This is a genomic window from Levyella massiliensis (assembly GCF_000308275.2).
In the GTDB taxonomy this organism is placed as follows: Bacteria; Bacillota; Clostridia; order Tissierellales; family Peptoniphilaceae; genus Murdochiella; species Murdochiella massiliensis_A.
Genome location: NZ_HG529491.1, coordinates 350317 through 407987, shown reverse-complemented (window position 1 = coordinate 407987; position 57671 = coordinate 350317). Strand labels below are relative to the sequence as shown.

At 50.8% G+C, this 57671-nt stretch carries 45 protein-coding genes and 1 tRNA gene (2 of these 46 only partly in view); 22 read left to right on the top strand and 24 right to left on the bottom strand.

The window, feature by feature from the left end; translation table 11 throughout:
* Positions 1 to 675, top strand: the 3' portion of a protein-coding gene (locus BN98_RS06780; RefSeq protein WP_019190711.1) for a putative ABC transporter permease. It extends 96 nt beyond the left edge of the window; the window shows 675 of its 771 coding nt (coding positions 97-771); the start codon falls outside the window, past its left edge; its stop codon occupies positions 673 to 675.
* A gap of 2 nt (positions 676 to 677) precedes the next feature.
* A complete protein-coding gene (glmL, locus tag BN98_RS06775; protein ID WP_019190710.1) occupies positions 678 to 2090 on the top strand; it encodes a methylaspartate mutase accessory protein GlmL in 1413 nt (470 codons plus the stop codon).
* A gap of 117 nt (positions 2091 to 2207) precedes the next feature.
* On the opposite strand, the gene BN98_RS06770 is transcribed toward glmL, so the two are convergent.
* Positions 2208 to 5231 carry an ATP-binding protein gene (locus BN98_RS06770; protein ID WP_207636732.1) on the bottom strand — a complete coding sequence of 1008 codons (3024 nt, stop codon included), beginning with the start codon at positions 5229 to 5231 and terminating at the stop codon, positions 2208 to 2210.
* A gap of 377 nt (positions 5232 to 5608) precedes the next feature.
* On the opposite strand from BN98_RS06770, the gene hutH reads away from it, so the two are divergent.
* Positions 5609 to 7150, top strand: coding sequence for a histidine ammonia-lyase (hutH, locus tag BN98_RS06765; RefSeq protein ID WP_019190708.1), 1542 nt, complete (start codon positions 5609 to 5611; stop codon positions 7148 to 7150).
* A gap of 959 nt (positions 7151 to 8109) precedes the next feature.
* Here the strand turns inward: hutH and BN98_RS06760 are convergent.
* The 7 genes from BN98_RS06760 to BN98_RS06730 all read right to left on the bottom strand — a co-directional run bounded on the left by BN98_RS06760 (position 8110) and on the right by BN98_RS06730 (position 15614).
* Positions 8110 to 8607 carry a hypothetical protein gene (locus BN98_RS06760; protein ID WP_019190707.1) on the bottom strand — a complete coding sequence of 166 codons (498 nt, stop codon included), beginning with the start codon at positions 8605 to 8607 and terminating at the stop codon, positions 8110 to 8112.
* Between the two features lie 422 nt (positions 8608 to 9029).
* Positions 9030 to 10676: a hypothetical protein gene (locus BN98_RS06755; RefSeq protein ID WP_040942772.1), complete on the bottom strand. Its 1647-nt coding sequence runs from the start codon at positions 10674 to 10676 to the stop codon at positions 9030 to 9032.
* Complete coding sequence (locus BN98_RS06750; RefSeq protein ID WP_019190704.1) at positions 10660 to 11724, bottom strand: glycosyltransferase family 2 protein; 1065 nt, start codon at positions 11722 to 11724, stop codon at positions 10660 to 10662. The genes BN98_RS06755 and BN98_RS06750 overlap by 17 nt, the downstream gene beginning before the upstream one ends.
* A gap of 33 nt (positions 11725 to 11757) precedes the next feature.
* Positions 11758 to 12687, bottom strand: coding sequence for a PIG-L deacetylase family protein (locus BN98_RS06745; RefSeq protein ID WP_019190703.1), 930 nt, complete (start codon positions 12685 to 12687; stop codon positions 11758 to 11760).
* Complete coding sequence (locus tag BN98_RS06740; protein ID WP_019190702.1) at positions 12671 to 13852, bottom strand: carboxylate--amine ligase; 1182 nt, start codon at positions 13850 to 13852, stop codon at positions 12671 to 12673. The genes BN98_RS06745 and BN98_RS06740 overlap by 17 nt, the downstream gene beginning before the upstream one ends.
* A gap of 130 nt (positions 13853 to 13982) precedes the next feature.
* Entirely contained in the window at positions 13983 to 15392 is a 1410-nt protein-coding gene (locus tag BN98_RS06735) for a lipopolysaccharide biosynthesis protein (RefSeq protein WP_019190701.1), read from the bottom strand.
* A 148-nt stretch (positions 15393 to 15540) separates the two neighbouring features.
* Positions 15541 to 15614, bottom strand: a tRNA-Pro gene (locus BN98_RS06730).
* Positions 15615 to 15915: 301 nt separating this feature from the next.
* Between BN98_RS06730 and BN98_RS06725 the strand changes: the two genes are divergently transcribed.
* From BN98_RS06725 to BN98_RS06710, 4 genes are read left to right on the top strand one after another with little or no spacing between them, the layout of a single operon-like run.
* Positions 15916 to 16803 (top strand): PLP-dependent cysteine synthase family protein, encoded by an 888-nt coding sequence (locus BN98_RS06725; protein WP_019190700.1) that lies wholly within the window; start codon positions 15916 to 15918, stop codon positions 16801 to 16803.
* A gap of 2 nt (positions 16804 to 16805) precedes the next feature.
* Positions 16806 to 17381 (top strand): serine O-acetyltransferase EpsC, encoded by a 576-nt coding sequence (gene epsC / locus BN98_RS06720; RefSeq protein WP_019190699.1) that lies wholly within the window; start codon positions 16806 to 16808, stop codon positions 17379 to 17381.
* On the top strand, positions 17378 to 18292 hold the full coding sequence (locus BN98_RS06715; RefSeq protein WP_019190698.1) for a DUF368 domain-containing protein: 915 nt from the start codon (positions 17378 to 17380) through the stop codon (positions 18290 to 18292). Before epsC ends, BN98_RS06715 begins: the two co-directional genes overlap by 4 nt.
* On the top strand, positions 18282 to 19241 hold the full coding sequence (locus BN98_RS06710) for an NYN domain-containing protein (RefSeq protein ID WP_019190697.1): 960 nt from the start codon (positions 18282 to 18284) through the stop codon (positions 19239 to 19241). Before BN98_RS06715 ends, BN98_RS06710 begins: the two co-directional genes overlap by 11 nt.
* Positions 19242 to 19350: 109 nt before the next feature.
* Here BN98_RS06710 and BN98_RS06705 read toward each other — a convergent pair whose 3' ends face one another.
* From BN98_RS06705 to BN98_RS06695, 3 genes are read right to left on the bottom strand one after another with little or no spacing between them, the layout of a single operon-like run.
* Entirely contained in the window at positions 19351 to 20907 is a 1557-nt protein-coding gene (locus BN98_RS06705; protein WP_019190696.1) for an ATP-binding cassette domain-containing protein, read from the bottom strand.
* A gap of 25 nt (positions 20908 to 20932) precedes the next feature.
* The gene (locus BN98_RS06700; protein ID WP_019190695.1) at positions 20933 to 21439 is read right to left on the bottom strand and encodes an ImmA/IrrE family metallo-endopeptidase; all 507 of its coding nucleotides are present in this window, start codon (positions 21437 to 21439) and stop codon (positions 20933 to 20935) included.
* A complete protein-coding gene (locus BN98_RS06695; protein ID WP_019190694.1) occupies positions 21429 to 21836 on the bottom strand; it encodes a helix-turn-helix transcriptional regulator in 408 nt (135 codons plus the stop codon). The genes BN98_RS06700 and BN98_RS06695 overlap by 11 nt, the downstream gene beginning before the upstream one ends.
* A gap of 222 nt (positions 21837 to 22058) precedes the next feature.
* Here BN98_RS06695 and BN98_RS06690 point away from each other — a divergent pair, with 222 nt between their 5' ends.
* Together BN98_RS06690 and BN98_RS06685 are read left to right on the top strand one after the other, a co-directional pair.
* Complete coding sequence (locus BN98_RS06690; protein WP_019190693.1) at positions 22059 to 23378, top strand: DNA polymerase Y family protein; 1320 nt, start codon at positions 22059 to 22061, stop codon at positions 23376 to 23378.
* Between the two features lie 53 nt (positions 23379 to 23431).
* Complete coding sequence (locus BN98_RS06685; protein WP_019190692.1) at positions 23432 to 24349, top strand: 1-phosphofructokinase family hexose kinase; 918 nt, start codon at positions 23432 to 23434, stop codon at positions 24347 to 24349.
* Positions 24350 to 24352: 3 nt separating this feature from the next.
* Here the strand turns inward: BN98_RS06685 and BN98_RS06680 are convergent, their stop codons facing one another.
* The 8 genes from BN98_RS06680 to BN98_RS06645 all read right to left on the bottom strand — a co-directional run bounded on the left by BN98_RS06680 (position 24353) and on the right by BN98_RS06645 (position 31369).
* Positions 24353 to 24544, bottom strand: coding sequence for a DUF951 domain-containing protein (locus BN98_RS06680; RefSeq protein WP_019190691.1), 192 nt, complete (start codon positions 24542 to 24544; stop codon positions 24353 to 24355).
* Positions 24541 to 25416: a mechanosensitive ion channel family protein gene (locus tag BN98_RS06675; RefSeq protein WP_019190690.1), complete on the bottom strand. Its 876-nt coding sequence runs from the start codon at positions 25414 to 25416 to the stop codon at positions 24541 to 24543. Before BN98_RS06675 ends, BN98_RS06680 begins: the two co-directional genes overlap by 4 nt.
* A 12-nt stretch (positions 25417 to 25428) precedes the next feature.
* A complete protein-coding gene (locus tag BN98_RS06670; RefSeq protein WP_019190689.1) occupies positions 25429 to 26535 on the bottom strand; it encodes a hypothetical protein in 1107 nt (368 codons plus the stop codon).
* 30 nt (positions 26536 to 26565) lie between these two features.
* The gene (locus BN98_RS06665) at positions 26566 to 27951 is read right to left on the bottom strand and encodes a hemolysin family protein (RefSeq protein ID WP_019190688.1); all 1386 of its coding nucleotides are present in this window, start codon (positions 27949 to 27951) and stop codon (positions 26566 to 26568) included.
* A 69-nt stretch (positions 27952 to 28020) separates the two neighbouring features.
* Positions 28021 to 28914 carry an undecaprenyl-diphosphate phosphatase gene (locus tag BN98_RS06660; protein ID WP_019190687.1) on the bottom strand — a complete coding sequence of 298 codons (894 nt, stop codon included), beginning with the start codon at positions 28912 to 28914 and terminating at the stop codon, positions 28021 to 28023.
* Positions 28899 to 29996, bottom strand: coding sequence for a tRNA 2-thiocytidine biosynthesis TtcA family protein (locus BN98_RS06655; protein ID WP_019190686.1), 1098 nt, complete (start codon positions 29994 to 29996; stop codon positions 28899 to 28901). The genes BN98_RS06660 and BN98_RS06655 overlap by 16 nt, the downstream gene beginning before the upstream one ends.
* Before the next feature lie 18 nt (positions 29997 to 30014).
* Positions 30015 to 30491, bottom strand: a complete 477-nt coding sequence (gene rlmH, locus BN98_RS06650; protein ID WP_019190685.1) for a 23S rRNA (pseudouridine(1915)-N(3))-methyltransferase RlmH — start codon at positions 30489 to 30491, stop codon at positions 30015 to 30017.
* Positions 30488 to 31369, bottom strand: a complete 882-nt coding sequence (locus BN98_RS06645) for an MBL fold metallo-hydrolase (RefSeq protein ID WP_019190684.1) — start codon at positions 31367 to 31369, stop codon at positions 30488 to 30490. The genes rlmH and BN98_RS06645 overlap by 4 nt, the downstream gene beginning before the upstream one ends.
* Positions 31370 to 31680: 311 nt before the next feature.
* Between BN98_RS06645 and BN98_RS06640 the strand changes: the two genes are divergently transcribed.
* The 11 genes from BN98_RS06640 (at position 31681) to BN98_RS06590 (ending at position 47622) form a co-directional block, all read left to right on the top strand.
* The gene (locus tag BN98_RS06640) at positions 31681 to 34242 is read left to right on the top strand and encodes a cation-translocating P-type ATPase (protein ID WP_277352326.1); all 2562 of its coding nucleotides are present in this window, start codon (positions 31681 to 31683) and stop codon (positions 34240 to 34242) included.
* The gene (locus BN98_RS08675) at positions 34145 to 34426 is read left to right on the top strand and encodes a cation transporting ATPase C-terminal domain-containing protein (RefSeq protein ID WP_338045871.1); all 282 of its coding nucleotides are present in this window, start codon (positions 34145 to 34147) and stop codon (positions 34424 to 34426) included. The genes BN98_RS06640 and BN98_RS08675 overlap by 98 nt, the downstream gene beginning before the upstream one ends.
* A gap of 76 nt (positions 34427 to 34502) precedes the next feature.
* The gene (purE, locus tag BN98_RS06635) at positions 34503 to 35000 is read left to right on the top strand and encodes a 5-(carboxyamino)imidazole ribonucleotide mutase (RefSeq protein WP_019190682.1); all 498 of its coding nucleotides are present in this window, start codon (positions 34503 to 34505) and stop codon (positions 34998 to 35000) included.
* 99 nt (positions 35001 to 35099) lie between these two features.
* Positions 35100 to 35816, top strand: coding sequence for a phosphoribosylaminoimidazolesuccinocarboxamide synthase (gene purC / locus BN98_RS06630; protein WP_019190681.1), 717 nt, complete (start codon positions 35100 to 35102; stop codon positions 35814 to 35816).
* Between the two features lie 83 nt (positions 35817 to 35899).
* Positions 35900 to 37324, top strand: coding sequence for an amidophosphoribosyltransferase (locus BN98_RS06625; RefSeq protein WP_019190680.1), 1425 nt, complete (start codon positions 35900 to 35902; stop codon positions 37322 to 37324).
* Entirely contained in the window at positions 37324 to 38376 is a 1053-nt protein-coding gene (purM, locus tag BN98_RS06620) for a phosphoribosylformylglycinamidine cyclo-ligase (protein WP_019190679.1), read from the top strand. The genes BN98_RS06625 and purM overlap by 1 nt, the downstream gene beginning before the upstream one ends.
* The gene (gene purN / locus BN98_RS08225) at positions 38373 to 39767 is read left to right on the top strand and encodes a phosphoribosylglycinamide formyltransferase (RefSeq protein WP_019190678.1); all 1395 of its coding nucleotides are present in this window, start codon (positions 38373 to 38375) and stop codon (positions 39765 to 39767) included. Before purM ends, purN begins: the two co-directional genes overlap by 4 nt.
* Before the next feature lie 62 nt (positions 39768 to 39829).
* Positions 39830 to 41260: an adenylosuccinate lyase gene (purB, locus tag BN98_RS06605; protein WP_019190677.1), complete on the top strand. Its 1431-nt coding sequence runs from the start codon at positions 39830 to 39832 to the stop codon at positions 41258 to 41260.
* Positions 41261 to 41300: 40 nt separating this feature from the next.
* Positions 41301 to 42485 carry a phosphoribosylaminoimidazolecarboxamide formyltransferase gene (locus BN98_RS06600; protein ID WP_019190676.1) on the top strand — a complete coding sequence of 395 codons (1185 nt, stop codon included), beginning with the start codon at positions 41301 to 41303 and terminating at the stop codon, positions 42483 to 42485.
* Positions 42486 to 42560: 75 nt separating this feature from the next.
* Positions 42561 to 43850 carry a phosphoribosylamine--glycine ligase gene (gene purD / locus BN98_RS06595; protein ID WP_019190675.1) on the top strand — a complete coding sequence of 430 codons (1290 nt, stop codon included), beginning with the start codon at positions 42561 to 42563 and terminating at the stop codon, positions 43848 to 43850.
* Position 43851: 1 nt separating this feature from the next.
* Entirely contained in the window at positions 43852 to 47622 is a 3771-nt protein-coding gene (locus BN98_RS06590; protein WP_019190674.1) for a phosphoribosylformylglycinamidine synthase, read from the top strand.
* Positions 47623 to 48291: 669 nt separating this feature from the next.
* Here BN98_RS06590 and udk read toward each other — a convergent pair.
* From udk to BN98_RS06575, 3 genes are all read right to left on the bottom strand, one after another.
* Positions 48292 to 48930: a uridine kinase gene (udk, locus tag BN98_RS06585; protein WP_019190673.1), complete on the bottom strand. Its 639-nt coding sequence runs from the start codon at positions 48928 to 48930 to the stop codon at positions 48292 to 48294.
* A gap of 136 nt (positions 48931 to 49066) precedes the next feature.
* Positions 49067 to 49747 carry a B3/B4 domain-containing protein gene (locus tag BN98_RS06580; RefSeq protein WP_019190672.1) on the bottom strand — a complete coding sequence of 227 codons (681 nt, stop codon included), beginning with the start codon at positions 49745 to 49747 and terminating at the stop codon, positions 49067 to 49069.
* 115 nt (positions 49748 to 49862) lie between these two features.
* On the bottom strand, positions 49863 to 51866 hold the full coding sequence (locus tag BN98_RS06575) for a hypothetical protein (RefSeq protein ID WP_019190671.1): 2004 nt from the start codon (positions 51864 to 51866) through the stop codon (positions 49863 to 49865).
* 288 nt (positions 51867 to 52154) lie between these two features.
* Between BN98_RS06575 and BN98_RS06570 the strand changes: the two genes are divergently transcribed.
* Complete coding sequence (locus BN98_RS06570; protein ID WP_019190670.1) at positions 52155 to 53879, top strand: ABC transporter ATP-binding protein; 1725 nt, start codon at positions 52155 to 52157, stop codon at positions 53877 to 53879.
* A complete protein-coding gene (locus BN98_RS06565) occupies positions 53876 to 55735 on the top strand; it encodes an ABC transporter ATP-binding protein (protein WP_019190669.1) in 1860 nt (619 codons plus the stop codon). The genes BN98_RS06570 and BN98_RS06565 overlap by 4 nt, the downstream gene beginning before the upstream one ends.
* Before the next feature lie 475 nt (positions 55736 to 56210).
* On the opposite strand, the gene BN98_RS08670 is transcribed toward BN98_RS06565, so the two are convergent.
* Entirely contained in the window at positions 56211 to 57389 is a 1179-nt protein-coding gene (locus BN98_RS08670) for an NUDIX hydrolase N-terminal domain-containing protein (protein ID WP_019190668.1), read from the bottom strand.
* Positions 57390 to 57393: 4 nt separating this feature from the next.
* A protein-coding gene (locus BN98_RS06550) for a SigB/SigF/SigG family RNA polymerase sigma factor (RefSeq protein WP_019190667.1) crosses the window boundary here: on the bottom strand, positions 57394 to 57671 show its 3' end. 529 nt of this gene lie beyond the right edge of the window; only the last 278 of its 807 coding nucleotides appear in the window; its start codon lies beyond the right edge, outside the window; its stop codon occupies positions 57394 to 57396.

The window sequence follows — 57671 nt, the reverse complement described above, 5'->3', positions numbered from 1 at the left end:
AATGCCGGCATGCTCAGCGGTCCATGGTGCCCAATCTATGGTTTTGGCGCCTGTGCGGTCCTTTTATTTCTCTCCGATATTGCAAATACCAATAAATTGCTTCTGTTTTTTGGCTCTATGCTGATCGCTTCCATCATTGAACTGGTAACCGGGTTTGTGTTGGAGAAATTACTGCACCGGAAGTGGTGGGACTATTCCGATCGGCGCCTAAACCTCGGCGGTTATATCTGTTTGGAATATTCCTTGCTTTGGGGTATGTGTTGCTTTGTACTGTATGAAGCCATACATCCTTTGTTACGTCATTTGATCGGCTTCTTGCCGGCAAAGCTGGCATGGACCATCACGGTGGTCCTGCTTCTGTTGCTGCTCGTTGATGTCGTGAATATGGTCGCAACCCTGCTTGGCCTCAATAAAAAATGGAAGTATTCGGCAAAAATCAGCCAGGATATGCGAAAAGTTTCCGATCAAATCGGTGAGCGTGTATTCGAACACACGCGGGATCTCGAGGAAAAACGCCAGGAGCTGCACGAAAGTGAAGCGGCCAAGCGCATTGAGAAACGTCGCGAAAAACTGTTGCATCGCTGGCTGGCGTTCAGTGAGAAGCGGATGCTCAACGCTTTTCCCCACTTAATGCACGAACTCGACGAGAACGAAAAGAGAAAGAAAGGAAAATAATCATGCGTTATCTTTTAGTCGATATCGGTTCCACTTTTACCAAAGGGAGCCTCGTGGATACCAAAGAATACCGCATTTTAGCCCATGGTAAGGCCATTACGACCATTGAAACCAGCGTCATGGAAGGCATTCAGGAAATGCTTTTGGATCTGGTGCAAGATGCCAACCAGCGTGGAAACCATCTGGAATTTACCGAGGGAAAATGTTGGGATCGCGCGCTGCTGTGCTCTTCTGCAGCCGGCGGTCTGAAAATGGTGGCCGTGGGGCTGGGAAGACATTTGACAGCCGAGGCGGCAACGCGTTCGGCACTTGGTGCCGGCGCGCGAATTTTGAAAACCTATGCGCTTGATCTCACCGATGCCGACCTGGCAGAGTTGGAAGCGTTACAGCCTGATATTCTGCTGCTTTCGGGCGGCACGGACCACGGCAATCGCCGCAGTTTAGTGGAGCATGCGCGTCGATTGGCAACGCTTAACCATCGTATGCCCATTGTGATTGCCGGTAACTGTGAAGTTGCCGAAGAAGCGGCATCGCTATTGAGCGATTTTAACGTCACGATCACGGAGAATGTCATGCCGCAGGTGAACGTGTTAAATGCGGATCCGTCGCGGCGCGAAATTCGGCGCATCTTTATGGAACGCATCACGCATGCGAAGGGGCTGGATGAAGTGGGCGAAAAAATCGGGCCTGTATTAACGCCGACGCCCGACGCCGTGCTGCAAGCCGCAAAGCTGTTATCGCTGGGAACCGAAAATCGCCCGGGGATGGGCGATCTGTTACTGGTAGATATCGGCGGCGCAACGACCGACATTCACTCGGTCGGCGATGGTAAGCCCAAGCAGCCGAAGATTACCATCGATGGCAAAGAAAGTGAATTGCGCATTGAAGGGCTGCAGGAGCCGCTGGATAAACGTACCGTCGAAGGCGACTTGGGTATGCGCTATTCCGCGCGTAGCCTTTACGAAAGCGTCGGACAGGAAGCGCTGGCAGCCATTGCTCCGGCAGATTATGCGAAAGAATGTGACGCGCGCGCCAGCCACATCAGATTTATTCCGCAAACGCCGCGCGATTTTGCCGTGGATCGAGCGATGGCACGCGCTTGCGCTCAGGTAGCACTCTCTCGCCATGTCGGCACCCTGCGTCGCGACTACGAAAAGGGCCGCTACATTTACTATCTTAGCGGCAAGGATTTGACCGACTTTACCACCATCATCGGCACCGGCGGCGTTTTAGTGCACCAAGACCGTCCTGCCGACATTCTGCGCCCGGAAGAACGAGTGCTCTTCCCGCACCGTCCCCATCTCTATCTGGATCAACAGTACCTGCTTTCCGCCATGGGACTCTTAGCTACGGAAGAGCCCGATGTGGCCTTTGACCTGTTACAGAGAACGCTTGTTGACATCACGAAGGCGTAATCCTGCCTTTCCCAAATAAAAAAAGGCGGCCGGCAGGCCACCTTCTCTAATAAAACGGGGCTTTTCGCTATGCGAAAGCCCCGTTTTTTCTTCTTTCCCTACAACCATTGCTCCACTTTATTGCTTCGTTTTATGATCCATCAAATATTGCCGCTCGAAATGATCACGGTTCGGATCCAACAAAGACAGCGCTTCATGGAAATACGCCGCCGGTGCGTATTCAAACAGCCCTTCGAAATCGGTTTTTAAGCTGTCCTTCGGTACTTCATTTAAAATGCGATACGCGGCAAAGCACGCCGCCCCTTGTGCACGCGGATCGTTCATTTTCTCCGAAAACTCTTTCGCCTGTCGCAGATAGAGCGCGGCCTGCTTGTAATCCTTCTCCTTCATCGCCGTTAAGGCCATGTAGGCATCCAATACCGGTCGCTTCCAGAAGGAGTCGAACTGCCCGTAGAGATGATACGCATTTTGGAACGCCTGTTTTGCCTCCTCCAATCGCTCTAAAGCAAAGAGTGCCTTGCCCTTATTAATATAGAATACGGACATTGCCGAAAGTGCGTTCTTGTCCTGCGAAAGCTGAATGGCTTCGTCAAATTCCTGCAGTGCTTGTTCATAGTGCGCTTCCTGGAAACGAATCTCCCCGATATAATTATGTGCCGCCGCAATATTAATCGCATAGCGACGCGCCACTTCCGGGGTCACCGTAAAGGTTTGAATGGATTCGTGCAACAGCTGCTCCGCCATGGTCTGGTGGCCTGTCATGATGTTATAGAGACCCTTCAAGCGCAGCAATATACCGATCTCTTTGTGATAATTGCACTGCACTGCCAGATGCAAAGCGCCTTCGATATACGACAACATCTCTTCCGCTTGGTTCGTCTGAATGTTATAAAAGATGAACTGTTTGTAGCCTTCCAGTTCATAGTCCTTGTCGTTGAGCGTTTTCGCCTTGCCCACGGCTTCCCGCATATCCTTCAGACCTTCCGCATAAGCGCCGTCACGAATGAGATAGCGACCCTTCATGTAGTAGAACTGCATTTCCAGACGCGTCAAATCCTCATCCGAGGTTGTCTTCCGCAATGCCGTGAATTTTTCCTCCAAATTTTTGAACATTTCCTGCAATCGGTCACGGGAAATATACACTTTCTCCCCCGCATCCGCTTCCTGAATGCTCAAGATCGGGAACAGTTCGTGCGAGAAATTGAGGTAGTAATTGAGCATTTCCAGTTCAAACTGAATGCTCTTAATCGGCTCCTCCGCGCTGGTATAGTGATAGACCAGTTTCGAATAGAGATACAGCGCCGGCTTTCTCTTCAGCGACTCTTCCAAAATCTGCGCAATGCGTTTATGAATCACGCGGCACTTGGAATGCGGCTGCGTCATATAAATGTATTCTCGAAGCTTCACATGCGTAAAGCAAATGCCGATATCGCTCTCATGCGCCCGTTCTTTGAGGATGTTAATATGTTCCAAATGCTCAATCAAACCGATGATATCCGAATCACTGCGCCCCATGAGGTTCATGAGAACAGACAACGGCGCCTCATCGTAGAAAAAGCTGACCAAGTCCAGCACATCGCGTTCGGGTTTGGAGAGATAGGCAAAGCGCGCCTTCATGGCGTCCTTCATCTTTTCCGTCATCAGCGTATCCGTTTCCGAGGTCGCCAATAACTGGACGTATTCCGCCAAAAAGAAGGAATTGCCCTCCGTCTCCCGATAGATTTTCTCCATCATATCCGGCTGTATGTCCTTCTGCGTCGCCTCCTGAATGAAGGCAAAGGACTGTTCCCGATCAAATCGCTGCAAGGGAATGGCTTCCAAGAGGCCGTAACTGGTGAGAGTTGCCAAAGCATCTTCCAAGGGCTGCGACATTTCCGGACGTGCCGTCATCAAAAACATCGCGCGCTTTTCCATACGCAACAATACCGAAGTCAACAGGCGGACGGAAACCTCATCAAGCCACTGCAGATCCTCCAGCACAATCACCAAGGGATGCACCGCGGAGATTTTTCGAATCCCCTCCACAAAAATCTTAGATAGCAGATCAAAATTCAATCCCTTGTGCACTTCCGGGAAGAAAAGTTCCTTGGTTGCCGACTCCAGCGGCGGAAACAGCTGCTTCATCGTACTGTCCCAATAGGTGGGCAGGGAGATGCCCAATCGTTTTAATGTTTCACCCATACGTTCGATAAGAACAGCCATCGGGCGCAAGGCATAATCCTGTTCTGCACAGTAGCAATCCGCCTCCAGCACAACCCGATCTTCCGGCGCATCCTCGAGGACTTTACGCAACAAGGCACTCTTTCCAATCCCTGCCTCCCCTTCGATTAAGAGCGATACCGCCTTTTTCTCCGCAATGAGGCTTAAATTTTTTTGAATGAGAGCGCGTTCCTTAAAGCGACCGTAAAAGAATTCTTCATGTGTTGCTGAGCGATGATCGCTCAAGTCAATTTGATTGACGGCTTCTTCATAAATGGACTGCGTTTCCACATCCGGGCTGACGCCCAACTCGTCGCGCAGCAGTTTTTTCAAATTGTAATAGGTCTCAATGACTTTGCCCGTACGCCCGGTTTTTGCATAATAGCGCATGAGCAGGCGCACGCTGCGTTCATCATATTCGTCCATGCTGATGAGCGTGTGAATGGATTTTTCGACGTTTTCGTTCTGCCCCTCTTCAATTTCTTTCTCCAATTGCTGATACGCATGCGCAATATATTTTTCTTCGTAGAAGGAACGCATACGCGTCACCCAAAAGTCATATTGCTCGGAGTCTTTCACATAGAATCCCTGCAGGAAGGGGCCGTCGTAAACCGATAAGTGCGCTGCCGGATCTTCCGAAAACAACGTCGCATCACACGAAATTCCTAGCGCCGGATTTAATTCCAGCAATAGTTTTTTTGGCGATAAGATAAAATCTTCGCCGACGCAACGTTTTGCCTGGTAAATCGCGTTGCGCAAATTTTTCTTAGCAATGGCTTCATCTTCATCCGGCCAAAGCAATCCGGCAATCTCCGTGCGGGTAATCGTCTCGTTAACAGCCAGATAATAAATCATGGCGTTAATTTTGTTGTAGGGAAAGAAAATTCTTTCGCCATCGCGTTCCACCGCCGGCATACCAAAAAGCTTAATCTGTATTGTCACGTAGTGTCCTCCTTTCCGTAGCATCTATCTTCCCTATTATACTATACGTCAAAAGATCGTCCACGATTTGACGTGAAATTAGACCATATTCTCCTTTTTTTCCGATAAATTCGACTCTTATTTCTTCATCTTTTTTTCTTGTTTTTTATCCGCTTTGGACGGTAGCAGGATACACTCTTTGCTTAGGAAGTCTGTTCTATGTTTTTTCAGGCTTTTGTCAGTTTTTTGTCGATCTGCGTTACGCTATCTCCTTTATCCCGTCGTGGCAGAGGCCTATAGCGATAACGTTTTCGAGAGGCTCGTTTCTGAATAAAAATTTGTTAAACGAGCGTGGGGTAAACCTTATCCTAAGGGATATGAACTTTTGAGGAGGAAACATGAAAAAAGTAGTATTGAACGGTTCGGATCTGACTCTGGACCAACTGGTGGCTGTTGCCCGTGAGCATGCTACGGTTGAACTGGCACCGGAAACCGTGGATGCGGTTAAGAAATCCCGCGGCATCGTTGAGAAAATTGTTGAAGAAGAACGCGTTGTCTATGGTATTACGACTGGCTTCGGTTCGCTGCACAACGTACATATCTCGAAAGAAGACTGTGTACAGCTGCAAGAGAACCTGATTCGTACCCATGCTGTCGGCGATGGTGCACCGCTTCATGAAGATGAAGTTCGTGCCGTCATGCTGATTCGTGTCAACTCCTTGGTCAAAGGTGTTTCCGGTGTTCGTCTGGTCACTGTACAGACCTTGATTGACATGCTGAACAAGAACGTGGTTCCGCACATTCCGGAAAAAGGATCCTTGGGCGCCAGCGGCGACTTGGCTCCGCTTTCCCACATGGTTCTCCCGATGCTGGGTCTTGGCCGCGCCTTCTACAATGGCGAGCTGATGAGCGGCAAAGAAGCCATGGAAAAAGCCGGTGTTGAGACAATTCATCTGGAAGCCAAAGAAGGTTTGGCCCTGAACAACGGTACCACCGTTTTGACCGCTGTCGGTGCTCTGGCTACGTATGACGCCATCCAACTGTTGAAGCTCTCCGATATTGCCGGCGCGCTGTCTCTGGAAGCTCATCGCGGTATCATCGATGCCTTCTACGAGAAGCTGCATGCCATTCGTCCGCATGCCGGCTGCATTGCTACCGCTAAGAATATCCGCAACCTGACCGAAGGTTCGACCTATCTGACACACACTGCCGAACTGCGTACGCAGGATGCCTACACGCTGCGTTGCATCCCCCAGATCCACGGCGCAAGCAAAGACACCATCAGCTATGTTGCTTCGAAGGTGGCTATTGAATTGAACGCTGCTACCGACAACCCGATCGTTATCTCGGACAAGGAAATCATCTCCGGTGGTAACTTCCACGGTGAACCGATGGCACAGCCGTTCGACTTCTTGGGAATTGGCGCGGCTGAAATCGGTAACGTATCCGAGCGTCGTATCGAGCGCTTGGTCAACCACCAGCTCTCCGAGTTCCCCTCCTTCTTGGTCAAACATCCGGGCCTCAACTCCGGTTTCATGATCACGCAGTACAGCGCTGCATCACTGGCATCCGAGAACAAAGTTCTTGCTCATCCGGCAAGCGTTGACTCCATCCCGTCCTGCGAGAACCAGGAAGACTTCGTCTCCATGGGAACCATCGCTGCTCGCAAGGCTCGCGACATCGTCCGCAACAGCCTGCGCTGCGTTGCTACCGAAATCCTGGCAGCCGTTCAGGCTATTGACTTCCGCAAGGAAATGACGGATGGCAAACTGGGTGTTGGTACTCAGGCTGCTTACGATGCTGTTCGTGAGAAACTGAACTTCATCGCAGATGACCATGAAGTTGAAATGTACAACGAACTTGAGAAGATCACGAACCTGCTGCTCGACGGCAGCCTGCTGAAGGCTGTTGAAGAGAAGGTCAACTTGGATCTTCAGTAATCAAAAAAAGCTATATACAAGCGGAAGGCGGCCTTTGGACCGCCTTCTTTTTTTATTGACTAGGTTATGGGTGGCGGGGGCGTTGGTTGGCCGAGGTGTGTTTGTTGGCTGGGGTGTGTTTGTTGGCTCGGATGTGTTGGTTTGCGGGCGGAATTTTTCACCCTTCTAACGCCGTGCGAGGCGATTTTCTGACAGTGCAAAAGACGCTGCAGCGTGATGCACGGCGAAGCGATGATGCGGCGACTAGGTATTTTTCGTATTTTGACTTTTACCTAGCCAGAAAACACAGGCAACGGCGGCGTAGCGGCTAGGTATTTTTTGATATACGTTTTTTACCTAGCCGAAAAATGCATGCCACGGTGGCGTAGCGGCTAGGTATTTTTCGATATGCCGTTTTTACCTAGCCAATAATCGCGCACCATCGTCCCATTGCGACTAGGTATTTTTCGTATTTTCACTTTTACCTAGTCGGAAAACGCCGGCAGAGTCGGCGCAGCAGCTAGGTATTTTTCCATATGCCGTTTTTACCTAGTCGATAATCGCGCACCATCGCTCCATAGCAGCTAGGTATTTTTCGTATTTCGACTTTTACCTAGCCGTAAACCACACGCAAGGGCGGCGTAGCGGCTAGGTATTTTTCGATATGCCGTTTTTACCTAGTCGATAATCGCGCACCATCGCTCCATAGCAGCTAGGTATTTTTCGTATTTCGACTTTTACCTAGCCAGAAAACACAGGCAAGGCCGGCACGGCGGCTAGGTATTTTTCGATATATCGTTTTTACCTAGCCGAAAAGCCCTGTCTGTCACAAGCGTACGGCATTTCCTAAAGGAATTGGTCTCGCGGCGACAGCTGGTACCATGGAAACTGCGACACAACCGGGTTTATTTATAAAAAAGAAGATGGCCCGCCGGACCACCTTCTTTTTTACTCACGATTCCACATCTATTTCTGCGTTTTCACGCGCTTTTCTGACGCAAACGTCTTACCTGTTCTATTATCAGCGCGAGAAGCCACAGCGAGACAAACTCCATCGCCATCCATTCGTATATCGCCGGATATTCCACCACCGGCAAGATAAAGGCCACATAGAAAGCGGCACTTGCGCATAAGCATATGGCTCCGCCGAAGACCATCGGTTTGCTCCAAATGGTGTGCTGTTCTTGGTATTGCAAAACCGCATAGACCACCAGCGTCACCACAAAAAGGATGCCGATAACCCATTGCGCAAAGGAGATGAGCGAAAGGAAGAAATCTATCCAAGCCGGTTTCTTCGGAACGACGACTTCCGTCATTGCCATCCACTTTTCAGGGGTCATTTGGCGAAAATTGATGAATGTCTCATGTTGAAGGACAAAGACAGAAGAAAAGAAGATCAGTTGCCAAATAATGTCTAGGGGAATTGCCCATTTTAGCCAATCATGCCAATCTTTCTTGGATATAACTTCATTGCGCATAAAGAAGCCCTCCCTTAATTGAAAGGATCATGTGCGTCAAAAACATCAAAACGTACATTCGTCGGATAATTGCCTTCTGTATACTTCCAAGGATAAGTATACCAAGGTCCCAGTACAGTGCTTTTAACTTGTGTTACACGATTATAGATTGAAACAAGCTTTCTTTTCCTAGCCGGTAGTCACTCTATAAGGAACGTGCCCGCCATACGGAGCTCTTCTGCTAGGCTACTCATCGTCGTCACCTCGCATAACGATGGCATACCCTGGAAGAAATAGTTCCATGTAATCATTCATTATCTCTGTTGCATTTTGCTTTTTCAATTGATTCCATATTGATTGTTGTAGCTCAACATACTCTGCATGCATTATTTCATTTTGTGGCTGAAAAGGAGTTTATTTCTATTCACTGATTTACCCAAAAGCTATATTGCTGTACAAATTTTCTCAATTATTTTTTCTTTCTCATACAGCGCATAATGCTGCGGCGCTTCAAAGAAAAAATCCGCGCGATCAATAAGCCGATAACCGGGAAATTCCCGCTCCTCTCCTCTTGTAACGATAAAATCGACACGTCCTTCACGAATGGCATCCTTCTGCTCCTGTTCCATTTCCGCAGAAGGAAGATTCAATCGGCAAAAAGCGCGAACATTCGGTACGATCCCGGTCACCGTATAAAAGCCGCCGTCCAAAAAGCCGTAATTTAGAAGCGTCGGATGTTCTTTTTTTTGGATCTGTTGCGCAAAACGATATTGAGGCAACGCTTCGCGAACCGTTCCTCGCAAATAAGCATTCGGTGAGAAGAACGTGGCGTAGCCAACAGCGAAAGCCAAGGTCAATAGGCAAGCCAAAACGAAAGAAGAACGTGCTTTTCGCTCGCCACGCCTTTCCCAAGCCCTGTTCTCCTGCGGCGTTTCCGTCAATACGCCCCTGTCGTTGCCAAAAACGCGTTGCCAGAAGACAGCTGACCACTCAGCCAGGGCGACACATCCGACACAAGTAAAAACGGCGAGTGGCAGCGCATAGTAGACATAAAATCGTCCACCGATATAGATAAAGCACAGGAGAAAAAATGCCTGAAGCAGCAGATGAAGAAAGGTGCGCAAAGGACGATAAATCAAGCACCAAAAGAGACCCAAGGTTCCCATGCTGAACACAAGACCGAGCGTTGCCCTGGCAATCCCATAACCGGTTTGCAGGTTAGAAAGCAACGAATTCCCTTCCCCCTCGACACGCGAATAGGAAAACAGGTTGTCGATAAAATAGCCCTGCACGAGATCCGAAAGCGCGCCCTGCAGAAGAAAATAGAGCAAGATGGGAACCGTAATCAGCAAGAGTCCGACAAGAATACCGCCGAGCAGACGAAGCAAAGCGCCTATACCTGCCTCTTTCACTGTAATAAACGCCACCACGATAATCCAGCCGATATAAAGGCCTACCAGCGTGTATTTACTCCAAAACACCATACCTGAAGTGATGCCGATCGCGACGGCTTGTCCGAAGCGCATCGGCTGTTTTCGTTCCACCACCAATAGTCCTTGATAAAGCGCATAGGCAAGTGGCGCCAACGCCAGCTGTTCGACACTGTCCCCATGCGCAAAGGGTCGTGATGAAAAAACGAGTGCGCCCATCAAAGGAAGAAGAACAAGCACCATTGATTTTTCGGTCAAAACACGGCAAGCGCGATAGCTATACCACAGGAAGCCGAAGGCGGCAGCAATTTCCAACAGATACACGCCAAAAAAAGTGCGGTACGAAATCATAGCAGCAACGGCATGGAGCATATACAAAAACGGGCCCTTTTGCTCCCACAGGTCGCGATACGGCAGAAGTCCGCTTAACATGGATTTCCCAACGGTAAAAAAGCAGTTGGCATCCACCCAGTCATTAAGCGGATAGAGCGGTGACGATTTGGAACACAGCGTAATCAGCAGCACGGCGGCAAGCAGAAGATACATCGCAATGCCTTTACGAAATCTTTGCGGCGGCATTTTCGAAGGCGTCATTTGTTCCAAAACGCGGGGCTCGCCCGAAAGAGAAGATTCGTTGCTTTGTTTATTCATCAACATCATGAGGATTTTCTCCTTCACTCTCGGCGGTTTTTGCTACCATCGGATCCGCTACTTGCTGCGATTTCTGCGGTTTTTCTGTCTCCAAAAGGCGCAACTTTCTTTTCTCCTCTGTGCGTTCTGCAATGATATAGCGCGGGCGCTGTTTCGTTTCCAGATAGATTTTACCGATGTATTCGCCAATGACGCCCAGCGATATTAGCTGGATACCGCCCAGGAGCGCTGTTGTCAAAACCGTACTGGACCAGCCGGGAACGCTGCGTCCGGTAAAATACGAAATCAACACCCAAAGAATCAATAAAAAGCTGAACAGGGAAAGCAACACACCAAGCCCCGTAATCAGGCGAATGGGCTTGATGCTGAGGCTACTAATACCGTCAAATGCGAGCGCCAGCATTTTTCGAAGCGGATAATGGCTCTCCCCTGCCAGACGTTCCCGACGATCGTAATAAACGCTCGTGCTGCGAAAGCCGACCAGCGGAAACATACCGCGCAAAAAGATATTCACTTCCCGAAAATCAGAGAACGCTTCAAGGGCTTTTTGGGAAACCAGACGATAATCCGCATGGTTATACACGACATCCGCGCCCATCCAGCGCAGCAGCTTATAATAGCCCTCCGCAGAAGTGCGCTTAAACCACGTATCCGTGTTCCGCGCTTTGCGCACGCCGTAAACAATGTCACAACCGTCGCGATATGCATCCACCATGGCATCCATTGCACGTAAATCATCCTGCCCGTCGCAGTCAATGGAAATCGTAATGTCGGCCTTGTCCTTGGCTTCCATCAGCCCCGCTAACAGCGCGTTTTGATGGCCGCGATTGCGACTTAGCGCAATCCCTTCCACATCGCTATACTGTTTTGCCGCCTGTTGAATGAAATCCCAGGTCCCGTCTCGGCTGCCATCGTTGACAAAAAGGAGGCCACTGTCCGATGCGATTTTCCCTTCCTCTCTCATACGTTGCAATTGCTGCCGAAAAAGGGGCAACGTGACAGGAAGCACCGTCTCTTCGTTATAACAGGGAATGACAATGATGAGTTTGGGTGTCATAGCGGATCCTTTCCGTGTTTCCAGAGCGCCCCCTTAAAGGACGCTTCGCAGAATTTCGGTGTAACGTTCCTGACGGTTCCTTTCCCCATCGATGGTTTTATGAAAGGAATGATGGGCCGAAAACCGATGTTGATAGTTTTGTTGAATGTCTTGCGGATCCAATGCGTGTGCCAGTTGTATAAATTCCCGGGCGCTCGACAGGCGATAAAACTCACCGCCTTCGTTGCGGTGTAAATACGCATGTGTCTGCACCTCTGCCAACATATCATACAGGTCAAAATCAAAGCACACCTGACTTTGATAGCATGCTAAAAGATCGGATTTTGCTTTTCGTTCCTCGACAGAAAGCTGCCGATAGCGGTTGATCCAGCCGTACGGTAAGAAATTCGATCCTTGATACAGTAAGATTTGCGGGGCTTGCTGATTCGTGAAAGATACCTGTTCTAAAGCCTCTGCCAAGGCAAATGCCGAGGTTTCGTGATCAATGTGCGCATCTAAAAAGTTAACCGTCGCCACCAGGGCATACTCTTTTTTCTCAAGCGCCTCGCGAATGGCTGCTACAAGCTCCGCCTTACGCGGTACAATGGCATTTTCTTGAAAGGTATTGGGAATATCCACTGCTCCTAAAACATGCAAAGAAAGGCGCGCCGCTACCTGCTCCAATTCCTTGTAGCGAACCGCTCCTCCCACACCGGCCATGCTGTTGGTGGTGTAGAGAAGGTCCGTCTCCGCTTTGTTGCGCATTGCTAAGAAAAAGCCGCCAAGTCCCAGCACTTCATCATCGATATGGGGCGCAAGCACCAGTATTTTTTTATTTTCCAACGCGGAAAAATCCAACGGCTCGGCCTGTATCGTTCTGCCTCGAAACAGCGCCTTCGCACAGATACGATTGTATGCTTTAATCGGACCGCGGAAGGTGTCCGCCGCCCAGTTTTTAAAGGCTAGACTAAGACCTTGTGACAAGGGACACCACTTTCTTTTTTCGCAAATACCGAAGCGGCGTCGGGTCGTCGGCATCCTTAATGCCGAATACCACGTGTCCGCGACGGCTCTTCCAATAGGCAAATGGATTCATAGCAAACGCCGGATAGCGCAATCGATTGGAATAAATGGCACGAATCGCATCATCATAATCTTTCACCCATAACACCTTCGTTTGCATTTTTTCCAGGATGAAAGAAATATCTTCTCCAATAAAATCCAAATAGGCTGCCAACACTACGTTGACACCGGTGTGTTCCATAGCGCCGACACTCAGGTAAGTACGCGGATTGGAATCCAAAAGATAATACCGCCCATCCCGCGGATCGTATTTAAACTCCATGCCATGAAAGCCGGAGAAGTGCAATAATTGATTGATCTTTCGTCCAACCGGGAAAAGATCCGGAATGGATTCATAGCTTACGCACGTGGCTGTGCCGGTTTCCGGCGGATACTGGCGAATCTTTCGAGAGGTTCCTTCACGTAGCGGTTCACCATTTTTTGAATAGGCAAAATAATAAACTAAATTCTGCGGCGGTCCGGGAATAAATTCCTGGGCTACCAGTGCATGGTGCCCCAGCCCCGCTTTTTCCACCGATGCCACATAAGCGGCAATGTCCTCCGGTTTCTCCAACAAATGCGCTTTTTCAAAGTGATTGACAAAGCCGACCGTGCACGCAGGTTTGACGAGCAACGGAAACATGGCTTCTTTTAATGTCTCTAATTCGCGCGCACTCTCCACCCGATACGATTTCGGATATGCCAGACCCGCCTCTTCCATCAGGGCGTGTAGCCCTGTTTTGTCCAAGCACATCTCAATCGTTTCTCGGCATTCATTGACAATATGATACGGTGGTAATGGCCCTTGTTTGGCTAAGAACAAGGCATAGGCATCCGAGGTGGGAATCAGATAGCCTTTTTTCCCGCACTGCGTAAGATATTCCCCGGCAGCGCGCAACGCCTCCAGGATATTGGCATTCAAAAAAGAGCGATGCACATATTTCGAATGACATGCAATGCCCTCTTTTTCCGCAACAATAAGACAAGGTAGCGCCAAGGAGCGAAATGCCCGCACGGTACCCAAGGGGTTAATATCCGATCCCATCACCACAGGTATGTATTCATAGGAAACATCCGATAACTGCATAGAAACCTTTCTAGACCTGTCTCTTTATAAAGTAACCGATGCGACATCTGTTTTATCATGCCTTTCCGGAAAGCAGGACTCTTCGTTCGAAATCTATCATTCTCAATTCCGGAAGTCAATTGCGCTATACTCAGAAATCCAGCACCTCTTTTTTCTTGTACACCGCATGAATATCGCGGATTGTCCCTCTTTGGAAATATAGCATGAACAAGAACGCCACACCTAGCACAAGGACTTTAAAAGCTCCTGCAAAGGCCCAATAATTGGCCATTAAAAACAGACCGGTCATAACGACAGCCTGCTTTTTCTGCGGAATCCAAAAGCCCGATCGTTTCGAAAAATAGGTGCGGGCAATATAAAAGACCACCTGTGAAATAGCCAACGCCAGCGCTGCACCGCGATACCCCCATAAAGGCGTCAATGTCATATTGGCAAGCAGCGTGGGAAAAAAGATACAGAGTCGGATTGCCAGATTGTACTTTGTTTTGCGTGCAAAGGTAATGCCCAGCACCGTCGTCTCCGACAACACAAGAAAAATGGGTTGCAAGCTCACCAGGCCAAATATCGTGGATACCGCACTGTAATTTTTGCCTAAGACGAAGGGCAAGAGCATGCTACCCAATAACGCCAATACAAAGGCTGCACTCATGACCAATAACAGTACATCCGCCACAAAAGAAAATTGTTTTTGACTTTTATGTTCTTCATGCCAACGAATGGAAATCGGAAACCAAAATCCTGTAAAGGCGGCTGTTATCAAGCTAAAGACACTGGCAATGCTCAAGGCTGCATTATAAATAGCCAGACTGCCCGGCACCTGAATGCCGTGTAGGGTTAAATTTCCTAAACTGTTCAATAATGAGGAGAGGGCGAAATCTAAAATATAGGGATAGGCGTAGAGCCACATTCTCTTAAACAGCACGCGATCCCATTGAAATCCCCGAAAGTCAAAAAACTCACGATATTGATAAAGGAGAAACAGATCATAAAGGATATTGCCAAAAATCATGCCCATCGCAGCGCCCACATAGTCCTTGCGATAGGTGACCAGCAGGATAACGGTCAGTAAAAAGGTGAAGAGCTTGGCCCCGGCGGTAATCTTTGAAAAATCAAAGCCGCGTTCCTGCATACGCACCAAAAACAGAACAAAGCTTTCAATGATATTGATGAGTGCCCACAAACTGCCGAATATGATCAGTAACGCATCTTTTTCCGTATGAAATGCCCAGCGTGAAATGGGCTTGGCGAATAGGATGCTCAGCAGAAAAAATAACACACCCACCAGCAATGCCGGCAATATCGCCTGTTGAAAGGTGCGGCGACGATCCTGTGCGCTGTGAAATTCTCTGGCAAAGGCCTGATCCATGCCAATGCAAAGAATGCGCGGAATTTGCAGCAACAGGAGTTTAAAAAAGGTAAATAAACCATAGCTTTCCGGCGTCAAAAGGCGCGTCAGAAGCGGAATTTGAACAATAGCGATCAGCCCCGAAAAAATCGGGCCTAAACTAAAGCCTGCCATATTTTTTAAAATTTTGCCCATGCCAGACTCCTTGCCAACTTTCTCCTCTTTTATATTTCTATTTCTTCGAGCATACTGGATAGCCATGCGCCATGTCAACCGATTGCCATACTGCATTGCAAAAACAGAAATGGCTTGAAATCAATGATTTCAAGCCATTCCCTTCCCATCGGAGTGACAGGATTTGAACCTGCGACCCCTTGTCCCCCAGACAAGTGCGCTACCGAACTGCGCTACACCCCGTAACGCGGCATATTATATCACAAACTTAGCGCGGAAACATCCTGAAGAGAGGATCTTTTCTAAAACGCGGCTTGCACGCCGCTTTTGGAAAATCCTAAACCCGTGATGCGCCATCGTGACGGGAAAATTTTAGGAAAACGACATATTTCCCCTTTATCCTTCTGCTAGAATGGTCAAAATCAATGGAGGCCAAAGAAATTGGGTACCATTGAACCAATCGTTAAAAATCACCTCTTTCAGGAGATGGCCGCGATTTAAGCAGTAACGGAAATAGAGAAAGAAAGAAAGAAAGAAGGTTGTCATGAAAGTGATAGAGACTATCGGTAACACGAAACTCGTGCAATTACAGCACATCGGAGACGGCAGGATTTACGTCAAGGTAGAAAAAACAAATCCGGGCGGCAGCATTAAGGATCGTCCGGCGTACTATATGATTCGCGATGCAATTGAACGTGGCGATCTCAAGCCGGGTATGACCATTGTAGAGCCGACGTCAGGAAATACCGGCATTGCGCTGGCACTGATCGGTAAGCAATTGGGTTATCCGGTGGAGTTGTTTATGCCGGCATCCATGTCCAAAGAGCGTGTGCGTCTGATGCAATCCTTCGGCGCCAAGGTCACGCTGACCACGGAAGGTGCTCTACAGGGGGCTGTGGATGCAGCAAAGAAGCGCGTTGCAGAAGGCAATGCCTATATGCCGGATCAATTCACAAACCCCTCCAACCCAAAGGCACATTATGAAACCACGGGGCCGGAGATCTATGAAGCCTTGCCGGATGCAGCGGCTTTCGTATCCGGTTTCGGTACGGGCGGTACGATTTCGGGTGTCGGCAGATTCCTGAAAGAGCACATCCAAGGCTTTCGCGTCTTTGGTCTGGAACCGAAGGAATCGCCTCTGGTCAGTGAAGGCCATGCTGGATCCCATAAGATTCAGGGCATTTCCGGTAACTTTGTCCCGAAAAACTTAGACAAGAGTATCCTGGACGGGATATACTCGGTAGCGAGTGATGATGCGATTGCCATGTCTCGCCGCTTAGCTGCAGAAGAAGGCCTTTCGGTCGGTATTTCGTCCGGCGCGAATGTTGTTGCCGCGCTTCAGGCTTTGAACGATGTGGAAGGGAAAGTCGTTACCGTTTTACCCGATTTGGGTGAGCGTTATATGTCAACGGCTTTATTTCAAGAGGACTGAGCATGAAAAAAAGAGATTGGAAAGAGCAGGCGGCCTATATTATGGAACTCGACCCTGCCTGCCGTTCCATTGAAGAAGCCACCAACCTGTATCCCATTACGGACGCGCTGGCCAGTTATGATATTGCGCATGAATTTTATTTGCGCGGCGAGTTCTATGAAGCGCGACGTATTTCCCAAGATGCCCGCAATCGTACGGGCATTGAGATTCATCCGGGCGCAGAGATTGGGCGATGTTTCTTCATCGATCACGGCATGGGCGTTGTGATCGGCGAGACAGCAAAAATCGGTGATTTTGTGCACATGTATCACGGTGTCACGTTGGGCGGTGTCGAATCCATTCAGGGCCAGCGTCACCCCATCGTGGGCAATCACGTTCTGATCGGTGCCAATGCGACCCTGCTCGGCCCCATTCATATCGGCGATGGCGCCAAAATCGGTGCCGGGGCTGTGGTCATGCACGATGTGCCGGCCGGCGCAACGGCCGTAGGGGTACCCGCCCGTATTATTCCTGCTACACAAAAGGATGCCACGGCAAAAAACGAGGTCTCTGGCGATCCATCGGAGGATGAGGCATGAAAGAACAAAACATAGCAAACGCCTCGCAGACCAAGCTGCCCAATGAAGGCTCCGATCCGGCGTCACTATTGATCCGTTTGATCAAAGGGACGCTCGTCGGCATCGGTGCTATTTTGCCCGGCCTCTCGGGTGGGGTGCTTTCCGTGATTTTCGGCATTTACCAACCGATGATTGCTTTTCTGGCAAATATCCGCAAGGAATTCTGGCGCAATGTGCGCTACTTCGTTCCCATCGGCATCGGCGGACTGCTGGGTGTTTTTCTGTTTTCCGTCTTTGTGGAAAAAGCCTTCGGACAATATGAAGCGCAATTTGTGTGCCTGTTCCTAGGGTTTGTGATCGGCACCTTCCCGAGCCTCTATCGACAGGCAGGCAAAGAAGGACGCAAGACTTCTGATCTGGTTATTCTTGTCGTCTGTGCCGTTCTGCTCGTCGTCTTAATGTCCTTCGGCTCGAACCTGCCCGCCATGACCCCGAACCCGGTGGTTTGGTTTTTCTCGGGCGTGCTGGTTGCCTTCGGCTTTATCATCCCGGGCATGAGTCCTTCGAACTTTTTGATCTATTTCGGACTCTATGACAAGATGGCTGCTTCCATTGCTGCCGTGGATTTCAGCATGCTGATCCCCTTTGCAGCAGGCGCCGTTTTATGCATCATCCTCTTCTCTAAAGTTGTCGCCTGGTGTTTCCGACATCACTACGCACCGCTGTTCCATGCCATTTTAGGCATGGTTGTCGGTTCGACCTTCGGTATCTTCCCGGCGATCATCTTCCCGGCTCTCACGCCGCAAGGCCTGGCCAAAGCACAGCTTTCTTTACCGATTGCCGTGCTCTTCGGCTTAGTCATGCTTCTCGTGGGCATCGGGATCAGCTATCAATTCAGTAAACTGGAAGAAAAGGTGGATTATGAGCGATGAAACAAGATTTGCAGTATTGATCGATGCGGAAAATATTTCGCCGAAATACATCCAAATCATCTTTGACGAAGTGTCGAATTACGGCATTTCAACCTATCGCCGCATTTACGGCGACTGGACCAGCACCCGCAACAATCGATGGAAAGAGGTGCTGCTGGACAATTCCATCACCCCCATTCAGCAATACAGCTATACGGAAGGAAAAAATTCGTCCGATTCGGCCATGATTATCGATGCGATGGACATTCTCTATACGTTATCGGTAGACGGCTATGTCCTCGTCTCTTCCGACAGCGATTTTACCCGCTTGGCTTCGCGCTTGCGCGAATCGGGCATGACCGTCATCGGCATGGGCGAAAGTAAGACGCCCAACGCCTTTATCTCGGCCTGCAATACGTTTAAATATCTGGATATCCTGTTTGCCTCCCACGCAGAAGCGGAAGAGGAAGAGGGACATGAGCACGATGCCGGTAAAGCGCCCAATGTAAAGTCGCTCCATGTGGCCGAAGGATCCGTAAGCAAGCCGCACGTAAAATCCATTGGCAAAGCGAATGAAGCGGTTACCGGTGATTCCGGTGAGCACAAGGATGTGGCCCTTCTGAGCCGAAAGGAATGGAAAAAAGGGCGCAACAACGATTCCAAATCCTGTGGCGATGCCAAAAAAAACGGCAAGCGCGACGTGCCGCGCCCGCAAACGACCATTTTGGCCATACGAAAAGCATTGCGCAGCATTGTGCGTGAAAACTCCGATGAGGAGGATTGGATCTCCTTGGCTAACTTGGGCAATCAACTCTCCAAGCGCTTCCCGGACTTTGACGTACGTAACTATGGCCATCAGAAGCTTGTCACCTTCATTGAATCCTTTCATGAATTTGAAGTGGCCCATCGTGCCGTCTCTGAATTTGGCAATAAGCAGCTTTTTGTGCGCCTGAAAGAAAAAACAAAATAACCACGTACGTCCATAGCCACAAACGAAACTATGGAATCATAAAGGCGGCGCGCCTTCGCATTGCGAAGGCCGCCGCCTCTTGTATTATGAATCTTACCTATTATGCATTTTATCCTTCCACGGTGGCCTGTGTCTCCATTGGCGCCTGCACTTTATCCATGGCTATCACTTCATCAAACAGCGCATCCATTTCTACGTCCCCATGCTTGACAAACAGCACCGTCAGTTTCGGATCTTTCAGAATGCGCTCTTCAATTTCACGGGCGCTCATCGGATCCAAGTGACTGGTCACTTCGTCAAAAAGCAGAATATTTTTCTTGCGCAGCAGGGCGCGTGCTAAAATGATGCGTTGCTTTTCTCCGGCGGAGATATTCTCTCCATTCTCTTCAATGCGATAGTTGAGTCCCTCTTCCCCCGCAAAGTTCAAAATGCCGCAAGATTTGGCCACGGCTTCAACCTCGTCTGTCGGATAGTCCTCACCGAGCGTCATATTAAACGCAATGGACGCCTCAAACAAATAGTTCTTCTCCGAAATATACGCCATGTTTTCCGCGCCCTGATACGGGCTTTGTACATGGCCATCCAGCGCAATCTCCCCGCCATCCCATGGCACATTCCCGTAGATCATCTGCAAGAGCGTTGACTTCCCGCAACCGCTGGGACCGACCAAGCGATATTTTTGGCCCAACGTGAAGGAAACGGATAAATTTTGAAAAATTGTCTTTGCGCCGAAGGCTTTTTCGATCTGTTTCAGCGCGATTTGTTTCTCACAGACCGCCAATTGCGGGTCTTGCGTCATCGTTTCCCGCGCGTATTTCTCGACGAGCGCCTTCGCGCCGTTCATCTTACTCTGTAATTGCGGCAGCTCACCAATGGAGTTGAACAGCTGCCCCACAAGGTTGCCGGCGGTCAAAAATGCCCCCGGCGACAATAACCCCGCCGTCACCATCGCCGCACAGGCGACCAGATTCATAATCTGCGCGACTAAATTCACGCCCATGGATGCCCCTTGTACAAAGACATTGCGGGTTTTATAGCGCATGGTGTCGAGATAATATTGCTTGAAAATCCCCTCCTGCAAATGGCGAAAACGGCGCAGCAGACGGAACAACAGATATTCGCGTCTGCCCTGATGAAAATCCGTCACTTCTTGGACAAAACGCTCATTGTCCTGCGCATATTCTTCAATCATTTTTTTAGAAAATGGCCCCAACCGTTGCGATAAGAACATCATTATGACAAAGGATACGCCGCCTAATACAATTAAAAGCCAATGCAAATACAGCAATGAAGCCAAACAAAAAACGAAATTGCTGATGATCTGCACGCGCGAAAAATACGGCAGCAAATAATTCTTCTCCAATAAATCCATATCGTTAATCAAATTTGAGATTTCATATTTCTGCGGATTTGCAATAATATTGCTGCGCATCACCCGCTGCGTATCCGCGACCGCCATGCCCTGGAAATATTCCTGCAGACAAAGCGTTGCCACCATTAAGACAAGCACTGCCGCCATCAGTAAAAAAGCTCGGAAAACGCCGGATAAATTTCCCGCCAGCAACGCTTCAAACAAAGGGATCAGTGTGAAATTATACGCAATCTGCCCGGCTGCTGCGAGGATCGTAAACAGCACCGCTGCATAAAATTTTCCGGTCTTTTTCATGACTACCTCCAAATCGTCTTGCGCCTTAACCTTCCAAAAAATTCGCCCGCGGTTTTTCCGGCAAGCGCATAGCGTACCCCTTCTTCTGCATTTCGTGTAATTTAATCAGCAAAAGATTGATGTCCGTATGCAGCATCTTAGCTAGCGAGACAATGTCATAGCCTTCTTCGGCCAGACGATGCACTTCTGCCTCATCCAACAGCAAATGCGCCGCAAATACATTGGCTTCGTATTCTTCGCGGTCGGTCATATTGAGCAATGTAAACGCCACAACGTCCTGTACGCCGTCTTCCTGCGCACCATGTAACACCGCATGGCCCAACTCATGCGCCAGAATCAGGCGGCGGCGATCGTCGTCAAGCGAGGCATTCAGAAAAATACAGCTTCGTCCCGCCACACGTGCAAACATCCCTGCCAGCTGGTGAAAATCCGATCGCTCATAGAGACGCATGCCCAACGCCCTGGCCAATTCCTCGGGGTCGCTCGTTTGATATTCTCGAACCAGCGCCTGCACTTGCTCCTCAATGCGCATGGCGATCCTCTTGGGCTTTCTCCTGCCGTGCCTGCCAATAGGCATCCTGCAATGCGCGCATCACGGCATCCTTATCCTCTTCGGAGAGCCTGCCGCCGGCAAAAAGCACACCGGCCTGCTGCACAAGACGCTCCGCTGCCTCGCGATCCGTCCCTTGCAACGGAATTTCGGCCGACGCTCCGGTTTGTCCCGCCGCTTCATCTTCCATATATAAATAATTGGTCTCCACATCAAAAAGCGATGCCAAACGGTCATACACCCTTCTCTGCTTCGGATAGCTCTGACCGCGTTCATAACTCACCACCGTACGAGTGGAGACCTGTAACGCTTCCGCCAGATCTTTCTGCGTCATCCCCTTCTCTTCCCGCAAGGCGCGTACTTTTTCCCCAAACTTCATATTCTCCCCCCGCTCTAAGAAGTTATTCTTCCTTTTTCCCTTGACAAGCGCAGTTTACCTGCGTATACTGACTATGCAATGTGAAGATTATCTTCTTCTATTGTAATGCGCCGGCAATATTTGTCAAGTTCTCTGCCGCTTCGCGATATGTCGATTTTACGAAATCCGGCGATGGTTGCTGGACGCATCCGTCCCTATCGCTCTCCTTAGAAACGAGGCTCTATGCAACGCCATATTCTCCATGTGGACATGAACAGCTTCTACGCCTCTGTCGAGCAGGCCTACGATCCGTCGTTGCGCGGGAAAGCCATGGCCGTCACCGGCTCGGTTGAGGAACGACACGGCATCATTCTGGCCAAATCGCCGGAGGCAAAGCGAAAGGGTGTGAAAACGGGTGAGGTCATCTGGCAGGCACAACAAAAATGTCCGGAGTTGATCACCGTGGAAGCGCACTTTGCGCGATACCATACCTACTCAAAGCTGGCGCAAAGCATTTATTTGGACTTTACGGATCTTGTGGAACCCTTTGGTATGGATGAATGTTGGCTGGATGTGACCGGTTCGCAGCGCCTGTTTGGCGACGGATGGGAAATTGCGCAAAAGATACGGCGGCGCATTCGCAAGGAGCTGGGCGTTACGGTTTCGATCGGCGTCAGCGATAATAAAATCTTTGCGAAGCTCGGCAGTGATCTCAAAAAGCCTGATGCGCAGACCTTACTGGATGCCTCCAATTTTCACGAAACGGTGTGGCCGCTGCCGGTCGAAAGTCTGCTTTTTGTGGGACAACAGACCACACGGGCGCTGCACGCCTTCGGCATTCGTACCATCGGTGCGCTGGCCCAAGCCGATCCGCACCTCATCCATCATCGCTTCCACAGCAATGGTGTCCGCCTGCAATTGGCCGCGCAGGGCAAGGATACCACCCCCGTTATGCCCTACGGGTTCCGACCGGTGGAAAAGAGCATCAGCTGCGGCACCACGTTTCCGCATGATTTAAAAACAGAGCGAGAAATTACCGTCGCTATGCTGCAATTAGCGGATCAAGTACAGCAGCGTCTGGTCCGGGCCGGATTGGCAGCGGAAGGGATTGCTGTATGGGTGCGCAATTGTGAACTTTTTTCCACCCATGCCACTAAGCGCCTGCCCTACCCCTCGCAGAGCGCACCATCGCTTTCGCAGGAAGCCACACCTTTGGCGCTTGCGCTATGGGATGTACAGCGTCCCGTACGCGCTATGACACTGTTTGCCACGCAGTTGCGGCCGGCGTATGACGCGATACAGACACGATTTTTTTCGGACATCCGACGGCACGATCGCTGGGAACGTGTGGGGCAGGCCGTAGAAGAGCTTCGGACGCGTTACGGAACAAAAGTCATCGGGTCGGCCACCCTTTCTGCTGATGCACCGGCAGATCTGGACACCGCACGCGCGACGATGCCGCTCTATCTTTCCCCCCATATGGAAGTGGTGCGCCCGCGTGCCGGCAATCGCGAAGAAGAGATGTCGCCTAAGGCTTCGCAAAATGCTTTAAAACCGGCGTAGCATGGTACAATAAACAATGTGCGGTTCTGCCGCAACCATGTAAAGGAGGGCCTATGATCTATACCGTTACTTTGAACCCCTCGGTGGATTTCGTCACCCGCTTGGATGCTCTTGTGCCCGGCACGGTGAATGCATCTCGGGAAGAATGTCTGTCGGTGGACGGACGAGCGCTTACCATTTCCCGCATCCTTCATACGCTGGACGTGCCCACCACCGCCACCGGCTTTATCGGCGGACAAACCGGTTCCTACGTGGAAGATATTTTGGAAGAAGAAGGCATTTTAAATGATTTTATTCGGGTGAAAAACAATACACGCCTTAATATGACATTGTGGATTAACGGCGTGGAAACACGCATTTCAGGCCATGGCTCCGACATTTCCGAACCGGAAGTCAATGATTTGCTCTACTATTTATCGCGCATTCGGGAAGGGGATTACCTGGTCGTGGCAGGATCGCTGCCGCAAAATTTAAATGAATCTATCTATGAACGCATGTTTGATATTGCAACGGTCAACGGTGCTGCTTTTTTGCCCATTGTGGAGACATCCGCCATGCAAAATCAATTGCGTCGAAAGCCGTTGCTTATCACGCCGAATTGTGACGATTTAGCGGAGCTGTTTGATAAGGACGTCGTCACCCAACAAGAAGCCATCGGCTATGCGAAAGAGCTGCGAAAACGCGGCGCGCAAAATGTGTTGGTGGATCTGGAAGAAGACGGTTCCTTTTTTGTGACGCAGGGCGCCGTTTTTCAAGCCGATGGACCACAGTTGCCTGTCGTTTCGTCCGATTATGCCAATATGGCACATATCGCCGGGTTTATCGGCAATTATATGCGCACCAATGAAGCAAAAAAAGCGTTTCCGGCCGCACAAGGGTGTGCTAACGCCACCTTTGCAGCAGAAACGCTACCGTCTCGGGATTCCATTGTAAAACATAGTGCGGCAGTGAAGATTCACCGCATTGAATAACTGTTACTGATTTTGGTCACGACGGATGCGGCGAAATCGCTTTTCGAAGTCGCGTCGCGACATCCATAAGTCTTGTCCGCAGCCATTACAGCACAGCCGAAATTCTATGCCGGTGCGCCGTACCGTCCATGCGTTGTTGCCACAGGCATGTGGCTTTTTAAGCTGTACCACATCGCCGACTTGAACGTCCATCATGGCTTTTTTACTCCTGTCTCTTGCGTTGTTGCCGTATGCGTTGCAGGGATTGCCACCGATGGCCACGTTCCCTCGTAACAGGCACTTTCCTTTTGCAGTGCCTCAATGAGCAACGCGCGCACCAGGCGTGCGGCAGACCAAAAATGCTTAATATCCGTACGGGCACCTACCGCAACGGTATAGGTGAGTGCATTTGATTTATCAACGCCAATAAAGTAAGGCAGCGTCACGAATTCCTTGGCATGCTGCGTTTTTATGCGGTGGCTGACATCCTGCACCAGCTGTTTTACGGTTTCGGGTGAAACGCTGTAGGGCACTTCTACAGTCACGTCCGCTTGCAACGGTCCCTTGCCGTAATTGGTAATCACCTGCACTTTTGAATTGGGCACCATGTAGCGCATGCCGGTGTAGCCGCGTACGATGGTGTGACGCAGACGAATTTCCTGCACCTCACCGACGACACCATCTTTGAGTGCTACATAGTCGCCGACGTTCATATAATTGTCCAGCAGCAATAAGGCACCGGAAATAACATCGTTGACAACGGATTGGGCCCCCAAGGCAATCGCAATACCGCCGATACCAGCGGCCGTTAAAACAGAAGCGGTATGAATGCCAAAAGTATCTAAGATGAAAGCAATCGCATACATCCAAACGACAATGCGAAGCACGTTATAAAGCAAAAAGTAGAACGTGCGAAAACGCGCTTTTTTCGGCAAATCCGTGCCTTCCTCAATAAAGCGATGCAAAAGCCGACTGCCTGCAGCAAGCAACGCCCAGGTGAAAAGCAACACTGCCATCGCTAGGAGAACGCGACTCGCCAGCAAAGGGAGCCCTGTGAGCATATGCAGTTTTTGTGCCAATAAAGCCATCCTGCCTCCTTCTTATCGGGGCATAACCAGAAAAGATTCACGGTAAATCACGAGATGCGAGCCGTCCGCTTGCGGCAGGGCGCGCACAAATTCCTGCGTGTCCTCAACCGTTTTACGCTCTCCGTCGATCCTCAGACGGCGATTTTTTCCCAGGATTACCAAGGAAGATCCGCTGGAAATCAAACGCTGGGCGTCAAAATCCAAGGTTTGCGATTTTTGCTTTTCTCCTTCCGCCGAATAGCTCGTAAGCGTGCGCCCATCCATCACCCAGATGTTCTTGTCCATCACGACAACGTCCCATGTATTGGTACAATCGACGACATGCTTAATGGTGTTGTCACAGATGAAAAACAGGCGATTTCCTTGGGCTGCCAAGATGCTGTTTTCTCCCGTCCAAAGCAGACGCGTAAAGGGTTCGGGGCCTGCGCATTGAAAAAGTGCGCTCTGCTCCTCTTTCTTCTTCAGCACCCCACGCACAGGATCCTCACTGCCGGTTAGCAATGGAGAAAGTGCCGGGTCCATCGGAATGGTACCCTCCGCGGTGAACGCCTCATCATTCCCCTCTTCCGTCCAAGCCGCACCATTTTTGGAAGGGACATAGAGACCCGGTGTGCCTGTTGTCTTTTGCACGGACTCGACCGCTCCGTCTGCGTTCAAAAGCAGGAAGCGATCCGCTTTAACGCCCATAAGTGCAGCAGGTGAAAATGCTTGTGCTTCGACCGCTATTAACCCGCGCACGCCGGGCAGGGAGACGGTTCGCTCCACGTGCCCGTTTTGGGGGTTGACGACTCGGAGTTTTCCCGTTGCTTCCAACACATAGAGCTTTTCCCCGTAGGCAATTTTGCTCTGCGAAGAAAGATTGGCTTCCCAGCGTTTTCCACTGCGATCAAAAGCGGTAAGATGCGATCCTTCGCGAAAAAACAGACAGCCGTCAATGGCGCCGACATCTTTCCAGGCGTCCGAAAAATGCAGCGCTACCGCATTGCCGCTTTGGCCTGGCGATTTCGGTAGCAAAAAAAGAACGCTCAGCACGAACAGCACGATAAGAACGCCCGCCCCCAAAAGCAAGGGACGGGGCATATTTTGTAAAGAAAATCGGTTTTTCTTCTCTTCCTGCATACCGGCTCCTTCGCCACGCGTTACAGAATATTAGCGTTCTTCTTGCGCCGCCGCACGTTTTAATTGTTCCTTCTTCCATGCCTGCGGATCAAATTCAATGCGCACCCATTGAATGCGCTTGTTTTCTATCTTCTCAATTTTAAAACGCATCCCCTGGTATTCGATGAAGGGGCGTTCCTTATCTTCCGGAATTCGACCCATGAGAAAGAACAGCAAACCGCCCAACGTATCGTAGTCTTCGGTTTCTTCATCAAAATTCGAATCGGTATTAAAATTCAGCTCCTTAATGGAGAGCGTGCCTTTGGCATAATAGGTATTGCGGCTGATCTTTTCAATTTCCGGTTCATCCTGGTCAAATTCATCGTCAATGTCACCGACAATCTCCTCCAGCAGATCTTCCATGGTCACAATACCGGAAAAGCCGCCGTACTCGTCAATCAGAATGGCCAAATGGAAATTATCTTCGCGCATTTCATTAAAGAGCTCATTGACATTCTTGCGTTCCGGCACAAAATACGCGGGGCGCATGATCTTGCGTACCGAAATATTCTCAAAGCCGGCGCTGTAGGCCTCCTGCAAATAATCTTTGATATAAAGAATACCAACGATATTATCAATCTCGTCGTCATAAACCGGGATGCGCGAATAGCGTACGGTCAACAGCTCATCAATGTATTCCGTATAGGGATCATTGATATCAATGGCAAACACTTCCGTACGCGGCGTCATGATGTCTTCCGCCGACTTATCGTCGAAGGAAATAATGGAGTTGATCATTTCGCCTTCATCTTTATTGATCATGCCCTGGCTCTGGCCCACCTGCACCAAAGACTTAATGTCCGACAGAGTGACTTTCTCTTCCATGGCATCCATTTCCACACCCATCAGGTGTAACACGCCATTCGTGCACCAAGACAGGAAATATACAAAAGGCTTCAAGAGTTTGGAACACCACCATAAAATACCGATGGATTGGTTCGAAAAATTTTCCGCATTTTGTAAGGCCAATCGTTTCGGCACCAATTCACCGAAAATAATGGTCAATAAAGAAAGAAGTATCGTAATGGTGATGGTGGCTACGCCTTTGGCACTGGGAACGCCGATAGAGGCCAGAATATTTCCCCAATAGCCCGCCAGTCCCGTGGCAGCACTTGCCGAGTTGAAGAATCCCGCCAATGTAATGCAAATCTGTATCATGGAGAGAAAATGGGACGGATCTTCCAGCAATTGCAGAATGCGATGCGCGCGCTTATCACCCTCATCGCGACGTTCTCTTAATCGATTCGCATCCACCGAAACCAGCGCCATTTCCGACGCGGCAAAAAAAGCATTGACAATGATCAATACGACCATTAAAAGTAACTGAAATATAAAAGCCGAACTCCCGGTTCCAGGGTCCGCGACACCTTGGTCCATTCTTTCCTCCTACAATAGATAAAATTCTCACCGGCGCGCACCGTATGCGCAACCGGTGAGAATATCTTATCACATTCCCAAAAGCATATAAAGCATGAGCAGTCCGGACAGCGCAATGCGATAGAGACCGAACGCTTTGAAGTCTTTTTTCTGAATATAGTCCATGAATTTTTTAATGACCACATAGGCAACAAGGAAGGAAATAGCAAAGCCCAATGCGATGAGCAGCCATTCGCCGATAGAAAAGGCATGCACGTTCTTGATTACTTTCAAAAGCGTCGCCCCCATCATGGACGGGATGGCCATAAAAAAGCTAAATTCCGCCGCGGCTATGCGCGAGCTGCCTAGCACCATCGCTCCGATAATGGTTGCCGCCGAGCGGGATGTGCCCGGGATGAGCGCCAAGCATTGAAACAAACCGATACAAAACGCCGTCTGAAGGGAAAAATCCAGCGGATCTTCATAACGCGTCGTATGCCGTTTTTTGTTCCATTCTTCGACAAAGATCATGATGATACCGTAAACCAGAAGGGTAATTGTGACGACTGGTGTGGTCATCAGATGTGCATCAATGATGTCATCAAAAAGGATGCCGATAACAGCGGAAGGGATCACTGCCACTAAAACGCGCAACCACAGCGCCATGGTGCGCTTATCCACATGGGTCAAACGATAGTAGAGTTTCGTCTGCGTATTCCAGCGATCATAGCGTTTGGGACGAATCGCAAAGTGCGGATCTTCGCTTTGCCAGGGGTTCAGACGATTCCAGTATAGAACCACCACCGATAAAATGGCGCCCAGCTGAATAATAATATTGAACGCATTGGAAAAGCTCTGCGGTTCCAGACGAATCCATTCGTTGGCCAAAATCAAGTGTCCTGTCGAGCTGATCGGTAAAAATTCCGTGACGCCTTCAATGATCGACAATAGGGTCACTTTGAGCACATTTAAAACTGCTTCCATGCATCCTCCTGATTATAGTGTTCCATAAAGGAATGTTTCTTCCCATCCAGGGTGTAGCCCAGAATGGCATCCAGCGCAACATTCTCGCCGCTGCGCAATATCGACTTCTCTACATTGGGGTTAAGGGTTTTGAGCATCTGGATTAATGCCTTAATATTGCGACGCTGTGAATCCACCTTGTGCTGCGTCACGACGCAGGCGCAATCCAGGGGCTTTAGTCCCGCCATATCGCGCCAGGCGATAATACTTTGTTCTTCGACAAAATACAAGGGGCGAATCAGCTCCATGTTATTAAAATTTCTTGCCACAATTTTGGGCATCATGTTTTTATAATTGGCCGACCACAGCACATTTAATAACGTGGTTTCAATGACGTCGTTAAAATGATGCCCCAGCGCCAATTTATTGCATCCCAACTGTTGCGCGCGGTCATAGAGGAAGCCGCGACGCATCCGGGCGCAAAGATAGCAGGGTGTTTCGGCAATTTCGTCCGCCACTTGGAAAATATCCGAGCGATACACCGTAGCGGGAATCCCAAGCCACGACAAATTAAACAGCAACCGCTCGCGATTTAGGGGCGCATAGCCGGGGTCCATCGCTAAAAAGCGCACTTCAAAAGGCACTTTCGAATAGCGCACCAAGGATTGAAACAGTTTTGCTAAGAGCAAACTGTCCTTTCCGCCTGAAATGGCCACGCCCACGACATCGCCGGGCTGCAGCATATCATAGGTCTTGAGAGCTTTATGAAATTTGGAGACCAAACGGCCGCGGTAGGTCGTTTGAATGGCATGTTCGATATCTTTTTTGGATGCCAGACCTTGTCCGAACAGGCGATATGTTTCCGGATACATCCGGGCGACGGCCTCTTCGTGTGTCTCTCCTGCTTCCAGTTCCACGGTAACATGAAATTCTTCCGGAACTGTTTTGCGCCGTTCTTCCCAAATTTTCTGTAACGCTTCAGCAGACAGCACCGTCTGCGGAACCGTTTCTAAATCTATGTCGATGCTTTGTTCGGGAACAGTGCTTTTTTGCGACAAGGCCTCCCACTGTTTCAAAAGCGTTTCCTTCGTCCAATCCTCCATCGTTTTCGAACTCCTCATCTATTTATGATAGGGCTCATGGTGCAATATCCGAAAGCCCCGATAAATCTGTTCCAATAAAATGACGCGCATGAGCGTATGCGGAAATGTCATTGGAGAAAACGACACTTTCTTGCCCAGCGCCTTTATCTCCGGTGCCAGACCATCGCTGCCTCCTATAATAAAGGTAATCTGTGCACCGCCTTCTTCTGCCCATTCCGCCAGATGTCTTGAAAATTTAAGACTGTCCTCTTGCTTAGCCTCCACGCAGAGACTCACCACGCAGCTGCCCTTCGGCAATACTTTTCGAATGCGCTCCGCTTCCTTTTCGAGCGCCCGCTCCACCAGTTTTTCACCAGCCTTGTCCGGTCGCGGTTCCTCCGCGATTTCTTGAATCTTCACCTGCGCATACGGTTTCAGCCGTTTGACATATTCTTCCACCGCTTGCGCATAAAAGGATTCTTTTACCGTGCCTACCGCAATAATCGTAATATTCATGCCCGGCCGCCTTCCGGTGTGGCCAAGGAAAGTAATGGCTCCGTCGTACTTTCTTCCGACGTTTTCACCAGGCTGCGTTCACGCACGCGCTCTGTTGACAGTTCCTCCGACGGTTCAAAGCGAGGCGCCACCGCCACATGAACAGTGCTTCCCACAGCAAAGCCATTTTCCACCAACACCTCCGAGACCGTGTTTAGGCAGCATAGCGCCGTATTATTATTGTTAGACATATGCGCCAGCAGTACCTCTTCACCGCGGCCTTCCAGCACTTCGCAAAGGGCTTCTCCCGATTGACGATTGGATAGGTGCCCCAGCTCAGAAGCAATGCGTTTCTTGGACCATGGCGAATACGGTCCCTGCTGTAAGAGCAAGTCTTCGTAGTTGGCTTCCCAATAATAAAGATCGGAGCCGCGCATCGCTTCCAGAATAGTCCGATCCACGAACCCCGTATCCGTCAAAATAGAGATTTTTTCGTTGCCATGACGAATCACGTAGCCGACCGGATCCGCGCAGTCATGATGAATGGGGATGGGCAGAATTTCTAAGTCGCCGATTTCAAAAACACGTTGATTGCGAATCACCACGTGATCCCGATCCCGATGCCGCCCGACCTTCTTTTCCATTGCCAGCCACGTGTTTTCATTGGCATAAATGGGAATATGAAAGCGTCGCGTCAGAACGCCCAGGCCTGCCGTATGATCCGAATGCTCATGCGTGACCAAAATGGCATCCACTTTTTTCGCCGATGTTCCTGCCTGGCGCAATAACTGATCTATTTTCTTAGCACTGTATCCGGCATCAATGAGAATCGTTGTTTGTTCACTTTGTACAAGAACACTATTTCCGCTCGAGCCGGAAGCCAGAGAGCGCAGCTTCATGCAACCTTCTTTCTAGTTCGTAAGATACGCGGCTATTGTACCACAGGCGAAAAAGGTACGAAAAGAATCCCGTATAGTGCTACACATCGCTCGCCTGCCGATTATTTTCGTAAATCCCAGTTTTTGGCTATAATAAAGGGACGAGGGAGTAGCTTATGAATATCGAATCGTCAGCTCGACATTTTATGTTCGGTTCGAGACCTGCTTGGGCAGGTAAGCGAGACTCAATGTAACAAACGGCCCCTGCTAAGGGAATTGTGGCAGGATGGTCGCCTGTGCAATGAACCGACATCCGAACATAAGGAGGACCTATGGAATGGTATCAAAAATCCGCTGAAGCGGTGGAACAGGAACTAAAAACCAACCGAACAACGGGCTTGGTCTCTACTGACGTACCCAAGCGCCTGGAAAGTTACGGGTTGAATAAATTAGAGGAAGCCAAGCGCGTTCCGTTAAGTACGAAGCTTCTCAACCAAATTAAAGACCCGCTCGTTTTAATTTTGATTGCGGCTGCCGTGCTATCTGCTCTGACCGATTCCGCGATTGAAGCGTTAATCATCATTGCCATTGTGATCTTAAATGCGATCCTATCTATCTATCAGGAAGGCAAAGCCGAAGATTCTGTAGCGGCACTACAGAAAATGAGTTCCCCAAATGCCAAGGTACTGCGCGACGGAAAGCCCGTCAGCGTCAAGGCCGAAGAGCTGGTGCCCGGGGATGTGGTATTGCTGGAAACCGGCGATATTGTGCCGGCAGACTTGCGTCTGTTTGAATCGTCCAACTTACAAATTGATGAATCGTCGTTTACGGGCGAATCCGTGGCGGCTGAAAAAGACGCAAATGCGCTCTTTTCCGACGAGCGCGGCATCGGTGATCGAGAGAACTTGGCGTTTTCATCAACAATCGTCACCTATGGACACGGAAAGGGTATCGTCATTGCGACGGGACACGCCACAGAAATCGGACAAATTGCGTCTACGATTCAAGCGTATGAAGAGGAGTCCTCGCCACTGCAGCGTAAGCTCAACCAGCTGTCTAAGGTCCTCGGTAACATGGTGTTGGCTGTTTCGGCCTTCGTCTTTGTGCTGGGACTCATCAGCGGCGAACAAATTTTACGCATTGCCATGACGGCCATATCGCTGGGTGTTGCGGCCATTCCGGAGGGCATGACGGCGGTGGTGACCATTGTGCTATCGCTCGGGATGAACCGTATGGCCACACGCAATGCGATTGTGAAAAAATTGCTCTCCGTTGAAACGCTGGGAACAACAACGGTGATCTGTACGGATAAGACCGGTACGCTCACGCAAAATGAAATGACCGTCACGAAAATTTTTGCCAACGGACAGGATTTGGACGTGACCGGCATCGGCTATTCCCCGGTGGGCGATCTGTTCTTTGATGGTAAAAAGGTCACTACGGCAGACGATCGAATGCTGGAAACACTCATTGTCATTGCGGCTTCCGCCAACGATGCCAAAATTGTGTCGGATGAAGAAAAAGGCAACACGGTCATCGGCGATCCGACGGAAGGTGCGCTGCTTACGATGTCGCAAAAAGCGGGCATTGTGCCGGAAGAGCTGGCTTTGCGCAGTCCGCGTGTGGATGAAATTCCTTTCGACTCCAACCGCAAGATGATGACCACGTTCAATGAAAACTACTTCGAAAATGCCATCGCTTCCTTTACGAAGGGTGCGCCGGATATTGTGATTAACTACTGCAATCGCATTCTCTTGGATGGGGAAGAAAAACCGCTGACGCCCGAGATTCGCGAACGGCTCTTGGCCAAAAACTCGGAATATGCCCAGCAGGCACTGCGTTGCCTGGCCTATGCCTATCGCAGCTGGGAAGAATTGCCGGAAAAGGACCGTCAGGTGCCCGAAACTGTCGAACGCGATATGGTATTTGTCGGCTTGACCGGTATGATCGATCCGCCGCGTAAAGAGGTGAAAGCGGCCATTCAAGAGACAAAGACGGCCGGTATTACCACCATTATGATCACCGGCGATTATCTGGAAACGGCATATGCGATCGGTAAAGATTTAGGAATTGCCGAGGACAAGTCCCAAGCCATCATGGGCGCTGCACTGAACGAGATGTCGGAGGCAGAGGTGCAGCAGGTGGTCAAAGAAAAGCGCATTTTCGCCCGTGTTTCGCCGCAGAATAAAGTGCAAATCGTGGATGCGCTGAAAGCCAATGGTGAAATTACGGCCATGACCGGCGATGGCGTCAACGATGCGCCCGCCATCAAGCGTGCCGACATCGGTGTGTCCATGGGCATCACCGGTACGGACGTTGCCAAGAATACGGCGGATGTGATTCTGACCGACGATAACTTTGCCACCATCGTCAATGCCGTAGAAGAAGGCCGTATCATCTTTGCCAATATCAAAAAATTCGTCAATTTCCTTTTGTCCTGCAATATCGGAGAAGTAATTGTTGTGGCTGTGGCTATGATTATTGACCTCTTTCTGGTATTCTCTAACAGTGGTTTTCGATTCCCCACCCCACTTTCGCCCATTATGCTCCTGTGGCTGAATCTGGTGACGGATTCGTTGCCGGCGCTAGCGCTGGGTATGGAGCCCGGTGAGGAAGGCGTCATGAATGAAAAACCGCGCGATCCCGCTGAAGCCATCATCGGTAAGCATGAGATGGGGTCCATCATCGTGCAGGCCATTGCCATTGGCGTAGCCACGCTTGCCGCATTTGCGATCGGTTACTTCTATTTCGGACATGGATTAACCGGTGACCGAAAAATTGGCCGAAGGCCGCACCATGACCTTCTCGACCTTGATTTTGGCGGAGCTTTTCCGAGCGATGGCGGCGCGTTCCGATACGCATACCATGGGAGAAATCGGATGGTTCTCCAATAAGTCCATGAATATGGCCATTCTCGTCGGCGTATTCCTGCTACTGATTGTGCTCTACATTCCGTTCTTGCGCACGCTTTTCAGCGTTTCCTTTATGACGTTAAAGGAATGGGTGCCCACGTTGTTGTTGGCGACCATCCCCTTCTTAGCCACGGAAATCCATCAAGCCATGCGTGAAAAAAAATGATTCTGCGCCGTGCTTTCGTACGGTGCCCGGTACTGCCTGCTGCCACGGCTTCAGGTGTTTTTCGAAAGGAGTCATCATGAAGAAAGTTGCTTTGATCATGGGAAGTGACAGCGATCTGCCCGTAATGGAGAAAGCTGTCGGTATCCTGAAGGAATTGGAAGTTCCCTTCGAGGTGCACGTATTTTCCGCGCACCGTACACCGGTGGAGGCACGCGACTTTACCATCCACGCACGAGAGAACGGTTTCGGCGTTTTGATCTGTGCCGCGGGTATGGCCGCCCATTTGGCCGGCGCCGTAGCCGCGAATACGACATTGCCGGTGATCGGCATTCCTTGCAGTTCTCAGGTATTGGATGGCATGGATGCTCTTTTAGCTACCGTGATGATGCCTTCCGGTATTCCTGTGGCCACCGTTGCCATCAACGGTTCTAAGAACGCCGCTCTTCTGGCGGCCCAGATTCTTGCCTTGGAGGATACTGCGCTTAGCAAACGATTGGATGACAAGCGCGAAAAGGATGCCAAAGCCGTTCTGGAAAAAGACCGCAACATCTGTGAAAAATTTAAAGCGCAATAACTCTCTGCCGTGGGGGGTGCCATCGCACCGTCTGCGGCAATTTTATTTTTGTTCATCGTTACTGTAGGATTAGTGTGAGAATAGTATGAGGAGGATTCCATGGAAAAATTAGAACAAATGTATGAAGGTAAGGCGAAAAAAGTATTTGCGACGGATGAAAAGGACAAAGTCATCGTTTCGTACAAGGACGATGCGACTGCCGGTGACGGTGCCAAGCGCGGTACGATCGTCGGTAAGGGCGCCATCAATAACCGCATGACAAACTTTCTCATGCAGCTTCTGGAAAAGCAGGGGGTTCCCACGCATTTTGTAGAAGAATTGGATGATCGCAACACGGTGGTCAAAAAAGTGGAAATCGTGCCCCTGGAAGTCATCATCCGCAATATTTCGGCCGGTTCCTTTGCCAAACGCTACGGCGTCGAAGAAGGCATTGTGTTTGATGAGCCGACGCTGGAGTTTTCGTTAAAGAATGATGATCTGCATGATCCGCTGATCAATCGCTATCATGTATTGGCGCTGAAACTAGCCACCAAAGATGAACTCGATCGCATCAGCGAAATGGCTTTCAAAGTCAATGAAGTACTCAAGGCTTATTTCCTGAAATTAAACGTCAAACTGGTCGACTTCAAACTGGAGTTCGGCCGCACGCAAGACGGCTCCATTGTTCTGGCGGATGAAATTTCCCCGGATACCTGCCGTTTCTGGGATGCCGATACCAATGAGAAATTGGACAAGGATCGCTTCCGCCGCGATATGGGCGGTGTTGAAGATGCCTATAAAGAAATGATGCATCGCGTCTTCGGTGAACAGGCGTAACCTGATCCGGCAGTATGGACTCTGCCTTTGTCCTTTGACAGGGGCAGAGTTTTTCTCACGCAGCTAAGCAGCAAGGAGAATCTATGGGTGGTTTTTTTGGTGTAGCCGGTCACGGCGACGCTTTAACTGATGTTTTTTATGGAACGGACTATCATTCCCATCTGGGCACGCACCGTGCCGGAATTGCGGGCTATGATGTGAAAATCGGCCTCCAGCGTGAAATCCACGATATTGAGAATACGCCGTTTCGTACGCGCTTCGAGACCATTTTTGACGAGATGAAGGCTTCCTCGGCCATCGGTTGCATCAGCGACTATGATCCGCAGCCGCTTCTCATTCGTTCCCGTTACGGAACCTTTGCCATTTGTTTTGTTGGCGTCATCAATAATAAGGAAGAGCTGATTCAGGAATATTTGGCCAAACCCGGGGCGCATTTTGATGCCATGACGGGCGGACAAGTGAACAGTGTGGAGCTCATTGCCGCTATGATGGCGGAGGAAGATTCCTATATTGATGGCATTCGTGCTATACAGCGTCGTATAGACGGTACGGCGTCACTTTTAATCTTGAAAGACGACGGCACACTCTTGGCTGCACGGGATTTTCGCGGGCGCATTCCGCTCTTCGTCGGTGAAAACGAAGACGGCCGTTGCGTGTCCTTCGAACCGTTCCCCTATCGTAAACTGGGCTATCGCACCTTGCGTGAACTGGGCCCGGGCGAAGCGGTAGAAATCACATCTTCACGCGTCACCACCGTGATTGAACCGCAAAAGGATATGAAGATTTGTGCTTTCCTGTGGACCTACTATGGCTATCCCAATTCCTGCTATGAAGGAAAGGGCGTGGAACAGTCTCGGTATCGCAATGGCGAAATTCTGGCCGAAAATGATCGCAAAAATGGCGGGATTCCGGAGCTCGACTATGTCGGCGGTGTCCCGGATTCCGGTCTGGCCTATGGGCAGGGCTATGCCTTTGAGAGCGGCGTGGCTTTCGGTCGTCCGATGCTCAAATATACGCCCACTTGGTCTCGTTCCTTTACGCCGTCTCGGCAATCGGAACGCAATCGCGTGGCTCATATGAAGCAACTGCCCATCACGGACTACATCGATCAGAAGAATCTGCTGATTGTGGATGATTCCATCGTGCGCGGCACGCAGCTGCGCGAAACGGTGGATTTCCTCTATCGCAACGGTGCGAAGAGCGTCCACATGCGTGCAGCTTGTCCGCCGATTCTCTTCAGTTGTAAATATTTGAATTTTTCACGCAGTAACGATGAGATGGAGCTTCTCACCCGCCGCGTCATCATGGACCTGGAAGGGGAAGAAGGGTTTGAACACCTGGATGAATACCAGGATGGCACCACCGAGCGCGGGCGCGCCATGCGCGATAAAATTGCCGAGCAATTTCATTTTTCCTCTCTGGAGTATCAGACTCTGGAAGGGACCATTGAAGCCATCGGCCTGCCGCGTTGTCAACTATGCACCTATTGCTGGAATGGAGAAGAATAATGGACGAGATGAATCGGCAATCCTCCTCCGCCGCCTATAAGGAAGCCGGCGTAGACATCACCGCAGGATATAAAGCGGTGGAATTGATGAAAAAACATATCGCTCGCACCACCACACCGGGCGTCCTGTCCGGCATCGGCGGCTTCGGCGGTCTCTTTGCTCCGGAAGTTGCCGGTATGGAAAAACCCGTTCTTGTCAGCGGTACCGACGGTGTGGGCACTAAATTGAAATATGCCTTTTTACTGGACAAGCACGATACCATCGGCATTGACTGCGTTGCCATGTGCGTCAACGATATCCTCTGCAGCGGCGCAGTACCGCTGTTTTTCCTAGACTACATTGCTTGCGGAAAAAATGATCCGGAACGCATTGCCGAGATCGTAAAGGGTGTGGCCGAAGGCTGCGTGCAGTCGGGTTGCGCTTTAATCGGCGGAGAAACTGCGGAAATGCCCGGTTTCTATCCTGAAAACGAATACGATTTGGCCGGCTTTGCCGTGGGTCTTGTCGACGAGAAAAAGATGATCGATAAAAATGACGTCCAAGAAGGCGATCAGCTCATCGCTTTGCCCTCTTCCGGTATTCATTCCAACGGCTATTCCTTAGTGCGCAAAATTCTAGATGGCAATAAGAACACGGACTGGACCACGCGTTATTCGACGTTAGACGGTAAAACGCTGGGCGAAGCCTTGCTCACGCCGACGCGCATCTATGTAAAGCCCGTTCTCGAACTGATGAAGCAGGTCAAGGTCAAGAGCATGGCGCACATCACGGGCGGCGGTTTTTATGAAAATATTCCGCGCGCCTTACCGGACGGCTTAGGCGCCAATATTGAGCGCGGTGCGCTGCGTCTGCCGTTCCTCTTCCGTTTCATTCAGGAAGCCGGGCACGTCACCACCCACGATATGTACAATACCTTCAATATGGGGGTCGGCTTTGTGCTCGTCGTTTCCAAAGAAGATCTGCCTCGGGCGCTCGAAGTGCTCCAAGAGGAGGGCGAAGAAGCCTATCGCTTAGGCGAAGTCGTACGTTCGCTTGAAAAGGTGATTCTATGAGTTCCCGTCCGGTGCGCCTTGCCGTCCTTGTTTCAGGCGGTGGCACAAATTTACAAGCGCTTTTAGATGCACAACGCGAAGGGCGTCTTGCCCCCGGCGAAATTGTGGCCGTCTTTTCCAATCGCGCCAATGCCCATGCCCTGGAGCGCGCGAAAAATGCGGGCATTGCCGCCCGTGCTTTCTCGATAAAGGACTATCCCGGCACGGCGTGGGAAAAGGCAGTATTGGACGCTCTGTCGGAGGCATCCGTTGACATGATTGTCTTAGCGGGATTTCTGCGTGTCTTGTCGGCTGATTTTCTCAAGGCCTGCCACGTTCCCGTATTAAACATTCATCCGGCATTATTGCCGGCCTTTGGCGGTCGCGGCTACTATGGCGAACACGTCCATGAAGCGGTGCTTGCCCATCGCGTGCAAGTGACGGGCGCCACGGTTCATCTGGTTACGGCGCAAGCCGATGCGGGTCCCATCCTGGCCCAACAGGCCGTCCGTGTTTTGGCCGACGATACCCCTGAACGCTTGCAACAGCGCGTCATGCGCGAAGCAGAATGGAAGTTACTCCCCGCCTGCGTGCATGCGATAGCGTCTCGTCTCCACAATGGCCTGACGGGAAAGGCTCTGTCCGCCCCGTTATCCGAAGCCGAATACGCCGCTTTTCTGCCGAGTGTGCAAAGTGGATCGCGCGCAACGGAAAAAGCACCCTCTCTGGCAACGCTGCTACGCGGTAACCCCTATCCCGGTCGCGGCATTGCGCTAGCGCATGGCACAAATGGCAATGCGCTTATCGCCTACTTTATTATGGGGCGCAGTCAAAACAGTCAAAATCGGGTGTTTCACCTGGAAGGAAATGACCTCTATACGCAAGCCCACGATCCGGCGCTACTCGAAGATCCGAGCCTCATCATTTACCGTGCCCTCTCGCATACCCGCGTAGCCGGAGAGCCTGTTACGGTGGTAACGAACGGTGATCACACGGATACGCTTCTTGACGGCTTGGCCGTCGGCAAAGATTTTGATACGGCCTTACAATCGCGCACCTTTGAGCCGGACGGTCCGCATTTTACCCCGCGCATTTCCGGTTTACTGGCCGAAAATCACTTGCAGCTTTCCATTTGGAAAGCCGCCGATGCAAATGGCACGAAAGCCTGCTATCAGGCGTTCCATTATGATAAAGAGCCCGGCACGGGTCGCTTCATCTCCACGTATGTGACCGATGGCAATCCCTTGCCAAGCTTTCAAGGCGAACCGCTGCGTTTCTCCTGGGATGGCGATGCTGCCGCTTTCACAGCGGCTTTGTGGGATGCCTTAAGCCCGGAAAATCGCATTGCTCTTTATGTGGAAGAGCATGACGGCGCCTCCGTCCGCCACTTTATCAAAAGTCGCTTTTCTTAATCGTGCCCGGCACGGCATGACCGAATCCCACCTGAACTATCCAGGCAAAGAAAGGAACCACGATGGATTCTCACGATCGTTATCTGTCCCCCCTGTCCACTCGCTATGCGAGCGATGAGATGCAATTTTTATTTTCCTCCAACCATAAGTTTCGCCTCTGGCGCAGACTGTGGATTGCGCTGGCCAAGGCTGAAAAAGAATTGGGTCTGGACATTACCGATGCGCAAATTGCGGAAATGGAGCAATACAAAGACGACATTAACTATGATGTGGCCGAAGCACGCGAAAAGCAGGTACGTCATGACGTGATGAGCCATGTCTATGCCTTCGGCCAACAGGCCACAAAGGCTGCTCCCATCATGCATTTGGGGGCTACGAGCTGCTATGTCACCGATAATACAGACTTAATTATTCTGCGGGAAGCTTCTCAACTTTTGCTGCATAAAGCCGCTCAGGTGCTGGTGAATCTCAGTGCTTTTGCCGAACGCTATAAGAGCGTGCCCGCTTTGGCCTATACGCATTTGCAACCCGCACAGCTGACCACCCTGGGAAAACGCGCAACGCTGTGGATGAACGAACTGGCCATGGATATGGAACAGTTGCAATTCCAGATCGACCAATTGGCGCTACGTGGTGCAAAAGGCACTACCGGCTCCCAGGCCAGCTTTCTGGAACTCTTTGACGGCGATTCCGCCAAAGTACAGGCATTGGATGAAAAAATTGCCAAAACCTTCGGCTTTGAACGGTTGATTCCGGTTTGTGGCCAAACCTATTCGCGCAAAATCGATTCTTTCTTCCTCTTTGCACTCTCCGGCATTGCCCAGAGCGCATCCAAATTTGCGAACGATCTGCGCCTGCTGCAATCCTTTGAAGAGGTGGAGGAGCCATTCCAAAAGGATCAGATCGGGTCTTCGGCCATGCCGTATAAACGCAACCCCATGCGCGCCGAACGCATGACAGCGCTTGCGCGTTACGTCATGGTGGATGCACTGAATCCTTCGGTGACTGCCGCCACGCAGTGGATGGAACGCACCCTGGATGATTCGGCCAACAAACGCATTGCTGTGGCGGAAGCCTTCCTGGCCACCGATGCCATCTTAAATATTTATATGAACGTGACGGAAAACATGACCGTTTACGAACCGGTGGTACACCATCGCGTGATGGAAAAGCTGCCCTTCATGGCAACGGAAAATATCATGATGGAATCCGTCAAACGCGGTGGCAATCGTCAGGTTTTGCACGAAATTATCCGTGTCCATTCTCATGCGGCCGCTCGTGCCGTCAAAGAAGGCGGGAAAAACGACCTCATCCGACGTTTGGCCGATGAGCCCAAGATTCCGATGACCGAAGAGGAAATTCGTAACCACTTGGATCCGGTCGCTTATATAGGACGCTGTCCGGAGCAAGTGGACGCTTTTCTAAAAAATGTGGCTGAACCGCTGATTCATCGCTATCATGATGCGGATCGCAAGGCTGTGCTTTCCGTATAAGCGCTTACGAAAATCGCGCACGCCATAGAAGGAGGATCGCATGAAGGAATTGCCCTTAAAATACGGCTGTAACCCCAATCAACTGCCGGCTAAGCTGGACCGAGCGGATGGCAAGGATTTGCCGTTTGTTGTATGCAACGGACGCCCCGGCTATATCAACTTTTTGGATGCCTTGAATTCATGGCAATTAGTGCGGGAGTTAGACGCCGCCACAGGACTTCCCTGTGCGGCTTCTTTTAAGCATGTTTCCCCGACTTCAGCAGCCGTGGGATTGCCGCTCGACGAAAAGCTAAAAAAAGCCTGCTTTGTGGAAGATGTGGAGGGGCTGGACGATTCGCCGCTAGCCTGCGCCTATGCCCGTGCACGCGGTACGGATCGCCTGAGTTCCTTTGGAGACTGGGCAGCCCTCTCGCGCCCGGTGGACGCTGTTACGGCGCATCTGTTGAAGCGCGAAGTATCGGATGGTGTCATTGCTCCCGGCTACAGTGAGGAGGCCTTGGCCATCCTGCGCCAAAAGAAAAACGGCAGCTACAATATTATTCAGATCGATCCGGCCTATGAGCCGCCCGTTGCAGAATCCAAGGAAGTGTTCGGTATTCGTTTTACGCAAAAGCGTAACGATGCACGCTTTACCACCGAGAGTCTCAACGAAATCATCACGAAAAACAAGGCCTTGCCGGAATCCGCCAAGCGCGATCTTCTGGTGGCGCTGATCACGCTGAAATATACGCAATCCAATTCGGTTTGCTTTGCGGTAGATGGTCAGGCCATCGGTGTCGGTGCAGGCCAGCAATCCCGCATTCATTGCACACGTCTGGCCGGTGATAAAGCCGATACCTGGCGTCTGCGGCAGAGTGAGCGCGTGCTTTCCCTGCCCTTCCGCGACGATCTCTCGCGCGCTGCCCGCGACAATGTCATCGACCAATATCTGCATGATTACGAAGAAGATGTGACGGCGCCGGGACATTGGGAAGCGTACTTTACACAACAACCCGCACCTTTCACCAAAAAAGAACGCCGGGCTTATCTGGCACAAGAGGCGCATCTGGCGTTAGCCAGCGATGCGTTCTTCCCCTTTGCCGATAATATTCAACGGGCTGCACAGAGCGGTGTGAAATACATCGCGCAGCCGGGCGGCTCCACACGCGACGCTGTGGTCATTGACGCCGCGGATCATTACGGACTTACGATGGTCTTTACGCATCAACGTTTATTCCATCATTAAGTTTTTCTATTACTCTGTCGTCAGAGCGGACGACAAAACGACGGAAGTCTGTCTTCCGCATAGAAGGAGGATTGGATGAAAACAGTGAATATTCTAGTGTTGGGCGGCGGCGGCCGCGAACATGCGATCATCAAAGCATTGAAAAAAAATGATCGCGTAGAGCGCATCTACTGTGTGCCCGGTAACGACGGTATGGACGGCGGCATCCCGTTCCCCATTGATATCAATAATTTTCCTCTGCTCGCGCGTTTTGCTCGTACCGAGCATGTGGGCTACATTGTCGTAAGTCCGGATAATCAACTGGCTGACGGCGCGGTGGATTTCTTCGAAGAAGCCGGCTTTCCCTGCTTCGGCCCCAACAAGGCGGCTGCCAGATTGGAAAGCTCGAAAATCTTTGCAAAAGAATTCATGAAACGCCATCACATTCCGACGGCACGCTATGAAGCGTTTGAAACACTAGAGAAGGCCAAAGCCTATGTGGAAAAAGAAGCTGCCGCCGGCCATTTGCCTCTGGTCATTAAAGCCGACGGCCTGGCCCTCGGCAAAGGGGTGGTCATTGCAGAAACCCTAGAAGAGGCCGAAGAAACCTTAACGCGTTTCATGCAGGAGGATGCCTTTGGCACAAGCGGCCATCGCGTGGTCATTGAAGAGTTCATGGAAGGCCCTGAAGTGACGGTGCTAACGTTGACCGATGGAAAAACCATCGTGCCGCTTCTGTCCTCTATGGATCATAAGCGTGCCTTGGATGGGGATAAGGGGCCGAATACCGGCGGCATGGGCGTCATTGCGCCAAACCCCTACTATACCTCGGAAGTAGCTGAGCTTTGCCGCAAAACCATCTTTGAACCCACGGTACAAGGCATGCGCGATGAAGGCACGCCGTTCAAAGGCTGCCTCTACTTCGGCCTCATGCTCACGCAAGACGGACCGAAGGTCGTGGAATACAATTGCCGCTTTGGCGATCCGGAAGCCCAGGCCATTTTGCCCCTGCTGAAGAGTGATCTCTATACCCTCTTCCGCGCGGTCACAGAAGAGACTCTGACCCCGGAGATGGTGGAATTCAGCAGCGATTCCTCCTGCTGCGTAATCCTGGCTTCGGAAGGCTATCCGAAGTCCTACGAGAAGAATGTGGAGATCAAGCTGCCACACCACCTGCGCGACAAAATCTATTGTGCCGGGGTGCGTAAAAAGGGCAGCACCTACTATACAAACGGCGGACGCGTGGTGAGCGTAGTGGAAACGGCGCCCACATTGGAAGAGGCGATTGCGAAAGCCTATGAAACGGCTGATCAGGTGACCTTCCGTACCAAGTATTTCCGCAAGGATATCGGACAGAAGGCGCTTAAAGCGCTGGAAAGGAAATGACATGATTCACCGCATTTATGTCGAAAAGCAATCGGCGCACCGTCGTGAGGCGCGAGCGCTTGCGGAAGAATTGCGCGATTTTGTGCAGATTGCTTCGCTCGAGGACGTACGCATCCTGCATCGCTACGATGTGGAAGGCGTGCCGGAAGACGTGTTTCGCGACGCCATCGCTACGGTTTTTTCCGATCCGACAGTCGATCAGGTGTGGGAAACCTTGCCGAACGCGGAACATCATCTGAGCGTCGAGCCCTTGCCCGGTCAATTTGACCAGCGAGCGGATTCTGCCGCACTTTGTCTGCGCCTGCTCTCTCGTGTGGAGGCACCGCAGGTAAAAACAGCAAATATTTATCTGTTTTCCGGTTCCCTCTCGGAGGAGGACCTGCGTCGCATCCGTAAGCATTTGATTAATCCCGTGGAGTCGCGCGAAGCTTCCGATGCGCTACCCGAAACCTTACAAGCGCCCGTGCAGACACCGGGGCCCGTCCCGACCATGGATGGCTTTATCGAAGCAGACGCCAAAACGTTGGATGTCTTACGTCGTGATATGGGCCTGGCTATGGACGATGACGATCTCCTCTTCTGCCAGGCGTATTTCCGGCAGGAAAAGCGCAATCCGACCGAAACCGAAATTCGCATGATTGATACCTATTGGTCCGATCATTGCCGCCATACGACCTTCCGTACGATTATTGACGACGTGTCTTTTGCGGATCCGCTGTTGCAGAAAACCTATGACACCTATCTTTCGCTGCGCAAGGAAACCGGCGATACCAAGCCCATCTGTCTTATGGACATGGCGCTTTTGGCCGCACGGGCGCTTCGTCAAAACGGTAAACTCACCGGCGAAGACGTTTCCGAAGAAATCAATGCCTGCACGGTGCATATTGATGTCACCATCGATGGCAAAAAAGAACCGTGGCTGTTGCTCTTCAAGAACGAAACTCACAATCACCCGACCGAGATCGAGCCCTTCGGCGGCGCTTCCACCTGCATCGGCGGCGCCATTCGCGATCCGCTCTCCGGCCGTTCCTATGTTTATGCCGCCATGCGCGTCACCGGGGCGGCCGACCCGCGCACGCCGCTCTCGGAAACGCTGGAAGGCAAACTGCCACAGCGACAAATCGTGACCGAAGCGGCACAGGGCTATGCCTCCTACGGCAACCAAATCGGTCTGGCTACCGGTATGGTGCATGAAATCTATCATCCGGGCTATGCCGCCAAACGCATGGAAATCGGTGCTGTCGTAGCCGCCACTCCGCAGAAAAACGTGGTACGCGAAACGCCAAAGCCCGGCGATATCGTCATTCTCTTGGGCGGTCGCACGGGACGCGACGGCGTGGGCGGCGCCACCGGTTCTTCCAAAGCTCACAACCTGCACTCCGTCGAAACGGCCGGTGCAGAGGTCCAGAAGGGCAATGCCCCGGAAGAGCGTAAATTACAGCGCTTCTTCCGCAACGGCGAAGCCGCGCGAATGATTAAGCGTTGCAACGACTTCGGTGCGGGCGGTGTATCGGTAGCCATCGGTGAAATGGCCGATGGCATCTTCATCCATCTGGATCGCGTACCAAAGAAATACGAAGGCTTGACCGGGACAGAACTGGCTATCAGCGAATCACAGGAGCGCATGGCGGTGGTCATTGCTGCCGAAAACGAAGCACGCTTCTTGGAGCTTGCTGCACAAGAGAATCTCGAAGCCACTGTCGTGGCGGAGATTCAGGCCAATCCACGCCTGCAGATGGAATGGAAGGGACAGCGCATCTTGGATCTATCGCGCGAATTCCTGGATTCCAACGGCGCCGAAAAGCACATCTCCATTCCGGCCGAAAAGACTTCTTGGTCGCCGAAAAACGCAAAAGCGTCGCCAGCGACCAAGCTTTCCGACCTGTTCACTGCCTTTTCCAAAGACCTGCAAAACGCGGATCGCCACGGCCTCGTCGATCGCTTTGACTCGACCATCGGCGCCGGCACCGTCCTGATGCCTTATGGCGGTACCTATCGCGCAACGCCCATTCAAGCCATGGTGCATCAGATTTCCCTGGAAGAGGGTGAAACCGATACGGCCTCCTATATGTCTTGGGCCTTCTCTCCGGAAGTCTCCGAAAAGAGCCCCTATCATGGCGCCTACTTGGCCGTTGTGGAATCTTTGGCTAAATTGCTGGCCACCGGAGCAGATCGGAAGCAGACTTACCTGACTTTCCAGGAATATTTTAAACGTCCGGGCACCGACGGCAAACGCTGGGCAGAGCCATTGGCATCGGTGTTAGGTGCCCTGCAGGCACAGTTGGATCTTGAAGTCGGTTCCATCGGCGGCAAAGACTCCATGTCCGGCACTTTCGAATCCATGGATGTACCGCCTACGTTGGTCTCCTTTGCCATTACGACGGACTCCGCTACACGCGTCCTGTCCCCGGAATGGAAAAACGCCGGCGATCATCTGCTGCTCTTAACGCCGCAATGGAATGCCGATGGCCTGCCGGAAAAAGCATCGCTTCATGCCCTTTTCCATGCCGTCGAACAGCTCACCCAACAAGAAGGCGTCCATAGCGCCTGGGCTCTGGGCTATGGCGGACTCATGGAGGCGCTCCTCCTTTCCGCCGCCGGCAACCGCATCGGTGCAAAGCTTAACGATGCCGTAACGCCGGATCTTTTGACGCAGCCTGCTTTTGGCAGCTTCCTTATCAGTGCAACGCATCCGCTAAGCGCAGAAGACTTGCAGGCAGAGGCCTTTACGGTGACCGACCTGGGCACTACGACGAAAGACTATACGCTTGCCTTCCCGCAAGAAACGATTGATTTGGCTGCTATGGAAGCCCTGCGCCGTTCCACTCTCGAAGACATCTTTCCGACAGCGCCGGATGCCCAACCGGCACCACTGAGCGTTGAAGCCCATAACGCCGTTGCGCTGGCCAAGGATTATGCCGCTTCTCACCCCGCTCCTACTGTTTGCTCGTTTGCGGGCACAAAAGCAACACCCCGTGTGGTCATTCCTGTCTTCCCGGGTACGAACTGTGAAGTCGACTCCGCACGCTATGTCACGCGCGCCGGTCTCACCCCGCACATTCAAATCATCCGCAATCAAACCACGGATGATATCGCAAAAAGCGTCGATGCCATGGCCGATGCCATTCGCAATGCGCAAATTCTCTTCTTGCCGGGCGGCTTCTCCGGCGGCGATGAACCCGACGGCAGTGCGAAGCTCATCAATGCCTTCTTCCGCAATGCCCGCCTGGCCGAAGCCCTCACCGATCTAATGGATCGCCGCGGCGGCTTAATCCTAGGTATCTGCAACGGCTTCCAAGCATTGGTAAAACTGGGTCTGCTGCCCTACGGCCGCATCATGCCGCCGACGCCAGAGCTGGCAACTCTGACCTTTAATACCATCGGCCGCCATCAATCGCAAGTGATTAACACACGTATTGTGACCAATCGCTCTCCGTGGCTTTCACATGTCACCCCCGGCGATCTCTACCGCGTGCCCATTTCCCATGGCGAAGGGCGTCTTGACATGGATCCCGCCCTCCTGCAAAAGCTCTTTGAGGAAGGACAGGTGGCCGGTCAATACGTCGATCGCAATGGCGAGCCTTCTATGGACATCGCTTACAACCCCAATGGCTCCCAAGGCGCTGTCGAAGCCTTACTCTCACCCGACGGACGCATCCTCGGCAAGATGGGCCACAGCGAACGCACCGGTCGCTATCTGTATCAGAACCTCCCCGAGGTCAAAGATTTGCGACTGTTTGAAGCCGCAAAAGCGTATTTTAAGAAAAACTAGAAATGCTCCTGCCTAAAAGGCAGCTTCCACGAGGCGCTGTGTTGTCAAAACGCAGCGCCTCGTGTTATTTGTTGGTTTGAAAATAACATGGAGCGAAATATCGAAAGAACTGCTGCGGTGCCCCATGTTATTTCAGCATTTTAAAAATAGCATGGGGTGAAAAATCTTGAAAAGTACTGGTTTACCCCATGTTATCTCTCGATTTAAAAAATAACATGGGGTGAAAAATCTTGAAAATACTGGTTTACCCCATGTTATCTCTCGATTTAAAAAATAACATGGGGTGAAAAATCTCGAAAAGTACTGGTTTACCCCATGTTATCTCTCGATTTGAAAAATAACATGGGGTGAAAAAAACGCAAATACCCCATGTTATTTCCTGTTTCTTAAAATAGCATGGGGTAAAACCTCGAAAAGACGGCCGCGGTACCCCATGTTATTTCTGCATTCTTAAAATAGCATGGGGTAAAACCTCGAAAAATCTACCGTGCCACCCCATGTTATTTGCCGTTTCTTAAAATAACATGGGATACGCACGCCAAGAAGGTGTCCGCCTGCGGCGGGCAACTATATAAGCAACAGCAGTAGAAGAAGAAACAGAAGAAGGCGGCCCGACAGGCCGCCTTCCTTATATCATTCCAAAACGCACCGGTTTATCGCGTTTCGCTGCTATCCTTCCCGGTGCAGCATCGTTTGAATGTGACGAATGAGCATATCCACTGCGGGGATGTTTTCACCACCGCGCGGGATAATGACATCAGCGTATTTTTTGCTTGGCTCAACAAATTCTTCGTGCATGGGTTTCACTGTGGTGCAATACTGGGTCAGAATGCTTTCCAGACTGCGTCCACGCTCCTTCGTATCGCGCAGAATGCGGCGCAAAAGACGTTCATCCGCATCGGTATCAACGAAAATCTTGAGATCCATCAAATTGCGCAATTCCTTATCCTCCAAGATAAGAATGCCTTCGACGAGAATGCCGGCGCGCGGTTCGACATGACGTGTCTCTTTTTTACGCGTGTGAATGGTAAAGTCGTAAATTGGCAAATCCACCGCCTGTCCGCTGCGCAGGGCTTTAATATCACGGATGAGCTGTTTTGTATCAAACGCATCCGGATGGTCGTAGTTGAGTTTGACCCGTTCCTCCATGGGCATCGCATCGTGTGCCCAATAGTAGAAATCATGACTGATCAAGGCCAAGTCATCCCCAAACGTTTCGCGCAATTTGCGGACAATTGTGGTTTTGCCTGAGGCACTGCCTCCGGCTACCCCGATCACATAGGGTCGTTGCCAATCTTTCACTTCCATCCGTCTGCTTCCCTTCTCTTCATCCCGATCATCTTCATGCCGATCGCCATAGGTTGGACGACAAAGACTACGCCTCCACGCACGCTACCTGGGCGGCAAAGATTACACCTTCACGCACATACCCAGGTGGCGAAGATTACGCCTCCACACGCACTACCTGCGCGGTAAATTCAACGCCCGGCATACATTGGACTAAATCCTCTTCAATATGCTTCAGCGCTTCCAGGCGTACTTCCGTCGTTGCTTCCGCATTCCCGGCGATGGTAAAAAGCACGTTTGTCGTGTTCTCATCCAGCTTATAGGCTTCGCCGTCGCGCACGCCCATCCAGGAGACAATCCCCTTCGCATCACAATATAGAAAATCTGTGGGCGCCACGTGTTTGGAGGAGGATTCGATGGGATAAAAGGTGTCCTCTATGCCGCTCACTTTAAAGATCAGGGGCTCGTCGATTTTATCCAGATCATGGCCTCCGATGGCCAGCATGGAAAGTAAAGATTCCACATTATAAATATCAACGATGCTGTTCACTTGCGGCATGGAACCGCGATGCTGGACGTTGCGTACCAAGGCTAAGACGCTTGGTACATTCTTTTTCACGCTGCGCCCAACACTTTTCATCAAGTTCATATAACCTTGGGTCAGCGGATGCTCGGCTACCTCATCCAGAGAAACGGACAAGGCCCACTCCTCCGCTTGTTTTTGTCGCTTTAAAAAGGCTTCTGAAAATGCGGCATGCGGATTGACATTCTTAGCAATGCCTACCACAACATCCTTTACGCCAAGAGCGGCAATACTGGGGTCAATGCGAATATCCATGTACGTTTTCTCCCTTCTGTCTGTCCGAAGAAGAGCACGCCCTAGACGGGCGTATCCTGCGATAGCAACGACAAGGCCTCGATTTTCCCGGAAGCCCGTCGGTCTTCGGAAAAGATCAGTTGTGATTGTTTTCAACGCGATCAAAATCGCTCGGCTTTACTGCGTCGTTCAGGTCCTTAAACGAAGAGGTGGGCGTAGCTTTTTGCAAGCGTTCCGGTGTCAGCGGCAAGTTCGGATAGCGTTCCTGCAAATACTGAATCGGATCTTGGATATCGGCCGCCTGCGTTCCGGTGGGGTTGGTGAGACCTGTGTTGCCATCCTTAACGCTACCAATGAAGTCAATGCGTTTGACATCTTTCATTTCATTCTCAATGTATTCCAACAACTTATCCATCTCTTCCATGGTAAAGAGATACACATGATCGTTCATGGGCACTAAGTAGGACTTGGGGTATTTTTCCGCCAATTCCTTGCCGGTTCCCTCCGCCAAACGGAAGGTCACTTTGGGCATCTCTTTGCGGTCGGTTTTTTCGCCGAGTTTTGCTTCTTGGACGCATAAAGACACTTCACGATTGTTCTTATCCAGCGATGGCAAAATCATCGTGTTGTCTTTCAAGAGTAAGTCGCCGTTGCCATCAGGAATCACATTGGCCACCGTTAAGCCGGACGGGGTCGGTTCCAAAATGGCCCAATAGCCGGCTGCCACACCGTCTTTTGAGGCTTTTGTTGTGGCATGAATGATGTATTCCGGCGTTTTATCGTTATTGATATCCAAGCGCCCGAAACTGTAGTTTGGCGTGCTATCCGGAATATTGGTACGGATTTCTTTACCATCTTTCAAATAGCCCGCTGATGGTGCGAGTAAGGGCAAATTCCAATTGTATTCGACAACGGCCGGGTTATCGCGCATTTTCGAGACGAGATCTTCCCATGCCTTCTGCTGCTCACCCATCGTCACCTTATCGTTGATCTTGGGCGGATTACCGATCATGCCGGCTGTTGTCAGATTATCAGCAATGAATTTCGGATCCAGCGAATGATCGAGCATGTCGTAAATATTCTGATAACGTCCGTCTTTATCCGGCGTCTGTTCGATGACATAGAAACGTCCGCCCTCTGCCTCAGCAAAGTGCAATTTCTTTTCCGTATCTTTCTTTTCCAGCTCTTCTTTTTCCTTGGCATCCACCAAGCGCACGGAGATAGCCCCCGGAATTTCTTCGTTCTTTTCCGTCTTTTCTTTTAACGTTTCCGGAGTGAGTCCTAAAATAGACATCAACTGGCGCGGGAAAATCAAAAATCCTTTTTTGGACGGGAAAACATAAAGCTGTTGTGACATTCCCTTGGCATTGCGCAAATCCAAGCCAACACTCAGCGATGGATGCTGATAGAAGTAAACTTTGGTATTGCCCAATCGCTGGCTGTCAAAGACCGGCAGATTCGTCAGCGCTTTGGCTGCCGGCGTATCCGGTACACGAGCGGCTTCTTCCTCCGATGCTTTAGCAATGGACAGGGACTGCGATTGTTCCGGTGTCAACGAGGTGTCGGATGTCGTGCTTTTCGCCGGCGTTGATACGGATCCTGTCGGCTTTTGCGACGTTTCGCTTTCCGTCGGCTGATTTTCAATGGTTTCTTCCGGGAGCTCCGTCGGCGTCTTTCCCGTTGCCGATGAACCCTTTGCTATTTTTGTGCTCTGTTGCGGTTTAGGCGACGGCTTCGTGGATTGTTGTGCCGGTTTTTGTTCTGGCTTTTGTTCCGGCTTACGTTCTGCTTTCGAAGACGCTTCTTGTTTCGAGTCTGACGGACGCACAACCAGGTTGCCGCTTCTTGTATGGCTCCGTTCGGTCTCAGACTGCTCCGGAAGGGTCATCGAGTCATACGAAAGCTGTGGAATGGCGTTTTGTGTTTCAAACGCCGAGGATTCGGAGACGGCTCCCGTCCAATTTCGGCTTGTCTCGATAGAGGAATCATCCAGAGACTCCTCATATTGGCCGGACGTTCCATCATCTACGATGGATTGCGGTTTTTCGTTGACCTTTTGTATACCAAATATGGTCGCTCCACTGGCTAACAGGATGCCGACGAGGGCGCCTAATTTTTTCTTATCTTGATTTGTAAGCATGATTCCTCCTTGAATCGCGTGAACCCTCTCTAGTATATCGAACTCGTCGCATGATGACACGTTTCGGTTGAAAATCATAGCCGATAGCGGTCTTTCAGATGTTGCTTTTATTATAGGCAGCAGGGGTGAATAAAATGTGTTGTTCGTGGGATTTTCAAACGTTTTTGCATGAAAATTGTGCGTTTGGGTATGTTTAATTTGTTCTAAATTATAATAAACGTATAGACGTTTGTTCATTGCATTCTTTCGGCGCATAGAGCGCCGTTTCTTGTTTGAAAGAAGGCCGTAATGATAAAAAAATTAATTCCTTATACGAAAAATGTACGATGGCAAGTCATTCTCACGCCTTTGCTGATGATTTTAGAGGTCATCGGCGATATTGTCATCCCCATGATGATGGTTAACCTCGTGGACAAGGGCATTGCTCTTAACAATCGTTCCTATATCTTGCAGCAATCCCTACTCATGGTCGCTGTTGCCTTTATCAGCATGGGCTTTGGCGTCCTGAGTTCCCGTTTGGGAGCGACGGCCGGCTATGGCATTGCCGGCAATCTGCGTAAAGCTGCTTATGAAGCGGTGCAAAAATACTCGTACCAAAATATCGATACAATCAGCGTGCCTTCGTTGATTACGCGTTTGACCGCCGATATTGATACAGTCGGTATGGTAGCGATGATGAGTTTGCGCATGGCGTTTCGCTTCCCGTTTTTACTTATCTTCGCTCTGATTTTTTCGTTTCGCATCCATGCCGGTTTAGCCCTGATCTTTGTCGTCATGTTACCGACCAGCGCCTTCTTCATCTTTCTGGTGTTTCGTAAAGCCATCCCTGTATTTCTCAAGATTCGCGAGCGCATTGATGGTTTAAACGGCATGATTCAGGAGCAATTGGCGGGCATTCATATCATTACCGCCTTCGGACGACAAAAGTATGCCTCACGGCGTTTCGAAAAGCCGAACCGTGCCTTACTGGACACAGAGTTAAAGGGCGTACATCTGATCAGCTATCTGAATCCCCTTTCGAGCACGTTACTCTATCTGACATTGCTCTTTGTGCTGTATAAGGGCGGTCTGCTCATCTATCAAGGCGCCATGATGCCGGGTACGATCATCGGCTTTACGACCTATGTGTTTCAGGTGATGATGGCCGTGATGATGATCAGCATGTATCTCGTAAACTTCTCGTTTGCGTATACCTCGCTGCATCGTATCTTCGAAGTGATTGATACCACGTCGGAGCTGGAAGAAAAAGACAATCCCTGTCATGCCCTGGCTGACGGTTCCGTCCGTTTCTCCCACGTTTCCTTCCGTTATCCGGATTACAACGAAGATACCCTCCAGGACATTGATTTTTTCCTTCCTGCTGGAGCACATATGGGCATCATCGGGCCGACAGGATCGTCAAAATCCACGCTCATTAAGCTCATCGCCAGACTCTATGACGTGAAGGACGGTGCGGTGTATGTGGGTGGACGAAATGTCAAGGACTATTCCCTGCATGCTCTGCGTGAAGACATCGGTATCGTGTTGCAGAAAAACACCTTGATTTCGGGAACCATTCGCAGCAATCTGCAATGGGGGCGTGCGGATGCCACCGATGAAGAAATGAAGGCTGCCCTCCAAAAGGCGCAGGCCTGGGATTTTGTATCGCGCTATCCGGATCTGCTGGATCATCCGGTGGAGCAGAACGGCGCCAATTTTTCCGGCGGTCAAAAGCAACGTCTTACCATCGCCAGAGCGCTGATTAAACAGCCAAAGATCCTGATCTTGGATGATTCCACAAGCGCCTTGGATATGGCAACGGATGCGAAATTTCGACGCGTTTTGCAGGAAGAGTTGCAAGGCATTACCGTCATCATCGTTGCGCAGCGCATTGCTTCCATTCGCGACTGCAATCAAATTCTCGTATTGGATAACGGCCACATGGATGCATTGGGCACCCATGATGCGCTGCTGCATACCTCGGCCATTTATAAAGATATTGTTGAATCCCAGGAAGGAGGGCTTTCCGAATGAGCGATGCAAACAACGAACAGAAGAAGCGTCCTCGTGCGACACTGAATATTCCTGTCCTGAAGCGATTATTTGCGTATTTTCGCTACAATAAGGCCATCTTTGTCGGGGGCTTATTGATGGTGGTGCTCTCCACCTTTTTGAGTGTCGTGGGAAACGGCTTTCTGGCGCCTGTCGTAGATGCCGTAGCCGTCCAGCACGACCTCTCCCTCTTCTTCCGCAATATCGTCATCATGGCCTTGGTTTTTGTCGTAGCTACCCTTACCGAATACTTCGGCTTTTTGTGGTTGGCAGAGCTGTCTCAACGTACAATCTATCGCTTACGTAACGATATGAATCAGCATGTTCTGGCCCTGCCCATAACCTTTTTTGACCATACGGCCCACGGTAAAATCATGTCGTCCTTTACCAATGACGTGGATACCTTGACGCAAACCATTCAGCAGGCCTTGCCGCAGTTTTTACTGTCCATCATTCAGTTCACTTCAACCCTTTTCATGATGTTTATTCTGCGTTGGCAACTCACCCTCGTGACCATTGCCTTCTCGGTTTTGACCATCTGGGTGATGCGCGTCATTTCACACCGCAGCGCCCGCTACTATCGCAAACGCCAGCAACAAATCGGTGAAATGAACGGCTATATTGAAGAGATGCTCTCCGCGCAGCAGGTCGTACAGCTTTTCAATCAACAGGATACCGTCATTTCTGCCTTCGACAAGCGCTCGGATGACGTGCAGAAAATCGCCACGGACGCTGCCACCTTTGGTGTGATCAGCTTCCCGATCATGGGCAATCTTTCTTACGTCCTCTATGCGGTCGTGGCCCTCATCGGCAGCTTTTACACCATGAGCGGCACCATGACGATCGGTGCTTTGACGGCCTTCATGCAATACACACGAACGATCAATCGCCCGGTCACCATGGTTTCGCAACAGTTAAACGGCGTTCTTGCCGCCATTGCCGGCGCCGAGCGTATCTTCCGCCTGATGGATGAACCCGTTGAAGTTATGGATGGCTCCGTTCGTTTGTGGGCCGATCCGGAAACGCAAAAACTATATTGGGAGCGCCGCAACACCGCCGATGAAGCGGCAACGGACGGGGCTGTTTTGGAACAGAAAGCGCCCGTCCATGGCGATGTCCGCTTTGACGATGTGTATTTTGGCTATGACGAAGACCACCCTGTCCTGAAGGGCATCTCTCTCTATGCCAAACCCGGTCAAAAAATTGCTCTCGTCGGCTCCACCGGCGCCGGCAAAACCACCATTACAAACCTCATCAATCGCTTCTACGAAATCGACAAAGGCACCATCACGGTGGACGGTATGCCTTTGCAGGATATTGATAAGCGCGATTTACGTTCGATCCTTTCCATGGTCTTGCAGGAAACACATTTGTTCACCGGCACCATTCGTGAAAATATTCGCTTCGGGCGCCTGGATGCCACGGATGAAGAAGTGGAACACGCTGCAAAACTGGCCCATGCCGACCATTTCATCCGTCGCCTGAAGGACGGTTACGATACCATGATTTCTGACACCGATGGTGAGTTGTCCCAAGGCAAACGCCAGCTGTTGGCCATCGCGCGCGCTGCCGTTGCCGATCCTGTCATCCTCATTTTGGATGAAGCCACGAGCTCCGTCGATACGCATACGGAAAAACTCATCGCTGCCGGTATGGATGAATTGATGAAAGGCCGCACGACCTTTGTCATCGCTCATCGCCTCTCCACCGTTCGCGATGCCAACGCCATCATGGTGTTGGAAGACGGCCAGATTGTAGAACGCGGCGATCATGATGATCTCATGGCGAAAAAAGGTCGCTATTATCGTTTGAATAAAGGCATGGAGGAATTGGCTTAAGGCGAGTGCTGCGGCCGGAGGCGTCTGGAAACCTGCCAAGCTGAACCGTGTGTGCCACCTCAGATTCCTGCGGTGTCAGGAGCGCCTGTGGCGGCGGGAAAACCTGCGAATCCGGCGGCCGATACAGTACTTTTATCGAAAAATAGAAATTGCACTGTAGAAAAAGTGCCGCAATTACAGTACTTTTGGCGGAAAGTGAAATTTGCACTGTACAAAAAGTGCCGCAATTACAGTACTTTTAGCGATTAATAGAATTTGTACTGTAAAATGTGCGAAAAAAATACAGTGCAAATGGCAATTCTTTTGAAAAGCACTGTAAATGGGGTCGAAAAACTACAGTACTTTTTGCCAGAAAGGCTTTTAGTACTGTAAATCAGGCAAAATGACTACAGTACTTTTCGTAAATTGCCAAAATAGTACTGTAATTCGTTAGGCGGCAGCATTGGCCACCGATGATACATAAAAAGCAGATGCTTCAGTCAAAATATACGTTCCAATGCGGATCGTCTTTTGCTGCAAAGCATTGCCGGATCGCACGAACGCTGACGCGTGCTTCACTCAACTTTGGTAAATCGTCCAAAGCAAAGAAGCGTGCATCGGTGGTTTCGATATTTTCCTGGAAGGCATCGGTGCCGGGCTCCAATTCTTCGGCAAGAATGAAAATTTTATAGACGTCCAATGGAAATTTATAATGGTAGTCCTCGTGCGCGCGATCCTCCAAGGCAATCAAGCGCGTGGGGCGGACACGGATGCCGGCCTCTTCCCACACTTCTTTTTTCGCGTTCTCCATGGGCGTTAAGCCGGGATCGCACCAACCGCCCGGCAAAGACCATGCGTCTTCGGGGCGCTTTTCCTGTACCATGAGAATTTTATCGCCACGAAAAACGGCGACACGCACTTCAACATTCGGCGTACGATACAGGTTGTCGACCGGTGCAAAAAGGCCCGGCACTTTTAATGGCGATATCCCTGTTTTTCGTGCAATCATGTCGCAAGCCATCGCTGAAATCGCATCAAAGCGCTCGCGGTCAAAGGGATCCTTCGTGTAGGCCTGCCCCTGCTGCGCATAAAACTGCAATTGTTTTGCCCAGGTAAGCCAAGGCTCATAGCGATCGGCTTCCACGAGATGCGGGTCCTTGGACTGCATGGGATCGAGAAAGCTTTGCAGCTCCTGCCAAAAATAGATCAAGCGCAAGCGCACGGGCTCCGCCAGAGAGGTGTCAAAACAGAGAGACCATTCGAAAGGCACCCATTTGGCATCTACCGTTTCTCCTTCTTGGAGGCGAATCGCGGAACGAGGAACATCACGCTGGATGAAAAAACTGTGCATCAGCGCATTTTGCTCCCGACGTACCGTTAAATGGCCGAGATACACCAGATCCTCTTCCGCTACCTCGATGCCGGTCTCTTCCAACAACTCACGTTTGGCCGCCTGGCGAAGCGTTTCCCCCGCCTGCACCGCCCCACCTGTGTTTTCCCAGGCCAGGGGATGACTTTTCTTGGGATCGCGCTGTGTCAATAGGATTTCACGTTTGCTGTTGAGCGTAAACACACTGACCAGATGAAGATACGTTCCTTTTGGAATCATCTTCCCTCGAATGTGTCTGCCGACATACGCGCCGTCTTCTTTTCGGTAAAGATCCTGATATTCCACACTCTCACCTTTTTCTCTTAAGATCCTGCGGTTTGATCTGCAACTCCTGTCTGAACTTCTTGATAATCTTCTTTTCAATGCGAGACACCGTCATCTGGCTGATCTTAAGATCCTCAGCAATGGAAATCTGTGTCCGTTTATCATAGTAGCGATACACGAAAATGCGTTTTTCCAAATGATTGAGCGTTTGTGTCAATCGCTCGACCACATCGTTAAAATCAATTTGGTTGAAACGTTCATCCTCCACACCGATGAGATCGCCAAGGCTTATTTCCTGATCGT

Bases quoted from the DNA above. Each gene is read 5' to 3' on its own strand.
- glmL (WP_019190710.1), top strand. From the start codon at position 678: ATGCGTTATCTTTTAGTCGATATCGGTTCCACTTTTACCAAAGGGAGC.
- hutH (WP_019190708.1), top strand. From the start codon at position 5,609: ATGAAAAAAGTAGTATTGAACGGTTCGGATCTGACTCTGGACCAACTG.
- BN98_RS06760 (WP_019190707.1), bottom strand. From the start codon at position 8,607: ATGCGCAATGAAGTTATATCCAAGAAAGATTGGCATGATTGGCTAAAA.
- BN98_RS06755 (WP_040942772.1), bottom strand. From the start codon at position 10,676: ATGATGTTGATGAATAAACAAAGCAACGAATCTTCTCTTTCGGGCGAG.
- BN98_RS06750 (WP_019190704.1), bottom strand. From the start codon at position 11,724: ATGACACCCAAACTCATCATTGTCATTCCCTGTTATAACGAAGAGACG.
- BN98_RS06740 (WP_019190702.1), bottom strand. From the start codon at position 13,852: ATGCAGTTATCGGATGTTTCCTATGAATACATACCTGTGGTGATGGGA.
- BN98_RS06735 (WP_019190701.1), bottom strand. From the start codon at position 15,392: ATGGGCAAAATTTTAAAAAATATGGCAGGCTTTAGTTTAGGCCCGATT.
- BN98_RS06725 (WP_019190700.1), top strand. From the start codon at position 15,916: ATGAAAGTGATAGAGACTATCGGTAACACGAAACTCGTGCAATTACAG.
- epsC (WP_019190699.1), top strand. From the start codon at position 16,806: ATGAAAAAAAGAGATTGGAAAGAGCAGGCGGCCTATATTATGGAACTC.
- BN98_RS06715 (WP_019190698.1), top strand. From the start codon at position 17,378: ATGAAAGAACAAAACATAGCAAACGCCTCGCAGACCAAGCTGCCCAAT.
- BN98_RS06710 (WP_019190697.1), top strand. From the start codon at position 18,282: ATGAGCGATGAAACAAGATTTGCAGTATTGATCGATGCGGAAAATATT.
- BN98_RS06705 (WP_019190696.1), bottom strand. From the start codon at position 20,907: ATGAAAAAGACCGGAAAATTTTATGCAGCGGTGCTGTTTACGATCCTC.
- BN98_RS06700 (WP_019190695.1), bottom strand. From the start codon at position 21,439: ATGCGCATTGAGGAGCAAGTGCAGGCGCTGGTTCGAGAATATCAAACG.
- BN98_RS06695 (WP_019190694.1), bottom strand. From the start codon at position 21,836: ATGAAGTTTGGGGAAAAAGTACGCGCCTTGCGGGAAGAGAAGGGGATG.
- BN98_RS06690 (WP_019190693.1), top strand. From the start codon at position 22,059: ATGCAACGCCATATTCTCCATGTGGACATGAACAGCTTCTACGCCTCT.
- BN98_RS06685 (WP_019190692.1), top strand. From the start codon at position 23,432: ATGATCTATACCGTTACTTTGAACCCCTCGGTGGATTTCGTCACCCGC.
- BN98_RS06680 (WP_019190691.1), bottom strand. From the start codon at position 24,544: ATGATGGACGTTCAAGTCGGCGATGTGGTACAGCTTAAAAAGCCACAT.
- BN98_RS06675 (WP_019190690.1), bottom strand. From the start codon at position 25,416: ATGGCTTTATTGGCACAAAAACTGCATATGCTCACAGGGCTCCCTTTG.
- BN98_RS06670 (WP_019190689.1), bottom strand. From the start codon at position 26,535: ATGCAGGAAGAGAAGAAAAACCGATTTTCTTTACAAAATATGCCCCGT.
- BN98_RS06665 (WP_019190688.1), bottom strand. From the start codon at position 27,951: ATGGACCAAGGTGTCGCGGACCCTGGAACCGGGAGTTCGGCTTTTATA.
- BN98_RS06660 (WP_019190687.1), bottom strand. From the start codon at position 28,914: ATGGAAGCAGTTTTAAATGTGCTCAAAGTGACCCTATTGTCGATCATT.
- BN98_RS06655 (WP_019190686.1), bottom strand. From the start codon at position 29,996: ATGGAGGATTGGACGAAGGAAACGCTTTTGAAACAGTGGGAGGCCTTG.
- rlmH (WP_019190685.1), bottom strand. From the start codon at position 30,491: ATGAATATTACGATTATTGCGGTAGGCACGGTAAAAGAATCCTTTTAT.
- BN98_RS06645 (WP_019190684.1), bottom strand. From the start codon at position 31,369: ATGAAGCTGCGCTCTCTGGCTTCCGGCTCGAGCGGAAATAGTGTTCTT.
- BN98_RS06640 (WP_277352326.1), top strand. From the start codon at position 31,681: ATGGAATGGTATCAAAAATCCGCTGAAGCGGTGGAACAGGAACTAAAA.
- BN98_RS08675 (WP_338045871.1), top strand. From the start codon at position 34,145: ATGACCTTCTCGACCTTGATTTTGGCGGAGCTTTTCCGAGCGATGGCG.
- purE (WP_019190682.1), top strand. From the start codon at position 34,503: ATGAAGAAAGTTGCTTTGATCATGGGAAGTGACAGCGATCTGCCCGTA.
- purC (WP_019190681.1), top strand. From the start codon at position 35,100: ATGGAAAAATTAGAACAAATGTATGAAGGTAAGGCGAAAAAAGTATTT.
- BN98_RS06625 (WP_019190680.1), top strand. From the start codon at position 35,900: ATGGGTGGTTTTTTTGGTGTAGCCGGTCACGGCGACGCTTTAACTGAT.
- purM (WP_019190679.1), top strand. From the start codon at position 37,324: ATGGACGAGATGAATCGGCAATCCTCCTCCGCCGCCTATAAGGAAGCC.
- purN (WP_019190678.1), top strand. From the start codon at position 38,373: ATGAGTTCCCGTCCGGTGCGCCTTGCCGTCCTTGTTTCAGGCGGTGGC.
- purB (WP_019190677.1), top strand. From the start codon at position 39,830: ATGGATTCTCACGATCGTTATCTGTCCCCCCTGTCCACTCGCTATGCG.
- BN98_RS06600 (WP_019190676.1), top strand. From the start codon at position 41,301: ATGAAGGAATTGCCCTTAAAATACGGCTGTAACCCCAATCAACTGCCG.
- purD (WP_019190675.1), top strand. From the start codon at position 42,561: ATGAAAACAGTGAATATTCTAGTGTTGGGCGGCGGCGGCCGCGAACAT.
- BN98_RS06590 (WP_019190674.1), top strand. From the start codon at position 43,852: ATGATTCACCGCATTTATGTCGAAAAGCAATCGGCGCACCGTCGTGAG.
- udk (WP_019190673.1), bottom strand. From the start codon at position 48,930: ATGGAAGTGAAAGATTGGCAACGACCCTATGTGATCGGGGTAGCCGGA.
- BN98_RS06580 (WP_019190672.1), bottom strand. From the start codon at position 49,747: ATGGATATTCGCATTGACCCCAGTATTGCCGCTCTTGGCGTAAAGGAT.
- BN98_RS06575 (WP_019190671.1), bottom strand. From the start codon at position 51,866: ATGCTTACAAATCAAGATAAGAAAAAATTAGGCGCCCTCGTCGGCATC.
- BN98_RS06570 (WP_019190670.1), top strand. From the start codon at position 52,155: ATGATAAAAAAATTAATTCCTTATACGAAAAATGTACGATGGCAAGTC.
- BN98_RS06565 (WP_019190669.1), top strand. From the start codon at position 53,876: ATGAGCGATGCAAACAACGAACAGAAGAAGCGTCCTCGTGCGACACTG.